The sequence below is a fragment of the Mucilaginibacter tolerans genome (assembly GCF_030519375.1).
Classification (GTDB): Bacteria; Bacteroidota; Bacteroidia; order Sphingobacteriales; family Sphingobacteriaceae; genus Mucilaginibacter.
The window spans coordinates 1-57671 of sequence record NZ_JAUMKB010000002.1; the positions used below are offsets into that span (position 1 = coordinate 1).

Genomic DNA, 57671 nt, shown 5'->3' on the forward strand with positions numbered 1-57671 from the left:
TTTGTGGTGGTACATAACGGACATATGATGTTTGCCGATAAGAAGATCACCCCGGGGGGACACTGGATAGGGATCACATCGATCGCCTGCAAGCAAAGCCATGCGGATGCAGTGAAAACAGCACAGGCCTATGCCCTGACCTCAGTAGCCCTGTTTGAATCGTTTATCACCTGCTGGGGAGTGAAATACAAATATGCCTACGAGCGTCCGGTATCGGTGATCAATGAGAAGATCGATCATAACTGGCTGCCACTGCTGCAAACGCCGCCATTCCCGGAATATACGGCAGGGCACAGTACGATCAGTGCAGCCTCGGCCACAGTGCTGACACATGTATTTGGGGAGAACTATGCTTTCCAGGATACCAGTGACCGGAAATACATCGGCTTACAACGGCATTTCGATTCCTTCAACAAGGCAGCAGCCGAGACGGCCATGAGCCGGTTTTATGGAGGGATACATTACAAAAACAGCTCGCTGATGGGAGCAGAGCAGGGCAAACAGGTAGGCGAATACATCTGGCAAAAACTAAAACTCACTAAATAATATCGTAGTGGAAAAATTATTGTTGAATACTAAACTACATTATACACTTCGTTTTGCCTCAGTGATGTGCTTTATTGGGCATGGTGCTTTTGGTATCATTACAAAACCAATATGGGCTAATTATTTTGCAGTGTTTGGCATCGGCCATGATATGGCTTTTAACCTGATGCCGTTTGTTGGAATGCTTGATATTTTAATGGGAATTTCCTTGTTGTTTTATCCCACCAGGGCAATTCTTTTATGGCTAATTGTATGGGGTTTCATAACAGCATTATGCCGGCCACTATCAGGCGAACATTTTGCTGAAACGATTGAACGTGCGGGTAATTATGGTGCTCCATTAGCTTTATTAATCTTATCCGGATTTGGAAGTAAAAGGATCAAAACCTGGTTTATCGGTATTAGCCCCGATACGCTCATCACTGAAAAAACGCTGGCCTTAGCTACAACGTGCCTAAGGGTGGTGGTGTTCCTGCTTTTGGCTGGTCATGGCTGGCTCAACCTGGCAGAAAAGAAAAGCTTGCTTAGTCAGTATACATCATTAGGTTTTTCCAATCCCATACAAGTAGCTCATATTATTGGAGTATTCGAAATTCTGGCTGCATTAAGTGTGTTGATCAAACCTATTCGCCCGGTACTTTTAATCCTTCTGGTATGGAAAATTGGGACGGAGTTATTCTACCCGCATTGGGAGGCATTTGAGTGGATAGAGCGAGGGGGTAGTTATGGCGCAATCCTGGCCCTTTGGCTCATATTACCACAGCAATCTCTTAAATCACAACAAACTTTAAACACAATATCAATTAACTAAATCATCAACAAACAAAAATCAATCTTGATCTTCAAACAAAAACATGAGAAAAATCTACAAATTACCCCTTATTGCTTGTTTCTTATTATTAGTCAGTCACACAAATGTTTTCGCACAAGGCTGCGTAGCCATACGTAGTACAGGTGGTTTATGCACTATGGATTCGCATCCCGATAGCTCAGTTAAAAGTGGAGCGTGGCTTTTTAACAGTAATACCCGTTATTATAAATCTTTCAGACACTTTGTGGGAAAGGCGGAGCAATATCAACGTATTGATGTTATGCACAACAACGTTATCAACAAAGTAGTTACCCAGGATTTTGGATTTACAAGAATATTTAACGACCGCTGGTCATTGGCACTGGATATTCCATATGCAGATAACAGCCGCTCACAAGTGCAAAAGGGAAATGGAACCAGATTTAGCACGCACACATTTGGTTTGGGTGATATCCGGGTAACAGGATATTATTGGTTATTAAATCCTGCCAAAGTGCACAGAGGCAATATCCAGGTGGGTTTGGGCGCCAAATTCGCAACAGGCGCTTACAATTTGCAAGACTATTTCTTGCAGGCAGATGGCTCAAAATCTTTAGGCCCTGTGGATCAATCTATTCAATTAGGAGATGGTGGTACAGGTGTCAGTCTCGAACTGAATGCCTATTATAACTTTACCCATAAGTTTGGTCTTTACGCAAACTACTTCTATTTGGCTAATCCGCGAGATGTTAATGGAACACCACGGTCTGCCGGAACTCAAGATCCGAAAGTTGTTGCTGCAACAGGAGATATAGAAAGTGTACCTGATCAGGAATTGTTCAGAGGTGGTGCTAGCTTTGCTGTCGGTCATTTTGATCTTTCCGGCGGCGTACGTTATGATGTATTACCGGTTCGTGACCTATTTGGTAGCAGCGATGGCTTCAGAAGACCAGGCCGCATCTTCTCTGGTGAGCCTGGAGTAACTTATCGTTTTAAAAATATTGCGATATACGGGTTTTTCCCGATTGCTATTATCCGCGACCGTACGCAAAGTGTACCTGATTTAAGGACAACTGCTAGCAATGCGTCAACAACTGGTGCAGTGGCCCACGGCGATGCTGCATTTGCAGATTACGTTGTTAACATAGGACTTACAGTAAGATTTTAGTTGAGCAAATATTTACTGGTTGATTAGTTGAGAGCCGGGTGTGAGATCCCCGGCTTTTTTGTTATCAAATTCTCAGATTTTAAATATAAATTCCGTGTATCACCAAAACTTTATAGTTTTATAAAATGAATACTCCCGAACAAAATTTTGCAGCGTTGGGACTTAATTTGCCCCCTGCACCTCAGCCGTTAGGTGTTTACAAGCCTTACTTAATTGATGGAAAATACTTGTATGTATCAGGACACGGAACCGTGAAAGAGGACAAGACACTGATCATAGGCCGCATTGGCGAAACCATGACAGCCGAAGACGGCAAGCTGGCGGCACGCCAGGTTGGGTTAGCTATTTTATCAACCATAAAAACAAATCTGGGTAGCCTGGATAAAGTAAAGCGCGTGATCAAAGTATTGGGAATGGTAAACTGTACCCCTGACTTTGAAAAGCATCCTTTTATCATAAACGGATGCAGTGAGTTGTTTGCTAATGTTTGGGGTGAGGATAATGGTATCGGTGTTCGCAGTGCAGTGGGTATGGGCTCATTGCCTGATAATATCCCGGTTGAGATAGAGGCTTTGTTCGAATTAGTGTAAGCCAGAAATTCGTAAGACCGAGAGAAATGACCGATCAGAATTGGTATGTAATTAATGATATTGAAAAATTAGACACTCCTGCCCTGGTGATCTATTCGGGGAGGGTAAAAGAAAATATCAATATCTTGAAGGGAATGATAGATGATGTGTCGCGCCTACGCCCTCATGTAAAAACCCACAAATGTAAGGATGCGGCACTACTAATGCTGGAGGCAGGTATCAGCAAATTCAAATGTGCCACTATTGCCGAAGCTGAAATGCTGGGGATGAGCGAAGCACCTGACGTTCTGCTGGCTTATCAGCCCATCGGCCCCAAACTGGAACGTTTTGTTAAATTGATAAAGTCCTACGCTGCGACTCAATTCTCATGTCTTGTGGATAACATGGCTGCCGCGGAACAGATATCAGAAGTTGCACTTGAGGATGATGTAGTCATCCCTGTTTATATTGATTTGAATGTAGGTATGAATCGCACCGGTATAAAGCCGGATGACGGTGCATTAGCGCTTTATGGACATTGCAATACACTACAGGGTATTAAACTGATGGGTTTGCATGCCTATGATGGACATATTCACGACAAAGAACTGACGGTGCGAAAAGAACGGGCCGATGAAGTTTTTGCTAAGGTAGAACAATTACAAAGAGACTTCAAAAAGAAAAATTATCCTGAGCCTGTTATCATTGCAGGAGGATCACCTACATTCCCCGTTTATGCTGCGCGAGGCGTTGTTGAATGTAGCCCGGGCACTTTTATATATTGGGATAGAGGCTATAGCATGAACTGTGAAGAACAACCATTTTTAACTGCAGCGCTTGTGCTATCAAGGGTAATTTCATTGCCAGATGAAACCAAGCTTTGCCTTGACGTAGGTCATAAGTCCATATCTGCAGAAAATGAACTGATCAAGAGGATATTTTTTCTCAATGCTCCGGAACTGACTTTTGTTGGCCAGAGTGAGGAACATTTGGTGGTGGATGCAGGAAAAGATCACAGATATAACGTTGGGGACGTGTTGTATGGATTACCATATCATATATGCCCGACAATTGCTTTATATGAACGGGCGATAACCATTGAAAATAACCAGATAAGCGGGGAGTGGCGCAATATTGCCCGCGACAGAAAAATTACTATTTAATTCAGGTAGAGACGCGATGCATCGCGTCTCTATACCAACCAATCTAACCAATACAATAACCATGTTCACCATAGATGCCCACCTTGATTTAAGTATGAATGCCCTGGAATGGAACCGCGACCTGCGGCGCCCCATTTCAGAAATAAATGAACGTGAAAAAGGACTAACCGATAAACCCGACCGTGCAAAGGGTGTTGTGTCATTGCCTGACTTGAGAAGGGGAGAGATCGGTTTAGTAGTGGCTACACAAATTGGGCGATACGTAGCGCCTGATAACTCGCTTCCTGGCTGGCATTCGCCTGAACAGGCCTGGGCACAAACACAGGGGCAATTGGCCTGGTACAAGGCTATGGAAGAGGATGGGGAGATGGTGCAAATAACCGATCTGGAGAGCCTTGAAAAACATATTGAACTGTGGAAATATGCAATATCGACCCCCAATAAGCCTGTTGGTTATATTTTAAGTTTGGAAGGAGCTGATTCTATTGTCACTATAAAACATCTGGAAAGAGCTTATCGATATGGTTTGCGAGCAATAGGTCCGGCACATTATGGCCCTGGCAGATATGCCAATGGAACAGATGCCAGCGGAAAGATGGGAAAAGTGGGTCTTGAATTACTAAAAGAGATTGAACGATTAGGGATTATATTGGATGCGACACATCTCTGTGACGATGCTTTTTGGCAGGCATTAGACAATTTTAACGGCCATGTTTGGGCTAGTCATAATAACTGCCGTGCTTTGGTTAATCATAACCGGCAATACAGTGACGAAATGATCCGTGCGCTGATTGATCGCCGAGCAGTGATAGGAGCGGCCCTGGATGCCTGGATGATGGTGCCCGGATGGGTCAGGGGTGTATCGACACCAAAGGAAATGAAATGCAGTATGGAGGTAATGATTGATCACATCGATCATATATGCCAGATTGCCGGCAACTCATTACACGTTGGTATGGGCACTGATTTGGATGGCGCATTTGGAAAAGAACAATGCCCGTATGATCTGGAAACAATTGCCGATCTGCAAAAAGTACCTGCGCTTTTAACTAAACGGGGATATACTGAACAGGATATTGAAAATATGATGCATGGTAACTGGCTTCGTTTTATACGTAATGCATGGGCCTGATCTTATTTCAGATGACTATATGTTGATTTGATCTGAAACTTCACGTTATTTGCAGGTGTAACCCTTTATAAATCTATGAACGCAGAGCAAACACGGTTGCAGGATAATGACTGGAAACAATGGGGGCCCTATGTAAGCGATCGCCAATGGGGAACTGTAAGGGAAGATTATAGTGCTAATGGTGACGCATGGAATTATGTTACTCACGATATGGCGCGGAGCAAGGCCTACCGCTGGAATGAAGAGGGTATAGCTGGTATCTGTGATGATTTACAATTATTATGTTTCTCACTTGCTTTGTGGAATAAGAAAGATCCAATCATCAAAGAGCGTTATTTCGGCTTAAGCAACCCCGAGGGAAATCATGGTGAAGATGTAAAAGAGTTATACTATTATCTGGATAGCACCCCTACGCACTCCTATATGAAAATGCTGTACAAATATCCGCAGCAGGAGTATCCATATACGTGGCTGATTAATGAGAATAAACGACGTACAAGGAACGATCCGGAGTTTGAACTGGTTGATACGGGTATATTTAATGAGGATAAGTATTTTGATGTCTTTACTGAATATGCCAAAGGTGCACCGGGAGAAATTTATATCAGGATCGCTGTTCATAATCGTGGCGATGCTGAAGCCTCATTGCATGTATTGCCCACTATCTGGTTTCGTAATACCTGGGATTGGGGATATGATGACTATACACCACGGCTGGCTCAGGACTCGCCGGGTGTAATGGATATATATCATAAAGATTTAGGGCAATATTGGTTAAAAGCAGAAGGCGCGCCTGAATTCTTGTTTTGTGATAATGAAACCAATACCAGCCGTTTATACAATTACAATGATGGCAAGGAGTTCTATAAAGACGGCATAAACGATTATCTGATTCATGACGCTAATACCGTCAACCTGAAGAATGAGGGTACGAAAGCATCTGTAAATTATGATATAACAATTCCAGCTAAACAGAGCGTTACAATACGGCTAAGGTTGACACAGGATGCAAAGAATTCTTTTGATGATTTTGATAAAGTATTCCATGCAAGAATTGCCGAAGCTGATGAATTTTACAACACACTTCAACAACATTCAAGCGATACCGATCACGGGATGATACAACGCCAGGCATTTGCCGGCATGTTATGGAGCAAACAATATTATCACTACGATATTCACAATTGGTTAAATGGTGATCCCAATGAACCTAAACCACCTGCCGAACGGTTGAATGGAAGGAATAATAAATGGCAGCACCTGAATACCCGTGCAATTATATCTATGCCCGATAAATGGGAGTATCCGTGGTTTGCCTCATGGGATTTGGCTTTTCATTGTCTCGCCTTAGCCAATGTGGACATGGTTTTCGCTAAGAGACAGCTATTGTTATTGACCCGCGATTGGTATATGCATCCAAACGGTCAGTTGCCCGCCTATGAGTGGGACTTTGGCGACGCAAACCCGCCGGTGCATGCCATGGTCACCTGGACGATTTATAAGCAGGATAAGCAAGCCAATGGCGGAAACGGTGATTTACGTTTCCTGGAGCGGATATTTCATAAACTGATGCTCAACTTTACATGGTGGGTAAATCGTAAGGATGCACAGGGTAATAATATTTTTGAAGGAGGGTTCTTAGGACTGGACAACATCGGGGTGTTTGACAGGAATGCCCGTTTAGCAGATGGACAATATCTTGAGCAGGCTGATGGCACCAGTTGGATGGCAATGTATTCGCTTAATCTGCTTCGCATTGCATCGGAGTTGACAGCTAATAACAGTGCTTATGCAGATATAGCATCTAAATTTTTCGAGCACTTCATTTATATCGTTGGTGCCATGTCAAATCTGGGGCAAGACAACGAGGGTTTGTGGGATGAGGAGGATGACTTTTTCTATGATCAACTTAAATCGCCTGATAACAGCGTGCAAAAAATGAAAATCAGGAGTATTGTCGGATTAATCCCCCTTTTTGCAACGGAAGTATTGGATGATAAGGAGATAACTGACAGCCCGATATTCAAAGACAGGATGAAGTGGTTTACAGATAACCGTCCTGATCTTGCTGCATTGGTGTCGCGCTGGAATGAGAAAAATCCACAAGGAAAGCATTTGCTCAGTTTGCTTCGCGGGTATCGAATGAAGTCGTTGCTCAGGTATATGCTGGATGAGGATGAGTTTCTGAGTCCATATGGTATACGTTCGGTATCAAAATATCACCTGAATAATCCGTACCGTGTAAAGATTGATGGGCATGAGTTTAGCGTTAAATATCTTCCTGCAGAGAGCGATAGTGGCCTGTTCGGTGGTAATAGTAACTGGCGCGGACCGGTTTGGGTACCTATCAACTACTTGATCATTGATAGTCTGCATCGCTTTTATCAGTACTATGGTGATGATTATAAAGTAGAGTGTCCGACGAACTCCGGTGTTTTTATGAACCTGAAAGAGGTTGCTGATCATTTATACTATCGTTTGCTCAAAATATTCCTGCGTGATGAAAATGGCAAACGGGCGGTATTCGGTCATTATGATAAGATGCAGTTTGATCCTGAGTTTAAAGACTACATATTGTTTTACGAATATTTTGATGGTGATAACGGCCGCGGAGCAGGTGCATCACATCAAACAGGTTGGACCGGATTAATTGCCAATTGTCTCCTTTAAGGTTATAACAGGTGTTTTGAAGATTAAAAAGATTGTTTTGGATAATCTTTGCTTTGAAATTATAATATTTACTAAATTGTACTTTAGTATAAAATATAAACTCTAATAATGAATTCTCAAATTACAGCTATAGGTGTATATGCACCATCACAGGTTATCACTAATGATTGGTTTGCCGATAAGATCGAAACAAATAACGAATGGATCATTTCGAGAACCGGCATCAGAGAACGGAGGTTCACCGAACCGGACGAATATACCAGCGATATATGTGTTAAAGCAGTTAAAAATCTGATAGCTGAAAATCCGGGAGTTACTACCGAAGGTGTTGATTTCATTATTGTGGGCACCACTACTGCCGATCAGGTGATGCCCAGCATGGCTAGTCAAATACAGAATGCTTTAAATATACAGGATGCCGGTTGCCTTGATATTATGGCGGCCTGTGCAGGCTTTGTTTATGGTATTATTTTGGCGAAAGGTTTGATTGCTGCAGGGACTCATAAAAAAGTATTGGTGTTTGGCGCCGAAACGCTGTCAAAATTCACCGACTTTAATGATCGTACCTCCTGTATATTATTTGGCGATGGCGCAGGAGTGGCGCTGGTTGAAGCGTCAGAAAAATCAAAGATATATAATACGATTACTGGTACAGATGGTAGTCATGGTAAGGATCTTTACCTGTCGCAGCATGCTTCTGTAGTCAACGGGGAAGAAATTGTTCCTAACGGAAAAATCCACCAAAATGGTAAAGTTGTGTTTAAGTGGGCTATTCAAACTATTACCAATAAAGTAGGTGAATTGCTGTCTAAGAATGCGTTAAAATTGGAGGACCTGGACTGGGTCATATTGCATAGCGCCAATTTGAGGATCATTGAAGCGGTTGCACAAGAACTTAATGTTCCGATGGACAAAATGCTGACCAGTATTGAGTTATATGGAAACACATCGTCAGCCTCAATACCATTGGCGTGGGACCTGGCAGCAAAATCCGGTAAAATAAAGAAGGGCAATAAAATGCTGCTGCTTGGCTTTGGCGGTGGCTTAACTTATGCAGGTGTGATCGTCGAAGTGTGATTGTCATTAGTCTTAGTCATTAGTATTTTACTCCTGATAACTGGTTACTGATTAACTAATCACCATTATACAGTCAATCCTGTATATAGTTTTGAATAAACTCATCCTCACTGATCGCTTTGACGATTTCTGTAATGATTCGATACTCCTCTGATTTATTATCAATCGTATTGGCATAGCTGTCTAATTCATACGAATAATCAATCGCTTCCTGTTCGTCTTCAAATTTCATAATGACATCATTATTGATCTCTGAATCGAATCCGTCGGGAGGTGTCGGGATATCATATTTATTCAGTTCGGCAAGCGTGATCGGTGACCGGCCATCCGAACTAATCTCAATGACTAACATATTGTTATTCCTCTTATAGTTAACTCTTGTTACAACAATTCTATAGTCAAAAGGTTTAATAACTCACGCTGACCTTAATAATTTGATAATCCAAGTTAATTTTGATTTAACAGCCGCATTGAGTATTTTAAGCCGTAATGACGGATAATAGAAAAGAACATCTTAAAAAAGTTTTAAAACCGGTTCATTTATGGGCCATAGCTGTTGGCCTGGTTATCTCCGGCGAATATTTCGGGTGGAATTTAGGCTGGGGCGTTGCTGGCACCATCGGTTTTCTTATCGCAACACTGGTAGTGACCATAATGTATGTTACTTTCATTTTTAGCTATACCGAATTGACTACGGCTATTCCCCATGCTGGTGGTGCATTTGCCTACGCATACCGCGCTATGGGGCCAATAGCCGGGCTGATAGCAGGTTATGCAACACTCATCGATTTTTTATTTGCCACGCCTGCCATCGCCTTTGCTTTAGGAAGTTATCTTCATTTTTTATACCCCCCTGTTTCGGTATTGCAATCGGCCATAGTATTTAATCTGCTGTTTATGGCTATCAATGTATGGGGAGTAAAAGAATCTGCAACATTTTCAGTATTTATCACCCTGTTGGCAGTAGCTGAGTTGTTGCTTTTTATGGGGATTATTTCGCCACACTTTAAAATGGGTAATTATTTGAGCCACCCTATGCCATTTGGTGTGAGCGGAATATTCGCAGCATTACCTTTTGCTGTGTGGTTTTATTTAGCGATAGAAGGTGTGGCCATGGTGGCAGAAGAAGTGCAGGAACCCAAACGCAATATTCCCAAAGGATATCTTTACGGGATTGGTACCCTGATGTTTTTGGCCCTAGGGGTGATGATCCTGACTGGAGGGATAACCGACTGGCGTAAACTAAGTAACCTGGATTATCCGTTGCCCGAGGCAATAAGTATCGTATTAGGCAAATCAAATGGATTGACAAAAATATTTGCCAGCATTGGTTTATTTGGGCTGATTGCGTCTTTTCATGGCACCATACTGGCGTCTTCCCGCCAGGTATACGCTATGGCGCGTAGTACTTATTTGCCTAGTTTTCTGGCATCGGTGAATCACCGGTTTAAAACGCCTCATTGGGCAATCCTCGCCGGAGGACTGATCAGTTTTATTGCCTTGTATACCGGAACTACTGCACAGATCATCATCTTATCGGTGATGGGAGCTGTGCTGATGTATATGTTGAGCATGATCAGTTTATTTGTACTGCGAAAAAAGGAGCCTGATCTTGAAAGACCATTTGCTTCTCCGTTTTATCCATATTTTCCGGCTATTGCCCTGGTACTGTCAGGACTGTGCCTGGTTGCGATTATCTATTACAACTGGTTACTTAGTCTGATTTTTTTAGGAGGCCTTGGTGTTGCTGTTCTGATATTTATGCTGATGGGTAAGCATAGGGTGAAGATAATGGATGATGTATTACTTGAAAAAGCTGCTGTATTAGCCGAAACAGAATAAACTATGTCATATCATCATACCATCGGCAGAAAGACTTACAGGTTTAACGACCTGAAAACGCTGCTGGCAAAGGCATCCCCTCATCGATCAGGAGATGTATTGGCCGGCATTGCTGCCGAAAGTTATGAAGAACGGGTAGCTGCCCAGATTGCATTATCCGACGTTCCTTTAAAAGCTTTTCTGAGCGAAGCAATTATCCCGTACGAACACGACGAAATAACAAGATTAATAATTGATAATCATGATATAACGGCTTTTAATTTAATAAATAGTTTAACTGTTGGCGAGTTAAGAGATTGGCTTTTGAGGGATGAAACGGATACGAAAACATTACAGGATCTTGCACCGGGTATTACACCAGAAATGGCTGCGGCTGTATCGAAACTGATGCGTAACCAGGATCTGATTGCTGTTGCAAAGAAATGTGAGGTGGTTACCAGGTTCAGAAATACGATTGGATTAAAGGGGCATTTCTCAACACGCTTGCAACCCAATCATCCAACAGACGATCCAAAAGGAATTGCTGCCAGCATGATCGACGGTCTGTTATACGGTAGCGGAGACGCTGTTATCGGCATCAATCCGGCTACGGACAGCCCGGCAGAAGTGAATAACCTTTTATTACTAATGGACACGCTTCGCCAGCAATTCGATATTCCAACCCAGAGCTGTGTGTTGTCTCATGTTACCACTACGCTTGAGTTGGTAAGACAAGGAGCCCCGGTCGATCTTTGCTTTCAGTCGATAGGCGGTACAGAGAAAAGCAATTCCAGTTTTGGTATCAGTCTGGCTTTGCTTGACCAGGCCTATGAGGCAACATTATCACTTAACCGCGGAACGGTAGGAAACAATGTGATGTATTTTGAAACAGGGCAGGGTAGTGAGTTATCGGCCAATGCGCATCACGGCGTCGACCAACAGACTTGTGAAGCAAGGGCTTATGCAGTAGCAAGGAAATATAATCCACTGCTTGTAAACACGGTGGTAGGTTTTATCGGGCCTGAATATTTATATGATGGTAAACAGATCATCCGTGCAGCTTTGGAGGATCACTTCTGCGGAAAATTACTCGGCTTGCCTATGGGAGTGGACATTTGTTATACCAATCACGCCGAAGCTGATCAGGATGATATGGATAACCTGTTGACATTGCTTGGCGTTGCTGGTTGTAATTTTATAATGGGAGTGCCCGGCTCAGATGATATTATGCTGAATTATCAGTCAACCTCGTTTCATGATGCTTTGTACATCAGAAATGCGCTTGGATTAAGACCCGCGCCCGAATTTGAGCAATGGCTGATTAAACAAGGTATTTTGGATAGCAATGGGATGTTAATAAATCACACCAATCCACGTTTATGGAACGAAATGAAGGGAATATGGACGAGATAAAGGATAGGGAGATATCTCATGATGAACTTTTACATGGTCTAAGACAGTTTACCGCTGCCCGCATAGGTATAGGGCGGACAGGCGCCAGTATTCCAATCAGTCAGTCACTGGAGTTAAAATTAGCCCACGCGCATGCACGCGACGCTGTTTATTCGGAATTGGATATCGATAAATTGTCAGCTGATTTAAAACAGTTTGAACTCCTTGTTTTAGTATTGCACAGTAAAGCGGCTTATCGTGAGCAATATCTTCAGCGCCCTGATCTTGGGCGTCAATTAGATGAAGCGTCCGTTAGTACGCTAAGATATTATTCACATGACAAAACGGATATTACAATTATTATAGCCGATGGGTTGTCGGCAACGGCGGTTAATCACAATACAATTGGCCTGCTTAAAATATTGATTCCGCAGTTACAAGCCTCCGGATTTAAACTTGCGCCCCTGTGCTTAGTGAAACAAGGGAGGGTTGCTATTGCAGATCACATTGGTGCGGATCTTAACTCCAGGTTGGCTATTATTCTGATCGGCGAGCGGCCCGGTCTGAGCTCCGCTGATAGCATGGGAGTTTATCTTACCTACAATCCCAAAGTTGGTTTAACGGACGAGTCGCGCAACTGTATTTCTAATATCCGGCCTCATGGCCTAACATTTAAAATGGCTTCTAAAAAGATATTCTACCTCATACAGGAAGCTTTTAAGCGCAAATTATCAGGCGTAGTGTTGAAAGACAACACGGGTCTTTTAGATAGTTAGAATTCAACTTAACCTGAGATCCTACTTTAAATAACCATCATAAGAAATAAAATCCCGGTTGACACTCGTTATTGATAGTGAGGCATATCCGTCTGATGAAATATTCAATATCAGGTATTCAATGTTCCTTACATCCGCCGGCTTTATGGTAATCATCCATCCGCTTTTTTTCTTGTCTTTTATATCATAGGTGAATTTAGTCGAAGTAAATTTCATGCCCCCATCACCGTTGTAAGGTACGTCAAAGTAAGCCCGGCCATAATAAGGAAGAAAAGCAATCACACTATCCTTACGCACGTTTAATTCATAATAGGTGTCAGTAAGTGCCTTACCACCGCCTCGGAGCGGCAACATATACGTGGCCAAAAAAGTATAATGACGGCCATCTACGAGCCTCTTTGTTGTAGCTTCTTTTTCAGCTTTTTTATCTTTTCTGTTGTTTTGTGCAAATGCAGTATTTAACCCGGCGCTAACTATTAGCAGCAGGATGCATAGATTCTTTAAAGTCTTCATGATGTCGATAGGATGCGTAATCAGGGGAGATTCCATAAAGTTACCTAAACTTTATTTAATAAAAAAGCCCCGAAAAATCCGGGGCTCTCCTAATAATTTGAATTGCGATTATATCAAATTCACGCTACGATTTACAAACTCGGTAAGGTCAGCCCCTGTCAGTAAGCCCTGTGATAACAATGCCAGATCAAAAGCCTGGCGGGCTAACTGAGATTGTTCCTGTTCGTTCTCATCCTGTAGAATACGGGTGATTAGTTTGTGATTAGCATTGATCACTACTTTATAGTTATCAGGCATGCTGCCATAGAAGCCCATACCGCCGCCCATTGCAGCCATTTCTTTCATACGGCGCATAAATTCGTCCATAGTCACAGTTACAGGTAACTCCTCCGGATTAAGGCTTTCCAATTCAACTCTGTAGGCCGGACGGTTGATCGCTTTTTCGAAGATAGTTTTCACTTTAGCTGACTCTTCCTCAGTCAAAATATGCGCGGGTGCATCTTCTTTACTGATCAGTTTATCTGCTACATCTGAGTCAACTCGTTTTAGCTGGGTCTTCTCCAGTTTTTGTTCCAGGCTGCTGACGAAATGGTTGTCGATAGGTGAGTTCATCACCAATACGTCGTAACCCTTTTTAGTGGCCGACTGAATAAATGCATCCTGTTTTTCTGGGTCATTAGTGTAAATATACACCAGCTGACCATTCTTATCGGTTTGCTCAGCAGCTACTTTTTCCTTGTATTCCTCAAGGGTGAAGTTTTGTTTTTCGGTGTTGGTCAGCAGGGCAAACTCTTTTGCTTTATCATAGAATTTATCCTCGCTTACCATCCCGTATTTTACAAACAAGCCGATATCAGGCCATTTTTCTTCGTAACCTTTACGGTCGTTTTTGAACAACTCTGCCAGTTTATCGGCTACCTTCTTGGTGATATATGTATTGATCTTCTTGACATTACTATCAGCCTGTAAGAAACTGCGTGATACGTTCAGAGGAATATCCGGTGAATCGATCACACCATGAAGCAGCATCAGGAATTCAGGCACAATGTCTTTCACCTCGTCGGTAATAAATACCTGGCGCGAGAATAATTTGATCTTGTTACGCTGAAAATCAAACTCATTTTTCACCTTAGGGAAGTACAGCACACCTGTCAGGTTGAACGGATAATCGACATTTAAATGAATCCAGAACAGTGGCTCTTCCGAGAACGGATATAGTTGTTTGTAGAATTCAAGGTAATCCTCATCCTTCAGATCATTTGGCGATTTGGTCCAGATTGGGTTGGTATCATTAATGACATTCGGTACATCAACCTGTTTGTATTTTGGTTTACCTTCTTCGTCCTCTCCGTCGGGTTCATCCTCGGTCTTGGTTCCAAAAATGATTGGTACGGGTAAAAAGCGGCAATATTTATCCAATATTTCCTGCAATTTATATTTGCTCAGGAACTCCTCTGAGTCCTGGTTAATGTGCAGGGTGATTTCTGTTCCACGCTCTGTTAAACTGCCTTCGCTTAGTTCAAACTCAGTGCTGCCATCGCATACCCAGTGTGCTGGTTGAGCGCCTTCCTGGTACGACAGGCTTTCAATTTCAACCTTATCAGCCACCATAAAGGCCGAGTAAAAACCTAAACCGAAGCGACCGATGATCTCATTGGCGTCTTTTGACTCTTTAAATTTCTCCATGAACTCAGTAGCGCCGGAGAAAGCGATCTGGTTGATGTATTTTTTGATCTCTTCGGCAGTCATCCCGATACCGTTATCCGATATGGTAATGGTTTTTGCCTTTTCGTCAAATGCCACTTCGACACGCAGGTCGCCCACTTCGCCTTTGTATTGACCGAGCGAGGCAAGGCGTTTCATTTTTTGGGTAGCGTCTACTGCGTTTGATACCAGCTCGCGCAAAAATATCTCGTGGTCAGAGTATAAGAACTTTTTAATGATCGGGAAAATGTTCTCGGTGTGGATCGAGATTGTTCCTTTTTCTTGCATAGTCTATAATAGTTTTAGAAATGAGTTTTATGTTATCAGGGCTTGTTCATCAATGCCTGTTCCAAAGTCAATATATTGTCAAATTGGCAGGGCGCAGTTGAGTTGAATAGTTGATTAACTTGGATTGCGCCGATTGGTTTTTATCCTGAATTGATGAATACTTTAAGTAAGTCCTCTAGTTTTTGAGCTGTATCAGCATCAGTTACATTACTATCAGCATCCATTTTAGACCGGACAAACTGTATCAGCAATGTCGTTTCTGGTGCTAATTTGGCATCAATCGCTCCCAGGATTTTGATCATCGCCGCATGTGCATTTTCGCCACCTGTGGATGCTGTTATTAACGCCGTTGGCTTACCACAGAATGAACCGGTAGACACCGTCCAGTCCAAAGCATTTTTTAATGCGCCAGGTACACCGAAGGCATATTCGGGCGTGCAAATAATGATACCATTAGCTTGTGATAATTGCTTTCTGAGATCAGAAACAGCAGACGGAGGCGTATCATCGTCTAATCCAGGATCAAAAGCTGGAATATCCCGTAAACCACCATAAATAGTATAATTTATACCGGAGGGTATCAATTTACCCAATAAGCGCAATAAGCTATGATTAGACGAGCCTTCCCGCAAGCTGCCGGATATAGCAAATATGTTTTTCATGCCAGGCTAAACTAAATAATATTTAAAGACAGAATTTAAAAGCTTTGCTATTTTTACAGCCAGTTTACTATGCCCCTGATATGACACTTAAACCAACACAACTACTCGCGGTATATATCCTGCCTCTTTTACTTTATTCGTGTGCCACAACCAAACCGTTAGCTCCGGCAAAAACTGCAGCGGATGTTCCAAAACTTATTCAGCCTGTTTCTAACATCGATGTGCCTGTTACGGTCGATTTGAAAACTTATTTCGTTCAGGCTGAAAACTCGGTTCCAACCAAATATTCCGATAATCAACAGCCATGCGAAGGCTTACGTTATTTTTATACATTTACCCGCACACCTTTTACTATTACCGGAAGCAATAATATAGTGAACTTGAAATTTGTGGGAAGTTATGGGTTCAATGCTTCTTACTGTGCCAAATGCTCCTCAATGTTTGGTTCAGGGCCGCAATGTGTTGTTCCGGTCGTATCGGCACAATGCGGCATGGGTGGTGAGCCGCCACGCAGAATGGAAATTTCTTACCAAACGACCATCGCCGTATTGCCCGACTATCACCTGAAATCAAAAACCATATTATACCCGGCACCGCGACCTATCGATCGCTGTAATGTCTTTATGGGAAATATTGACGTCACCGACCGCCTGATTCAATACATCAGCGGCCCGTTGAATGACTTGGGCAAGCAGGTAGATGATAAGATCGCCGCCTATAATATTAAACCGATTATCGACCAAATATGGAAAAATATCGCCAGCGAAACCAAAGTAGGCGACGTGGGTTATGTATCTATTAATCCTGAATCGGTGCGTTTGAGCAATTTTAGCTTAAGTGGTTCGCAACTTACTTTTTCGGTGGGTTTATCGGCTAAGCCTGTGGTAACTACAGTTAGCAATCCGCCACCCGCCAAACCAGTGCCCAACCTGACCGCCTATGCGCCTGCAAAGGGATTTAATGTGTATCTGGATTTGCTGGAGAACTATGATCATCTGACCAAATTGGTGAACAAGCAGGTTGTAGGACAAAGCGCTGATGTAGCCGGCAAGCAATTTATTGTAGATAATACCAAAATATGGGGTAGTGGCAGTCAGATTGTAATGCAGATCGATTTTAAGGGCTCCAGCACGGGTACCATCTATTTGGTAGGAACACCTACCTATAATTCAACTACACATGAGCTTTCCTTCCCCGATCTGACCTTTGATCTGCAAACCAAAGCATGGATGCTAAAAGCTGCTAAATGGATGTTCAATGCCAAGATAACCGAAATGATACGCCAGCGGGCCACTTATAATTTCACGAGTTTCATTGCCGATAGCAGAAAAAGGATACAAAGTGAGATGAGCCGCGATATGGGCAACGGCGTTCATACTGATGTGAATATCCGCGATCTGGATATACAGGCTATTTACCCAACTGAAGAGAAGCTGATTGTCCGGACTTTATCAAATGGCCAAATCAAAGTGAAAGTGGTGATGTAATTGCAATTTTAAAACCTATGAATACAGAAAAGATCATTGAAACTATTACCAATATTTTTGAAGGCGCCGATGAGCGCGATTGGAATAAGGTAAAAGCTTCATTTGCCAACGATGTGCTGTTGGATTACTATTCCATGAACGGTAGCCCGGCCACTGTTTTATCCTCCAATGACATTATTAAAGCATGGAAGGGGTTTCTTCCCGGCTTTGACCTCACACATCACTATGTAACTAAATTTGAGATTGAACAATCAGTTGGAATTGCTAAAGCGCATTTTTCTGGTAAAGCAGATCATTTTATTGACGGTGAAAGCTGGACAGTTGAGGGCAGCTATGACCTGGAATTGGCTATAGTTGGTGATGACGCCAAAGTGACCAAGTTTAAATTTAACCTGCAAAGTCAAGGCGGCAATGTACAGTTGTCCCAAAGAGCCGTGGATTTGGCAGCAAAAAAATAGATTAATTTACAAACACCAATAAAAACGCTGAGCCCACACCTTCGGCAGATTGTACCTGGATATTGCCCTTATGCAGCAGCATGATCTGTTTGCAGAGACTTAAGCCAATGCCGCTACCTGTTTTGCGGGTACTAAAGAAGGGGATAAATATCTTATCGAGCAGATCGGTTGGTATGCCCGAGCCATTATCAGCTACCTTAACTACTGTACGGTTATTTGGCTGAACTTCAGCTGAAAGGGTAATGCGGGGGTGTTCTTTATCCTTAACAGCCTCAACCGCATTTACAAGCAGGTTAATCATTACCTGTTCAATCAGATTGATGTCAGCCTCGATAGCTAAGGCGGGGTCGCGCAGTACTATTTCCAATTCGATGTGCTTTTTTGCCATAGATGGATGCATCAGGCTGCTCAGGTTTTCGAACAGATCACGCACCAGTATTTTTTTCAAATCAAGCTTGGTGATCTTGTTCAGGTTACGGTAACTCTCTGTGAACTTGAGCAAGCCCTCACTGCGGCGTTTTATCGTATCAATGCCTAATTCCAAATCCTCCAGCTGTCCACCCATTGAACTGTTAACTATCTCGGGCGATTGCAGGCGGTTTTTCAAGGTATCGGCCAATGAGGAAATAGGAGCCACAGAATTCATGATTTCATGTGTCATTACGCTCAATAGCTTTTGCCATGCTTTTGATTCTGTTTCGTCAAGGGCTTCGCTCACATTCTGGAAAGCTATAAGCTTGTATACCTTATCATCACTACGCAGCAAACTTGCAGTGATGAGTATCTTAATTAATTGTTGGTTTCGGGTAATAGAAATTACTTTGCTTTCGCCGGGTTTTATATTTATAATCTCCTTATAAAGAGATTCTTCTCTCTTTTCAAGTGAAGAAATAGTTTTAACATACGGGATGCCTATTATCCGTTTAAAAGCCTCGTTGATCCAACCTGTTTCACCGGTTTCCAACTCATAGGAAAGAATACCTGTATCGACAATTTCCAATATTTTTTGCAGGTAATGATACTGGGTTTCACGTTCGCGGCTGATGAGTTTAAAGGTAGAATTGATCTCGTTAAAACCTTTCCTGAGGGGTTTAAGTTCAGTAGGTGCCTTCCGCACATCAAAATGGCGCGAAAAATCGCGGTAATGTATTGATTCCACGAACTGACTCACCTCGTCCTGCGCCTTTTTCTGAAAACGGATCATGTCAATGAGCTCATATACCAGCAGCGGACAAGCAAGAACCATATATATAAGCTGCCCTTGCACGGCAATAATAGCTGTACCCGTTAGGGTTATAAATAAAATTAGTACACGCAGCAGAAGCCGCCATTCGTAACGTTTAAATATCATATTTGCTTAGTCTGCGGTATAAGGCGGTGCGGGTCAACCCCAGCTCTTTGGCGGCCCTGGTAATATTGCCGTTATTTTTTTCAATCACCCTCAAAATGGCATTTTTTTCCAATGTGCTTAGTGGTACATTATCGGCTTCAACCTCACTTTCGGTAGGTGTTTCGAGTATTGAAAATATCAGATCATCCGGTTTTAACAAATGGTCATCTGCCATAATTACGGCACGTTCTATGGTATATTGGAGTTCGCGCACATTGCCCGGGAAATTGTACTGTTTCAATTTTTGCAATGCTCCGGCATCAAAATCCACCGACGGTTTTAAGTACTTGTTGGCATACATCTTGGCAAAATGTTTAGCTAACAGGACGATATCTTCATTCCGCTTTCGTAATGGTGGCATGTTTATCTCGACAGTATTGATACGATAGATCAAGTCCTTCCGGAAACGGTTCTCGTTCGCCAATTCATATAATGGTACGTTGGTTGCACAGATCAGGCGGATATCAATATCTACGGCCTTATTTGTGCCCAGGCGGGTAACCTGACGGTTTTGTAATACAGTCAATAGTTTAGCTTGTTGCTGCAGGCTGATGTTACCTATTTCATCCAGGAACAACGTGCCGCCATGTGCTTCCTCAAACCGGCCTTCCCGATCCTCACGCGCATCGGTAAATGCTCCTTTTTTATGGCCAAATAATTCGCTTTCAAACAAAGTATCGGTCAATGCGCCTACATCGACCTTAACAAACGGCTTATCTGCACGAAGCGATCGTTCATGTATAGCTTTTGCCATCAAATCCTTACCGGTGCCGTTTTCGCCTAATATCAATATATTAGCATCAGTTGGTGCAATCTTATTTACCTTATAAAATATGTCTTGCATCACCTCTGAATCGCCAAGGATAGAGGTATTCCCGGCCGATTTTACGCTTGCCTTTGTAGGTTTTGTACCTTCCTGTTTATCCAGAAGTTCCTTTATTGTACTTATCAACTTTTCGTTATGCCATGGCTTAACAATAAAGTCATTGGCACCTTCTTTTAATGAACGTACAGCCAAATCAATATCGCCATAAGCGGTAATCATAATTACGCATACATTGGGTTTCCACTCTTTAATTTTTCTCAGCCAGTATATACCCTCGTTCCCGGTATTGATAGCACTGTTAAAATTCATATCAAGCAAAACAAGGTCGACCTGGTTTCGTTGTAGCAACCAATTCAGGTTTTCCGGGTTCTTTTCCGTGATAACTTCCTGTGTTTCGGTTTTTAGCAGGAGCTTAACGGCGGTTAATACATCAATGTCATCATCAACAACCAAAATGGTTGCCTTTTTTAATATCATAGTATTTGTTTGTTTATATGTTGTATGGTAATTCGTTTATGATAAAGCTCTAAATTAGTAAATAAATATGGCTCGCGCTTGTGTTTATACACTATATATGCTTACTGCTGAGATACAATTTTTATGCTAAAGGCGCTTAATGATACTAAATAGTTAACTATGAACGATTAAGTATGATTTATTGACTAAAACCGCCAAAACGCATTGTATCATAACCGGACACTTGCTGTAACAGAAGCGTACGGTTGAATTCTTGTTTTTAATATTAAAATACTGAAAAACAGCTGTTTAATTTGTGGCATGTGTTTTTGTAACCATTAACCAAAATATAATTTAATACCGTGGACAGAAAAATTGAAAAAAGTACCTGGAACAAAAAACGAATACTGACTATTGTGGGTATAACCGCGTTGGTTGCTTTGATAGTATCGGTTACCTACGTAGGTATCACCGGCAAAAGCAAATACAATGCATCTATTGACCGTATTACTATCAGCGAAATAAAAAAGGGGCCTTTCCAGGAGTTTATTCCTGTAAATGGTACCGTGTTACCTCAAATAACAATTTATCTTGATGCTGTGCAGGGTGGTACCGTCCAGGAGAAATATGTGGAAGATGGAGCCAAATTGAAAAAGGGTGATCCTATACTAAAATTGGCAAATACAGATGTAGAACTAAGCCTGGCCAATTCTGAAAACAGTGTTTATAATGTTCAAACCCAGATGCAGATATCTAAAAATAATGCAGCACAAAATACAGTCAATAAGTTGCAGACGATGGCTGATGCTGAAAGTGCATTTAAAGAAGCAGAACGGGTTTATAATCTTGATAAAAAGTTATATGATCAAAAAGCAATTGGTTTGCAGGAATACAAGATTGCCGAAAATACATACAATTACCAGTTACGTAAAAGGAACCTGACAAGAGAAATTTTGAAACAGGATACCGCGCTGAATAAAGTTCAAAATCTACAGGCGGAAGAACAATACGTTCAGATGAAGAAAAGTCTGGAACTGATGCGTAAAGAAGTTGCCGACCTCACTGTGAGGGCCCCTATAGATGGTCAGTTAACATCCCTTGACGCAGAAATTGGCCAGAATAAAAATAAAGGTGAACACCTTGCGCAGATTGACGGTTTTTCGGGTATAAAAGTACGTGCTCTTGTAGATGAACACTATTTATCAAGAGTGATACCGGGGCTTACTGCGTACTATCCGACCGATGATAAAACTTATAAACTGATTGTCAAAAAAGTCTTCACGGCAGTTGGTACCGGGGGTACCTTCCAGGTTGACATGATGTTTGTTGGCGATGCCCCTTCCGGATTAAGAAAGGGTCAGACTTTGCAGATCCGTTTGGCATTCAGCGACGAGGCGCCTGCAATATTGTTACCTAAAGGCGGCTTCTTCCAGCAAACCGGTGGTAACTGGATATTTAAAGTGAGCGACGATGGTAAAACAGCTTACAAGGTTGACATTCAGCTAAATAGGCAAAATCCGGATTATTTCGAAGTAACGAGAGGTTTGAAGCCAGGCGACAAAGTAATCACTTCGAGCTATGAAACCTACGGCGATATACAAGAATTAGTATTAACAAAATAGAAAACCTGATTATTAACTAAATAAAATCAAACCTTATTACATAAAAGGTTTAGGAGGCACAAATGATAAAGATTACAGACTTAGAAAAATTTTATCGCACCGAAGAAGTGGAGACGATCGCATTAAACAAATTGTCCATTCACGTGAACACGGGAGAATTTGTAGCAATCATGGGCCCGTCTGGTTGCGGTAAATCCACGTTACTGAACATTTTGGGTATGCTTGACGATCCTGATGGCGGAAGCTATGTTTTCAATGGCGTAGAAGTAGCACATTTTAACGAACGTAAACGTGCGGACCTGCGCAAACACAACATTGGCTTCGTGTTCCAGAGCTTTAACCTGATCGACGAGCTGACAGTATTTGAAAACGTCGAACTGCCATTGATCTACACCGGTGTTCCAAGTTCCGAGCGTGTTAAAAGGGTAGAAGAGGTGCTGGATAAAATGCAGATCATGCACCGCCGCAATCACTATCCGCAGCAGTTATCGGGTGGTCAGCAGCAACGTGTGGCTATTGCCCGTGCCGTTGTAAATAAACCAAAATTGATACTTGCGGATGAGCCCACCGGTAACCTGGACAGCAGCAACGGTAACGACGTAATGGAACTGTTAACTGACCTGAACGAACAAGGTACTACCATCATCATGGTAACTCACTCTGAACATGACGCCCGTTACAGTCACCGCATTATTCGTCTGCTCGACGGTCAGACTGTGATGGAAAATATAATGATCTAAGGATCATCCCCGAACTGAATTAGTTTTTAATAATCAGTTGATTAATGTGTGTGTCTCCCTAACTCCTTCCCAAAGCAGGAAGGAGTTAGATCGAGAGTTTTTTGTCTAAAATTTTTTCGGATATGATAAAGAACTACATCAAAACTGCTTTCCGAAGCCTCACCAAAAATAAGGCTTACAGCTTCCTGAACATCTTCGGCTTATCCATCGGTATCGTATGTGCCGCTTTGATCTTTTTATGGGTTGAAGATGAGGTGAATTACGATTCTGTCAATGTAAAAAAGGATAGGTTATACCTGGTAAAGGAAAACCAAAAATATGATGCGTATATATTCACGCATTCATCTACACCGGGTATTATGGGACCTGAATTGAAGGAGACCTTGCCCGGGATTGCCAACGCATGTCGCACCTCTGAAGGACAGGAAACATTTCTGTTTTCACAGGGCGATAAATCTGTGTATGCCTCAGGAAAATATGCTGATCCATCCATATTCAGCATGTTTACTTTGCCATTTACACAGGGGAATGCCCGTTCGGCTTTTGCTCAATATCATTCATTGGTAGTTACTGAGAGAGCCGCTAAAAAATTCTTCGGAAATGAGCCAAACGTTATTGGCAAAACAATTAAGGTTGATAACAAACAAGAATATGTCATTTCTGGCGTAATAAGGGATCTGCCTGCAAACTCATCGTTACAGTTTGAGTGGCTCATGCCGTTTCAGATTCATCTGGATAATAGCCCCTGGTTAAAATCTTGGGGAAACAACAATACTACTACCTATGTGGAGCTAAAGTCAAATGCAAGCATTGCTACGGTTAAGGGGCAAATACTTAATTATATTCAAAGGCATGAGCCCAAGGCCCTTAGTCATTTGTTCTTGTTCAGTATGAACGACTGGCGGCTTCGCGACGACTTTAAAGATGGTAAAATGACAGGTGGTGGCCGTATAGAGTATGTTCACTTGTTTACCATTATAGCCTGGATCATTATGCTGATAGCTTGTATCAATTTTATGAACCTGGCTACCGCCCGCAGTGAAAAACGTGCGCGTGAGGTTGGTGTCCGAAAAGTTTTAGGTGCAGGTAAAAACTCACTGATCTTCCAATTTATTGGAGAAGCTATTTTTATGGCCCTTGTTGCCGCTTGCGTCGGTTTAATTCTGCTAACATTAGTACTACCCGGCTTTAATCTTTTGGTTGAAAAACAGCTTAGCCTTGGGTTAGGTAAGCCATACCATATACTCGTATTATTGGGCATTGCAATCATTTGTGGTTTGGTAGCAGGAAGTTATCCTGCATTGTACTTGTCTTCATTTAAGCCAGTTTCGGTTTTGAAGGGAATCAAATTGAAAGACAGTAGTGCGGCATACATTCGCAAAGGATTGGTTATCCTGCAGTTCTCTGCATCGATTATTCTCATTATCAGCACGGTAATTATCTACCAACAAATACAGCATGTAAAGAATAGGGAGTTGGGCTTTAACAAAAACAATCTTCTGGAGATCGATCTGCAGGGTCAAATGGCGAAAAACTATACCCCAATAAGAGAAGAATTGCTCAGAGTCGGCGATGTTGAGAATGCAGCGCTTGCTGACCATTCCATTATTTATGGCGGTAATAATACCAGCGGGATGACATGGGAAGGCAAGGCCCCAGGTTCAGAGGTACTAATATCTCAACGTTATGTGACTCCTGAATTTATGGCCACATCGGGTTTAAGCATATTAGAAGGACGGAATTTAGTAGTACGGGATACCGGAAGGCCGATTCATATGATCATTACTAAATCGTTAGAAAAATTGATGGGTAAGGGGAGTGCATTGGGTAAAACCATGCATTATAATGGCGACACTACGACGGCTACAATTGTAGGTGTGGTAAATGACTATGTATATGGCGACATGTATGGCAAGCCTGACCCAGTAATGTTTATGGTCGCCAAACCCGAGGATAATACGGTGATGTATGTGCGTATTAAACCGCAGGCAGATATTCAGAAAACGCTTGCTAATATACAGGGAATATTAAAAAGATATAACCCTGCCTTTCCATTTCAATATCGTTTCGTTGATGACCAGTTCAATGGCATGTTCCTCACTGAGATGCTCGCAAGCAAATTGTCAAGGCTATTTGCTGCGCTGGCTATTGTGATTTCGTGTTTGGGATTGTTTGGTCTGGCCGCATACACGGCTGAGCGACGCACCAAAGAGATCGGTATACGCAAAGTGTTGGGTGCAAGTGTAGCAAGTGTTACATCACTCCTTTCAAAAGATTTTTTACAACTGGTAATACTATCCTGCCTGATCGCTTTCCCGGTTGCTTACTGGAGAATGAGTTTGTGGCTGAAAGGCTATCGGTATCATATCGAAATGCAATGGTGGGTGTACCTGGTAGCAGGAGCATTGGCCATTATAATCGCTTTGATAACAATCAGCTTCCAGACTATTAAAGCGGCGTTAGCTAACCCAGTGAGGAGTTTGAGAAGTGAGTGATCTTTAGTCGCTGGTTATTAGTCATCAGGATTTAGATTTTAGAGTTTTTTGCATAGCATTTAGATTTTCAATATCATGATAAGAAACTACTTCAAAACCGCATTCAGGAACCTTTGGAGGAATAAAGGGTTTTCGCTGATCAACATTGTAGGCCTCAGTGTGGGGCTTGCTTGCTGTATGCTCATCTTCTTATATACTATGGATGAGGTGAGTTACGACAGGTTCAATGTTAATGCATCCAATATTTACCACTTAGCAGTTGATGATAAAAGCCCTGATGGCCAGGTGCATAAGTTTTCGAGTACCGGTGACATGCCGGGTCCTAACTTTAAAAGACAATTGCCCGAGATACTGGATTTTGTGCGGATACAGGGCGGTAGTTATACTATAAAGCGGGGTAACGAGGTGTTCGATCAGGATGCCTTGCACGTTGATAGTAATTTCTTTTCGGTTTTTACCTTTCCAATGGTGTACGGCAAACCACAACATGCCCTGGATGATCTCCATTCTATTGTACTCTCAGAAGAAGTGGCCGAAAAATATTTTGGCAAAGAAAACCCTGTGGGAAAAACGCTGGAACTGAAAGTAGATGATAAATTTCAGCCGTTCACAGTGACAGCTGTGACCAGGAAATCGCCGCAAAATTCATCGATCAAGATCAAAATGCTGTTGCCGAAGAAAGTAAATCACATTGATAATCAGTGGCTAAACTTCTTTCAGAACACTTTCTTCGTGATAAAGCCCGGCACTAATATCAAACAACTGGATGCCAAGATAAACAAGGTATTTCTTACCGATGCTGCAAGTGAGATTAAAGGAAATGCAGATAAATATGGGGATAAGAACAAGCGAACGTTCAGTCTGCAGCCCTTACTTGAAATGCATACCAGTACAGACTATCCGGCCGATAATGGTTTATCTGATCAAAGTAATCCAATGTATTCTTATATTCTCTCAGGTATTGCTTTGTTTATTTTGGCTATTGCTTGTATCAATTTCGTGAACCTTACTGTTGCCCGTTCACTCAAAAGAGCCAAAGAAATCGGCATCCGTAAGGTAATTGGCGGTCAGCGTAAGCAGCTCATCATGCAATTCCTTGGCGAGTCATTCATACTGAGCTTTATAGCTTTTGTGTTGTCCATTGTTTTGGTTCAACTGGCATTGCCTGTCTTCAATACCCTGGCCAATAAAGCATTGGCTTTCTCATATCTCCTCAGCTTTAAATTGGTAGCGGGCTATATTGGTATATTTCTGTTAACCGGTTTATTGGCTGGTTTTTACCCGGCGTTGGTTCTTTCAGGGTTCAATCCTGTACAAACATTGTACAATCGCACGCAATATGTTGGCAAGAATTATTTATCAAAAGGACTTGTGATATTGCAATTCACCCTAGCCACATTCCTAATTATATCCACCATTACCATTTATTCCCAGTTCAGTTACCTGATGAACTTCGATTTGGGCTACAACGATAAGAATGTTGTATCGATAACCGCTTGGGGGATAGATAAAACAAAATTGCCCTTATTCAAAAGCGAATTATTAAAAGACCCATCCATACTCCGTGTCACAGCAGACCAGGGCGGCCGCTGGGGAACCATGGCTCATATTAATGGCAACCAACAACAAATGTTCGACATGAAGCATGTTGACGAAGATTATTTGCCTTTGTTCAAGGTACCGATAGTGAAAGGACGCAATTTTTCTAAAGCTATGGTATCTGACAGCGCCAAGTCAATATTGGTGAATGAAGAGTTTGTGAAACAGGCAGGCTGGAAGAACCCGATAGGGCAGGTTGTTGATTTCTTTTATAACAAGCAGAAATACACGGTAGTAGGAATTGTGAAGAATTACCACTTTTTATCGCTTACTGAAAAGACTCCTGCGATATTGTATACCATGAAACCGGATTATCCATTCGGAAATATCTTTGTGAAAATCAGTGACAAAAATAAATCGGAATCATTAAACCATATTCAAAAGGAATTTAAAGCCCTGTTCCCATTCATCCCGTATCAGTATAAGTTTAAAGACGCCGAAGTTGCGGAACAATATGATAAAGAAGCAAAGTGGAAACAAATAGTAACGTTTGGAGCTGTGCTTACCATTTTCATATCATGTATTGGTTTGTTCGGCCTGGCGACTTTATCAGCCGAACGTCGCAGGAAAGAGATCGGTATCCGCAAAGTGTTGGGAGCCAGTGTCGAAGGAATTGTGAGAAAACTGTCAACCGATTTTGCAAAACTAGTGGCCATTGCCGCCATTATCGCAGTTCCCGCGGCGTGGTGGGCCATGCATAAGTGGCTGGAAAATTACCCATACCGGATTGATATTAACGCCTGGATATTCGTGCTTGCTGGTGCGGTGGTATTATTTATCGCCCTCGTTACTGTAAGTTATCAAGCCATAAGAGCGGCCATAGCTAACCCGGTAAATAGTTTGCGGACGGAGTAGTTTTTTGTCATTAGTTCATTAGAGTTTAGGATTTAGATCTTAGAATTTCAACATCATGATACGAAATTATCTTAAAACCGCGTGGCGGAATCTTTGGAAGAATAAGTTTTTTTCGCTGATCAATATACTGGGTTTATCATTGGGCATGGGGGCTTGCCTGCTGATATTGCAGTATGTGAATTTTGAGTTGAGCTATGATCAGTTTAACAAAAATGCACCAAATCTTTATCGCGTGGTGAATGACCGGTATCAGAATAATAAACTGATACAACATGGAACAATAACCTATTCGGCAGTTGGTAAAGCGTTGAAAACCGACTTTCCTGAAGTAGCGGATAATGCAAGAATACTGCCCTTTGGTCAACAGGTAATAATTTATAAAGATAAAAAAATACCTAAAGAGAGCGCCTTTTTTACCGACAACTCTTTTCTCTCGATGTTTTCGTTCCCTGTAAGCGCGGGCGACACAAAGAACGCACTGATGGAGCCGAATACGGTGGTAATATCTGAGACGACAGCACGTAAAATATTTGACGTGAAGGGGAATGACTTTAATCCTTATATCGGTCGGCTAATAAAGGTTACTAAAGATACTTTCTATTCAAAAATTACAGCAATCATTAAAGATGTTCCTGAAAATTCCTTGTTGAAGTTCGATATGCTTGTATCTTATCAGACTGTTATCCGCAGCTATGGTTATAAGCAGGCTGATTATGACTTTAAGGATTCTGATTTCTGGCACTATATCCTTTTAAAACCAGGTACGGATTATAATGCTTTCAACGCAAAACTGGGAGCCTTCAGTCAACGGCATTTTCAGGGTAATAAAGTATCCGGCAGTGTTGAGAAATTTTATCTTCAGCCTTTATTAAAAGCACATCTCTATTCCGATACCGAATATGAAATAGGAAATACAGGGAGTTCTAATGTAGTTTGGGGCTTGCTGATTATAGCTCTGTTTATTATCGGTATCGCCTGGGTAAATTACATTAACCTATCAACTGCCCGTTCGGCGGAAAGGGCGAAAGAAGTAGGGATACGGAAGGTAACGGGGGCTACACAAAGCCAGCTAATCAGGCAATTCTTAGCGGAATCATTTCTGGTCAATTTAATGGCATTGTGCATAGGATTGATAATGGTTTACATGGCTCAAGGCATTTTTAATGATTTAGTAAGGCATCAATTATCAATTGCCTACCTGTTTAAAAGAGGCCTGGGGGGATATGTTATTAGTATAGGACTGATCGTCACTGTATTAGTTGGGATTTTTATATCCGGCTTTTACCCTGCTTTTGTGCTATCGGCATTCAAACCAATTTTGGTTTTAAAGGGTAAATTCCGTAGCACAGGCAAAGGTGCTCTTTTACGTAAAATACTAGTAATAGGACAGTTTGCAATTACCGTTATTCTGATTACAGGTTCGTTTGTGGTTTATAAACAAATAAAGTATATGAACCAGCAAAAACTAGGCATGAATATCGATCAGGTAATGGTTATCAATGGGCCAATATTTGTGCCAACAGACACCAGTTTTGTTACAAGAGCAAACACTTTTATAGCTGAGCTGGATCAAATACCAGGCTTAAAAAATGCCGCTACTTCTTTTTGGGTCCCCGGAAATGAAATGGGAAGGAATTTTGATGTCAGGTCAGCCACCGGCGATCCGAATACTCATTACACTGTGCGTTTTGATGGTATAAGCCGCGATTATTTGAAAACATACGATATGCAATTACTTGCCGGCAGAAACTTTGTCTCTACCGACTATAACCCCAGCTTTGACAAATTACATAATGTGATATTAAATTATAATGCAATTAAAACGCTTGGTTTTGCCTCCCCGGAAGCTGCCATTGGGCGTTCAATTTTTAATGGCGGCAAACAGTGGGAAATAGTAGGTGTTGTTGCCGACTACCATCAGAAATCTCTGCACTATGCGATCGAACCTACAATATTGGAGCCCGTATTAAATATTGAAAATCAAATATCTGTAAAAATAACACCCCGGAATGTCGAACAGACTATAGCAGCAGTCAAAACAAAATACAGTAGTTTTTTTCCGGGGAATATTTTTGATTACCACTTCCTTGATGAGAGTTTTAATGAGCAATATAAAAATGATGAGTTATTTGGTAAAGCTTTCGGAATATTCGGTGGTTTTGCTATCCTGATCGCGTGTTTGGGTCTATTAGGGCTTTCGTTATTTGCTACGCTTCAACGCACTAAAGAAATTGGTGTACGCAAGGTTTTAGGTGCTTCTATTGCCAATATCGTATTTCTATTGTCGAAGGATTTTATCAAACTGGTAATTGTCGCCATTCTAATAGCAGTACCTATTGCATGGTATGTTCTGCACAAGTGGCTGCAGGATTTTGCCTATCACATCAATATCAGCTGGTGGATATTTGGCCTGGCTGGTGCCCTTGCAGTTGTTATCGCATTGGCTACAATCAGCTTTCAGTCTATAAAAGCGGCGGCCGCTAATCCGGTGAAGAGCTTGCGCTCTGAGTGATCAGTTAACCCGTGGAAGGTTAATTATTGATTTGAGTTAGAATTTCTGGTAATTTTTCTGATCTCATGCAACGTATCCATTTAAAAGTTAGTCTAATGGTTATAAAATAAATCGGAGATTATGAAAACTTATTTAACCTTATTAGTTGTCGCGCTGCAAAGTACAATGGTATTTGCTCAGGACGACAAGACTCCTTACATGACTAAATCACTGGCCAGCGACGGCATTAATAATGTGTCTGTAAATACATCTGCAGGCGGTATCGAAGTAAGCGGTGCAAGCGGTCAGCAGCCTCGTGTGGAGGTTTATGTGAGAGGCAACAATAACGAACACCTCAGCAAAGAAGAAATTAAGAAACGCCTGGATAATGATTACGATCTGAGCGTATCGGTTAGCGGTCACGAATTAACCGCTATTGCAAAAAGCAAGCACAACTTCTCAAACTGGAGACATCAGCTCAGCATTTCGTTCAAAATTTTTGTTCCTGAAAACTGCGCTACCGACCTGAAAACCAGTGGGGGAGGCATTAGCCTGGATCATTTAAAGGGAAATGAAACATTTACGACAAGCGGCGGTGGTTTGCATATCGATCATTTAACAGGAGTGATCCATGGCCGCACTTCAGGTGGTGGTATCGAAGTGTTTAACTCAAACGAAGAACTTGACCTGCAAACCAGCGGTGGTGGTATTGACGCAAAGAATTGCAGTGGCAATATCAGATTGAATACTTCAGGCGGTGGTATACGTCTTGATAATTTAAAGGGGCAGATTACTGCCCATACCAGTGGCGGCGGTGTTGATGGTGATAATATCGAAGGTGAGCTGATTACCAGCACATCAGGCGGCGGTATTTCTTTAAAGAGACTGAATGGCAGTGTTGATGCTTCAACCAGCGCTGGTAGCTTATATGCACAGTTACTACACGTAGGTAAATATGCAAAGTTAAGATCAAGTGCAGGTAATGTGGATATTGAATTGCCTACAAAACAAGGCCTTGATCTTGATCTTCGTGGAGATCATGTTAATCAACATCATTTTGAAGGATTTCACGGCGAGTGGAATGATGATCATGTGAGGGGTTCTGTAAACGGCGGTGGCGCCGGAGTAAGCGCCAGCGCCAGCAGCGGAAGCGTGAATGTTAAATTCAACTAATCAATCAACTTAATCAAACTATAAACAATACAACAATGAAAACCCGTATCATACTATTTTTTCTTGCCTGCCAAAGTGTTGTAGCATTATCACAGGAGAAAAAGACCCCGTACCTCACCAAATCGCTTTCAGGCGATGCAATAAAACACGTTTCCGTAACTACTTCAGGTGGTAGTATTACTGTAAGCGGTTCTCCGGATGAAAAACCACGTATCGAAGTTTATGTCACTGCAAATAATGGGTTCACCCCGTCAAATGAAGAGATCAAAAAACGTCTGGATGAAGATTATGACCTGAATATTTCTGTAAACGGCGACGAGTTGCGTGCTTCAGCAAAAAATAAACATGAGCATGATTGGGACTGGAGAAAATCACTGAGTATTGCATTTAAAGTATATGTTTCAAAAAATGTATCTACCAATCTGGAAACCAGCGGCGGAAGCATTCATTTGGATAACCTGAGCGGTGACGAAAAATTTGGCACCAGTGGTGGTAGCTTGCACGTCGAGCGCTTAACCGGTAACATCCACGGCCGTACTTCAGGCGGCAGCATTACTGTTTCCAATTCAAGTGATAATATCGATTTACAAACCAGCGGGGGCAGTGTACACGCCGATAACTGCAAAGGAACCATCAAACTCGAAACATCAGGCGGTTCATTACACTTGAGTGATCTGGATGGTAAAATTGATGCTACTACAAGTGGAGGCAGCATTCAAGCTAATAATATAAAGGGCGATTTGCGTACCGGTACCTCAGGTGGCAGTGTTAACTTAAGTGGGTTGGCTTGCAGCCTTGATACCTATACATCGGGTGGCAGTATTAATGCTGAATTAAGCCAGCTTGGCAAATTTGTTAAAATCGACGCAAGCAGTGGTCATGTTAACCTGCGTTTGCCAAAATCAGGAATGAACCTGAATGTTCACGGTAACCGCGTAACAGCTGATTTTTCAGGGAATTTTGACGGCACAAAAGATAAAGACAGAATAGAAGGTAAGCTGAATGGCGGCGGTGTGCCTATTGATGTTAACGGCGGCGGCCGTGTTACATTGACGATGAATTGATATCGGTTGGCTGATTTTAGTCATAGGTAGAAGGCCCCGAGTCGGTATTTTAATATATTTTGACCCAGGGCTTTTTTTTGAATATGTTCAAAACCGAACATAAAGTGTTCTATATACGAATAGTTTCGTACATGGGGCACTTTCGTAATTAATTGATAGTTAGCAATTTGAAAATTTGGCACACAATTGAATGCCAAAATCAAAAAAGAACGTCATGATCAGGAATTATATCAAAACCGCCTGGAGAAACCTCGCAAAGAATAAGGTATTCTCCTTTATCAATGTATTTGGGTTAGCAGTAGGGCTGGCATGCTGTATGTTTATTGCAGCTTACCTGTATACGGAACTAACCTATGATACCTATTCCGTCAACTCAGAACAGCTTTACCGAGTTGGGATAACAACCCTGGGCAATGGAAGTGTTACCGACTTCCCGATGGTAGATGTTGCAGTAGGGCCAGGAATGAAACGAACCTATCCGCAGGTATTAGATGTTACACGCCTTACAAACAGGGGGCCTGCATTTGTTACTTACAATAACAGACAATTTAAGGAAGAAAAGATGGTGCTGGTTGATTCAAACTTTCTGCGGTTGTTTTCTATCCCCTTAATACAGGGTGATGAAAAAACTGCCTTAACCGAGCCCAAAAGTATAGTTATTACTAATGCTTTTGCAACGAAATACTTTGGAGCAGAAGCGCCTGTAGGCAAAATGTTAAAGGTTGGTAATGATTTAGTGAAAGTTACCGGCGTAATCGACAAGGTTCCTGATAATTCTCATTTCCATTATGACGCATTCATTAGTAGTAAAACATTTCCCGACCCTCAGCAGACATGGAGTAATGTAGGCTATTATACTTATTTGTTGCTGGATAAAAATGCTGATCCTAAAAAGTTAGAATCACAATTTCCTCAGTTGGTGGCAAAGTACGTAGTTCCGGAGATACAGCACGATATGGGTGTTAGCCTGGCGGAGGCTCAAAAGGCAGTAAATACCTTTAAGTTTTACCTGCTGCCCATTACAGACATTCACCTGCATTCGTCTACCAAATTTGATATGGAACCTAACGGTGATATGAGCTATGTATACATTTTTGGGGCCTTAGCTGTATTTATCCTGTTATTGGCTTGCATCAATTTTACCAACTTATCAACAGCAAGCTCATCCAAACGCTCAAAAGAGGTGGGTATACGTAAAGTAATGGGTTCGCTGAAAGAGTGGCTGGTAACCCAGTTCCTTGTTGAGTCAATAATGCTTACGCTTTTGGCAATGATACTGGCATTGGGAATAGTTTGGGTATTGCTGCCATACTTTAATGATTTGGCCGGAAAGCATATCTCGATCTGGTTTTTCCTTAGCTTTAAATCTTTAGCTATTGGGGTCTGTTTAACCTTGCTCGTGGGTATACTGGCTGGCTTATATCCGGCATTTTTTCTGTCATCATTCCAAATCATCAGTGTTTTAAAAGGAACCACAGGCAACGAACCTGCTAAAAAGAATTTTATTCAAAGCGGTTTAGTAGTATTTCAGTTCACCATTTCAACCGCTCTGATCATTGCCACATTTATTGTATACCAACAATTGCATTATATGCAGAATAAAAAGTTGGGCTATGATAAAGATCAGCTATTGGTTCTTAATGACACTTACCTGTTGGGTAATAATGAATATGCCTTCAAAGATCAGCTAATGCGCGACAGCAGGGTAGTAAATGCTACCGTTGCGACCGATATTCCAGGAAACGGACATATGAGCGGCACGGAAATATATCCTCAGGAAAAAGCCGCCAACGAAACCAAGAATGAGATCCATTGCAATATTTACCGCATTGATGGCAGTTACTTGTCGACCTTTGGCATTAAACTGGCAAGTGGACGAGGAGTGTCGCCTGATTTTCCGGCGGATTCTTCAGCGGTGGTAATCAATGAAGCGGCGGTTAATGAATTAGGGTGGAGTAAAACCGATCCGATAGGTAAAACAATTGTGCGTTCGGGAAGGAGGGCCTTTACTGTTGTAGGTGTAGTAAAGGATTTTAACTATACCTCGGCCAGGCAAAAAGTAGCTCCGTTGATGTTGCTAGCCACGCATAGGCATGGTTCAACCATTCTGAAAATAAAAGCACCAGAGGTAAATGGTTTGATTGACGATATCAAAAAACAATGGGGCGAGTATAAAGCAAGCGGACCTTTTAGCTATTATTTCGTTGATGAGCAATTTGCGTCCCTGTATTCTGCGGAACAACGTACCGGTCATATATTCACCTCATTTGCAGTGATTGCAGTGATTATTGCAAGTCTTGGATTATTTGGCTTGGCTGCCTTCATGATCAAATTGCGTGTAAAAGAAATTGGCATACGTAAGGTGTTGGGCGCGTCGTCCAGTAATATTACGGCGATGCTTTCGACCGAATTTTTGAAATTGGTGCTGATTGCTATCATCATTTCATTCCCAATCACCTGGTTTGCAATGAATAAATGGTTGCAGGATTTTGCCTACCGTATAGATATTCAATGGTGGGTGTTTATACTGGCCGGATGCATTGCGCTATTGATCGCTTTAATCACGATAAGTTTTCAATCAGTTAAAGCGGCTCTGGCCAATCCTGTCAAAAGCTTGAAAAGTGAGTGATTTTTTGTCATTGGTCATTAGAATTTAGGGTTTAGAGCCTTTCAAACAGAGTTTAGGATTTAGATTTTAGAATTTATCAAAATCCCGTAACGTTTTTCTTTTCCGTGATGTCTTATAATTAATTGAAACCGGTTCATTAATTTTTAAGATTATGATAAAGAACTACCTGAGAAGCGCGTGGCGCAATATTGCGAGGCACAAGTTTATCTCGTTTATTAATATTTCCGGATTAACCATCGGCATCACATGCTGTTTGTTGATACTTATTTATATTTTGAATGAGTTGAGTTATGACCGATATAATGAAAATTCCGATCGTACATATCGCGTTACCCGTATTTTTTACTCAAGAGATGGTTCTGAGAATTTGCACCTAAGTGCTGTGGCACCGCCATTTGGTCCGTTGCTTAAGGTGGCCTTCCCTGACATCGAAAAGGTGACCAGGGTATTACCTAATGGCACCACGGTATTCAGATATAAGGATAAATTGTTTAATGAAAAAAATGGCTTTTTTGCTGATGAAAACTTCTTTAACGTTTTCAGCGTCAATGTAACAGAAGGGGACAAGAAGACCGCATTAGATGATCCTTATAGCGTAATGATAACTCCCGAAATTGCCAGAAAATATTTTGGCAATGAAGATCCTATCAACAAGACTGTTATTTTGGATAACACCAAACATGAGTTTAAGGTTACCGGTGTTTTTGAGCCGTTGCCATCAAATTCGCACATGCATCCAAATATGTTGCTCTCTTTCAATACTTTGAAAGATTCGATTATTTATGGTGAAAAGCAACTGGAAACCAACTATGGGAATAATTCATTTTATACCTACCTGCTTTTACCAAAGAATTACAATGCTAAAATGATCAGTGGGCAACTAAATAACTTTTTGGATAAATATGTCCACATGCCCGGAACGCCCCCCAATATCAAAACCTCTCAGACTACAAAGCTTACCATGGAAAAGCTTACTGATATACATCTGATGTCGCATTTGGATGACGAGATAGAACCAGCGGGAAGTATGACTAGAGTGTACATTTTCTCTATTATAGCGTTGTTTATTCTGTTGATTGCTTGCATCAACTATATGAATCTTTCCACCGCCCGTTCGGCATTACGCGCTAAAGAAATTGGCGTGCGTAAGGTGATTGGTGCTCAGCGAAAAGAAATTATCAGGCAGTTTCTCGGCGAATCGATCCTTGTTACCTGGGTAGCGCTAATCCTGGCTACCGTATTCTCCTGGTTGCTGGTGCCGTATATCAATCAATTAGCACATTTAAATCTTACTTTTAGTAGTTTATTCAGGTGGAATATTTTAATAGGTATTCTATGTCTGCCGTTCTTTATAGGTTTGCTCAGCGGTTTGTATCCTGCTGTTTTTATGTCTTCATTCAAGCCGGTGTACGTACTGAAAGGTGTATTGAAGGTAGGTTCGGGAAATATTTCTTTCAGAAAGGTGCTGGTTGTGGTACAATTCTCGGTTTCTATCGTTTTGATTGTGGCAACCACAGTGGTATTTCAACAATTAAGTTATATAGAGAATAAATCGCTAGGCTTTAATAAAGATCACATACTTGTTACTGGCTATACGGGCACGTTGACCAAACAGTTTGAATCGTTCAAACAAGAATTGCTTAAAAACCCTGCAATTCTAGCGGTGGGGCGCTCATCGCGTATACCTTCCGGACGTTTGCTGGACGATCAGGGGGCTCAAGTAATTGAAGGAGGAAAGAGCGTACCTACCAATATTGAGTTAAAATATATTACTACCGATTTTGGCTTCATGGACACTTACGGCATGAGAATGGCAGCGGGTAGGAATTTCTCGAAAGAATATTTGACTGACACCGCCAACTACGTCATTAATGAAACTGCCGTACAGCAATTGGGTTGGAAAACTGCTCAAAATGCCATCGGAAAAGATTTAACCTATGGTAATACCAAAGGAAAAGTGATCGGGGTGGTTCATGACTTTCATTTCGAGTCATTGCATCAGCCAATCATTCCAATGCTGTTTTTCCTGCCAGCACCATCGAGCGGTTATTATAATAGCATATCTATAAAATTGAATGGGAATAACGTTCAATCTGCTATCAATACCATCAAAGAAACATGGCACCAATATGTACCGAATGTACCTTTCGATTATACTTTTTTAGATGACCGTTTCCAGAAATTATACGATGCTGAACAGCAGGAAAGTAAACTGTTTACCATATTCTCCTGTCTGGCAATTTTCATTGCTTGTTTGGGGTTATTTGGTTTATCTGCATTTACTATATCACAGCGTATCAAGGAAATTGGAGTCCGCAAAGTATTAGGCGCCAGTGTATCTCAAATTGTGGTAGAGTTATCCAGGAGTTTCATGAAACTGGTGATAATATCCGCTATAGTTGCCTTACCTGTCTCTTGGCTCCTTATGCATAAATGGTTACTGGATTTTGCATCGAGAATTGAATTAAGCTGGTGGGTGTTCCTCGGAGCTGGAATTACAGCGTTTATCATTGCATTCGCTACAATAGGCATGCAAACTGTTAAGGCCGCTAATGTAAATCCGGTGAAGAGTTTGCGATCGGAGTGATCGGTTAACCAGTTACCGGTTAACCAGTTGGACGGTATGAGTAGTCCTGATCGCTGGTTAACTAGTCACCGATTAACTGAAAAGCACTGTATCATAACCGTACACATGTTGTCCGCATGCGTACATTGGGTAGATGGTGTTTTATTTTAATATATTAATAATCAATTGCTTGTCTTATTGGTATAAGTTTTTGTGCTGATTATGCCTAACCGGTATAGTCATGATTAAAAACTACTTTAAAATAGCTCTCCGTAATTTTAAACGGCATAAGTTATTTACGTTTATTAATATTATTGGATTATCTATCGGCATTAGTGCCGCTTTGACGATTTATCTGATCGTCAATTATGATTTTACATTCGATCAATTCCACAAAGACAGTGACCGGATTTACAGGATTGTCACAAACTATACATTTTCTGGCGAAATCGGTTATAACGGTGGTGTTTGCGGTCCGCTTGCTGAAGCTGTAAAAAATGATGTGACAGGTTTAGAGAGCTCGGCGCCGTTTTTTACGCTATATCAGTTCAATACAATCATCCCTAACGCAACAAAGAACCCCGCTAAATTCAAAAATCAGGAGTGCGTTATACTTGCCGATCAACGCTATTTTAATATGTTCCAATATAAATGGTTGGTTGGATCAGTAAAAACCTCTTTAAATGCTCCATATCAGGTGGTATTAACCTCGGACCAGGCAAAAAAATATTTTCCATCATTATCATATGATCAAATGCTGGGAAAGCAGATCGTATACGAGGATACCCTAAAGACTACTGTCACCGGTATTGTGCAGTCTATAAAGGAAAATACTGACTTTAAATTCCAGGACTTTATATCATTCATCACTATATATAGTGCCCGTTCCTTAAAAGACCAGGTGCAGCCAACAGAGTGGGGTAGTACGACATCAGCTTCGCAGCTCTTCGTAAAGCTAATGCCCAAAACCAACCCATCTGGTATAGAGAAGCAAATAAATGCAATACTTAAGAAAAATAATCCTCCAAAACCTGAAAACCGGGGGAGCACTACAGAGTTTAAACTGCAGCCTTTTAATGATCTGCATTTTAACGAGAAGTATGGCAATTTCGATATTGGTAATGTTGCCAATAAAACCACTTTATATGGTTTATTGGCTATAGCCGCTTTCCTGCTAATACTGGCGTGTATTAATTTCATCAATCTGACAACCGCACAGGCTTCCCAAAGAGCCAAAGAGATTGGCATACGCAAAACTATGGGTAGTAGCCGTTCGCAAATTATAGTGCAATATTTGAGTGAAACATTTTTAATTACACTGCTGGCGGTGGTTATTTCGATTGCGCTGTTGCCTGTAATATTGAAACTTTTCGCCGAGTTTATTTCAAAAGATATAAAAATGGATATAACAAGTCATCCCGGACTTGTTTTATTTATTATATTACTTACTGTTGTTGTTAGTTTAGTCTCCGGTTTTTACCCGGCACTAGTACTATCCAATTACAAACCAGTACTGGTTCTTAAGAACCAGGCTTATACAGGCACTAATAAAACACGCAACGCATGGTTGCGAAAATCGCTCACTGTTACCCAATTTATTATTGCTCAATTTTTTATCATGGCAACAATTTTGGTCAGCAAGCAGATCTATTACGCTCTGCACAAGGATCTTGGATTTAAAAAGGATGCTATTGTGTTTATCACCACTCCATTCAAAGGTAACTCGGATGTGAAAAAGCAATATTTTGCAGATAAGATGCGAACATTATCACAAGTAGAACTGGTGAGCGTAGGCGAAGCACCTCCATCTTCAGGAAATACGCGGTCCACTGAAGTCACCTACAAAGATGGTAAAAAGGAAATAAAAACAGACCTGCAATTAAAAATGGGTGATGAGAATTACATTCAAGTTTACCAAATAAAATTATTGGCCGGGCGTAATCTTCGTGTTGGTGATACCACTAAGCAAATGGTCATCAACAACACTTATGCAAAAATATTGGGCTTTAAGAGCCCTCAGCAAGCCATAGGAAAATTTATAGAATGGGATAAAAAGCAGGCGGAGATAATTGGTGTCGCAGGAGATTTTTATCAAAAATCTCTTCATTCGCCTATTAAACCTTTAGCTATAATATATCATCCCAATACCTACAATAACAATGTCATGCACATATCCCTGAAGCCACAAACAGCAAATGGGAACGAATGGAAAACGACCATCACAACTATAGAAAAAATATGGAAAGGCATATATCCCGATAACGATTTCACTTATAGCTTTTACGACGAAAGCATCGCTAAATTTTATGAAAGCGAGCAGCATACTTCCAAATTACTTACTTGGGCAACAGGGCTTTCTATATTGATTAGCTGCCTGGGATTATTAGGGTTAGCGATGTTCACTACCAACCTGCGTGTAAAAGAAATTGGCGTGCGGAAAGTATTAGGCGCCACTGTAACTCAAATTGTGACCCTTTTATCCACTGAATTGGTACTGTTAGTTATCCTGGCATTTATAATTGTAACTCCACTGGCATGGCTGGCCATGAATAAATGGATGCAAAATTTTGCCGATAAAACAACTATCAGCTGGTGGATTTTTGCCCTGAGTGGGGTAGGTATGCTCCTGACAGCTTTCCTGACACTGAGCTTTCAGACTATTAAGGCCGCTGTAGCTAACCCAGTAAAGAGTTTGAGAAGCGAGTAATCAGTGATCAGTTAACCGGTTATCAGTTAATCAGAGACCGGCTACGAGAGTACCAATGACTAATGAACAAATGAACTAAAGAAATGATCAAAAATTATTTTAAAACCGCCTTCAGAAATCTATGGAAGAACAAAGCTTCTTCCTTCATTAATATTTTCGGCCTTACAATTGGTTTGTGCAGCTGCCTTCTAATCGGGCTTTATATTCAACATGAGTTGAGCTACGATAAGTTCCAAACAAACGGTGACCGCATTGCCCGCGTGATTATGGCTTACAAATTCGACGGTGGCACCGAGATGAAGAAAGGTAATTTTACGAGCGCGCGTGTTGCACCAAGGTTTAAGCAGACTTTCCCTGAAATAGAATCAGCTGTACGTATGGTGCGGTATAGCAGGGTAGTGCAGTACAAGGATAAGCTGATCAATGAGAATAGTTTCATGTATGCTGATCCTGAATTTTTTAACCTGTTCTCATTTAAGCTTCTTCGCGGCGAGCCTTCAAATGTATTGAAAGCACCAAACCAGGTGGTTCTGACTGAATCGACCGCTAAAAGATATTTTTCGGATGAAGATCCAATAGGAAAAGTATTAAAGGTAGGCACAGATACTGCACTTTACCAGGTAACTGGTGTGATACAGGATTGTCCGTCGAATTCGCAGATAAAATTTGATTTTCTGTCCTCCTGGTCGTCGCTTGGCTTGGCTGATGAAGAAAAAAGCTACTGGGATGCGAATTACACCACTTACCTTTTGCTGAAGGATAAAGAATCTATAGCGACGCTTCAATCCAAGATAACTCCGTTTATGAAAAAGGAAATGGCGGGACAAGGAGCGACCGTAGATTATGAACTGGAGCCTTTCAATAAGATTCACCTTTATTCGCCTTATGAGGGTTTTGAGCCTAATAATAGTATCACTTATATCTACATTCTTGAGGCTGTTGCATTGCTGATGTTAGCTATCGCTTCTTTTACCTATGTGAACCTGAATACCGCACGGTCAATGGAACGTGCCAGGGAAGTAGGGGTGCGTAAGGTAATAGGGGCGGGTAACAGGCAGCTTTTCTGGCAATTTATTGGTGAATCTGTTTTGCTTTGTACTATTTCGACTATCCTAAGTGTTTTGGCGGCAGCCTTATTGTTGCCGGTCTTCAACCAACTTTCAGATAAGCAGTTAACCATCGCGGCGATCTTCTCAATTCCATTTACAGCGGGTGCCTTACTGTTAATCATATTGGTGAGTTTCCTGGCGGGTACCTATCCGGCTTTGATCTTATCGAATTTCCAACCGGTGAGAGTGCTCAAAGGTTCATTTAAAAATACAAACTCCGGTCGATGGGTACGCAAATCATTGATTGTTTTCCAGTTTTCTATATCGGTTGTATTGATCATTTCAACCTTTATCATGCAGAAACAGCTCAACTATATTCAGAACAGGAATTTGGGTTATAACCGCGAGCAAGTGCTGGTATTGCCTATGGATAATAAGATGCAGGCTAAGGTTGACCTTATCAAACAGGAGTTTAAGTCGAATGCAAACGTTATCAGTATCAGCCGCTGCACAAATCCCCCTACAAATATTGTGAGTGGATATAATATGCGTTCTGCTACAATGCCCGAAACGCAGCAGATTGCCGTTACAGCCAATGTTGTAGATGAGGATTTTGTGAATACAATTGGGTTGCAAATATTAACAGGCTCAAATTTAACTCAGCAAGACATTAAAGATGCCTCATACGACGACTACAAGAAAAACAGTTTTCATTTCATCTTAAATGAATCTGCCGCCCGTCAATTAGGGTGGACGCCCGAACAGGCCATCGGAAAAAAGATGTTTATGGATGATACCCGCCCCGGCTATGTTAAAGCAGTTGTAAAGGATTTCAATTTCGAATCGATGCATAATCCAATCAAGCCGCTGGTGTTATTTCCTGAGGAAAGAGGCCGGATACTGTTATTAAAATTAAAAGGTAACAATCTGCAACAAACCATCTCGTTCCTGGAATCGAAGTGGAAGCAATTGGTGCCTTATCGCCCCTTCGAATATCATTTCCTGGATGAAGACTTTAACAGTCTATATAGTTCTGAAATGCGGTTGGGCAAAGTGCTTACGGTTTTTGCGTCAGTCGCTATTGCTTTAGCATGTTTGGGCTTGCTTGGTTTATCTGCCTACGCAGCTAAACAGCGGGTTAAAGAAATTGGTATACGCAAGGTTTTGGGCGCAAGCGTTAGCAATATTACCGCATTATTATCTGTAGATTTTGTAAAGCTTGTTTTCATTGCTATTATTATTTCGGTACCTGTAGCGTGGTGGATGATGAACAAATGGCTGCTAAGTTTCGCTTACAAAACAGATATGAACTGGTGGATATTTGTGGTTGCCGGCATTTGTGCTGTCGCTATTGCATTAATAACGATCAGCTTCCAGTCCATCAAGTCAGCATTGGCTAATCCTGTGAAGAGTTTGCGGAGCGAGTGATCAGCTAATCAAAGACTGGTTAACCAATGATTATTCTTTGTAACACGAATGAAAAATGACCAATAAACTAAACGCATGATAAAGAACTATATAAAAATTGCCTGGCGCAACTTGTTAAGGCATAAATTATTCAGTTTCATCAATATCTCAGGATTGGCAGTAGGACTAGCAGCATGTATGCTCATTATGCTGTACGTGGTACATGAACATAGCTATGACCGATTTCATAAAAATGCGGATCACATTTTTTTATTGAACGAGCGTTTGCGTATGCAGGGCCAGGAGGTTAACATAGAATATATGAGTTATGCCAGCGGACCGATGATAACGCAAAGTATACCCAATGTCTCGGGCTTTATGCGTACCAGGAAGCCTTACAAGCCAGTAATAGTGGAGGGGCCCGGTAAAGAGGGGGCCAAATTCTCTGAAAAAAACATGTTGTTTGCCGATGCCGGTTTTTTTAACTTTTTTTCCTTTAAACTAATTTCAGGGAATTCTTCAACGGTATTAAAAAATCCCTTTTCGATGGTTATTTCACAGGATATGGCCAGAAAATATTTTGGCACAGAAAATCCGGTAGGTAAAACATTGAAAATCAAAACGGATAGCACCTATTCATATCTAATCACCGGGGTGGCAGAAAACGTACCCTCAAATTCAAGCATAGAATTTGATTTTTTGGCTTCAAATACCAGTCTGCAGTTAATGGAAGAGGCTAAACCCTTTCTTAAGTCTGAATACATACAGGGTGGTGCATTTACAACCTATTTATCTTTAAAACATCCAGCTGATTCAGCACAAGTGCGGGCGGCTTTACAAACCCTGGTAAAAAACACTCCAGGGAGCGAAAAAGATATCCCGCAATTAACTGCATTGACCGATACTCATTTAGAAGCCAATTTTGGTGATTCAGCTAATATTAAATATATCCGGATATTCCCTATCGTTGCCGGATTAATCCTGCTTTTGGCTCTCGTGAATTATATGAGCTTGACAACTGCGCGGGCTACCTTACGGTCAAAAGAAATCGGGGTAAGAAAAGTAACAGGTGCAAGCAGAAAATCAATAGCCATGCAGTTTTATATCGAATCCACGGTGTTTACTGCACTGTCATTTATTCTCGGCTATGTTTTGTGTTATTCGCTCAAATCTCGATTTCTGAATACTCTTGATTTGAAAATGGATACCTCTTTTTTATATAGCCCGATAATGCTGGGCGTTTTGCTTGTTCTACTACTAGTTGCTTTATTAATCTCAGGCAGTTATCCGGCTATTATTTTATCCGCGTTTAAGCCAGTGATCACACTTAAAGGGAAAATGAGTAAGCAGGCTGGTGGTGTAGCTGTCCGTAAGATATTTACTATTCTGCAATTCGCAATTTCAGTTGGATTGATTATTTGTGGAATTGTAATTGACCGGCAATTGTACTATATCAGGCACACAGATACCGGAGTAAATCGTGAGAATGTGATTATGGTGCCTATCAGCAACAGTTTTGGCAAACAATATCAGGGATTTAAGCATGATGTAAACATCCTGGCCGGAATAAAGCTGGTCGCTACTTCGCACTATCCGATGTATAAAGGTTATGATATGTTTTTTATGCATGATAAAGTTAGTAATGAGGATATTGCAATGCCTGTATTATCGGTAGATGCATCTTTTATACCAGTGCTGGATATCAAATGGAAAATACCACCGGTTTCTGCCTCAATTTTAAGAAATCCCCAAAACATTGTGATCAATGAGATGGCTATAACCAAGTTAAAGCTGCCTTCAAACCCTATTGGAAAAATAGTTGATTTTGGGGGAAAGCAAAAATATGAAGTGGCAGGTGTGGTCAGAGATTTTAACTTCAGTTCATTGCAAGGGAAGATTGGCCCTTTGTGCTTGTTTATAGCCGCAGATAACGCTGCTGATTGGGGAGTTGCTGGTGGTTGCTTGTTTGCTAAAATAAAACCACATACAAACTTACCTACATTACTTAGTGCAATGGAAGGCATCTATGAAAAATATGATAAGGATACACCGTTCAGCTATACGTTTATGGATGACTCTTTTAATGCCCAATATAAAGCCGAAGATAGGCTGGCTTCCATATTCAGCATCTTTACGGTAATCACCATTGTATTGGCAACAATGGGCCTGTTCGGCCTGGCGGCATTTAGCATTGAGCAACGTACAAAAGAAATTGGCATTCGCAAAGTGTTGGGAGCCAGCATTACATCTATCAATGCGTTGCTTTCCAGCGGGTTTCTCAAACTGGTATTATTGTCCATTCTAATAGCCTCACCTGTTGCTTGGTGGGTTATGCATAACTGGCTTCAGGGCTTTGCTTATCGCATTCATATCCAGTGGTGGATGTTTGCCGGGGCTGGATTACTGGTGGTTACTGTTGCTATAATTACGGTTAGTTATCACGCTGTTAAAGCAGCAATAGCCAATCCGGTGAATAGCTTACGATCCGAATAGTTTTTTGAAGAAGTTTTTGGCTAATGAGATAGTAACTTTATAGCAAAACAACCTGATCGTTGATATGTGGTTCATTAAAAAAACAAGCTGCTTAATTATATTACTCTTTGGAGCTTTAACTGGCTATTGTCAGCCGGCAAAGGATAAGGCATCTGATTTTGTACTATTGGTTGTTAATGAGAAATCGCAACCTATTGATGGGGCTTCTGTCGGATTACTGAAAAACGATAAACTTGTTAAGACAACTATTACGGATTCGAAAGGCACTGCAAGGTTTGAAAACATTGCTGAAGGAAGTTACACGTTTTCTATAACTTATACAGGTTATAAAACCAACAGAACAGGGGTATATCAGCTTCCTTCTGACACCTTAAATACTGCGACAATAGCATTACAGCCTCTGAGTTCTACATTAAATGAGGTGAATATTACGGCACTCAAGCCGTTTATTGAGCAGAAAAAAGGTAAAATAGTGCTGAATATTAGCTCGTCGGTTACCAACGTTGGTGCAACTATACTTGAGGTGTTGGAGAAATCGCCCGGGGTTACAGTGGACAGAAACGGGGGTATTACTTTACAAGGGAAGACAGGGGTGCTTGTAACCATAGACGATAAACCGACTTACCTGTCTGGCGCCGACCTGAACAGTTTATTAAGCAGTATGAGTTCTACCCAGGTAGAGCAAATAGAATTAATAACAAACCGTTCAGCAAAGTATGATGCAAGTGGTAATGCGGGCGTAATAAATATTAAGACAAAAAAAAACAAATTGAAGGGATTTAATGGCTCTGTTACAACATCCATCGGGCAAGGGGTTTACCCTAAAAATAATGAGAACCTCGCGCTAAATTATCGTAGCGGTAAAATCAATACTTTTATTACTTATAACCGCAATTGGGTTAAATACCTTCTGGACCTTTATGCTTTGCGAAAATACTATGATGATCAGGGCGCACTGACTGCAATGTTACAGCAGCCTTCTTATTTTAAAGGCACATTTCTAAATAATACGCTGAAAACCGGACTTGATTATGAAGTCAGTTCTAAAACAACAGTGGGATTAGTATTAGGCGGCACCTTTATTCAACGCGACGGTGCCAACAAATCTACTGCCACATGGTTAAATCCTGCAGGCGCCGCAGACTCGACGATAGCCACTGTTAACCAAAATAATAGCCGGTTCAAAAATGGTTCTATAAATTTGAATGGCAAGCATGTCCTATCCGCATCGCAGGACATCGGGACAAATTTTGACTGGCTGCATTATTCGATTCAAACTGATGAAGATTTTAATAATCAATTGCAAACGCCAAATGGGTATAATGAGCAATCAAGGGGTAATATACCAACTACCATAAATATTGTCTCGGGCAAAGCCGACTATACGTTAAAGTGCCGTGAAAATACATCCTATCAGGCTGGGTTAAAATCGTCACACAGCAGTACAGATAATATAGCATCCTATCAGAATTTCGATGGATCGAATTGGATCGAGGATAATACCAAAAACAATCATTTCAAATACAATGAAAACATCAACGCTGTATATGTTAATATCGATCAAAAATATGAGCATTTAACCTTAGAGGCAGGCCTACGATACGAACACACTACCTATCATGCTCACCAATTAGGTAATGCTATTCAGAAAGATTCGGCTTTTTCGCGTAACTATGGTGGGCTTTTCCCAAGTGGGAGTGTCAGCTATCAGGCAGATTCATCAAATAGTTTTACCCTTACCGCCGGCCGACGTATAGACCGGCCTGTTTTTCAAACACTAAACCCTTTCTATTTCATTATTAATAAATACACCTATCAAACAGGTAATCCATATCTTTTACCACAATATAGCTGGAATCTGCAGCTTAGTCATCAATATAGAAGTTTGCTTACAACAAGCGTATCGTACAGTATTATAAATAACTATTTTTCGCAACTGTTCCTGGCGGATACCGCAAGAGGGATACTTTTATATTCACAGGGAAATGTTGGTCACACAAGCAATATTGGTCTCTCCGCGTCTGTTGTTACATCGTTGTTTAGATGGTGGTCACTTACCGCGCAAGCTGTTTACAACCATAAACAGCTTGCCGGATTCAATGGCAATAATTATACAACCAAAATCAACCAGCTTAATATAAGCTCAACAAGCCAGTTTATTATAGCCAGAGCGTATACCGCCGAAATTTCCGGCTTTTACACTACAAAAGCTCGCAACGATATACAGGAGCTATTATATCCCACTGGTCAGCTGTCGCTTGGCTTTTCAAAATCTATCCTAAAAAAGAAAGGAACTTTAAAGTTCAGTGCGCGTGATATTTTTTACACAAATGCTATGGAGGGTTTAACTCAGTTTCCAAACGCAACAGAATATTTTAAGGAAAAAAGAGATTCAAGGGTTTTCACAGTTGCTTTTACTTATCGTTTCGGAAAAACCTATAAAGTCAACACCCATTCTGAAGGAAGCGCTACAGAGGAAAGTGATAGAGTAGGTAATGGCTGATGTGATTTTGCCTCTCGTTTATAAAAAAGACTGTATCGTTTCCGAACACACTGTGTTACATATACGAACACGTTCGTAAACTTTTATATTACACAACGTGTTAATAATCAGTTTGTTTTGGTTTTGGTACATTGTTTACATGGTTTCTGATGATATAAACAATTCTATTTATGCTGAAAAGTTACTTTAAAATCGCCTGGCGCAATATAGTTCGTCACAAAGGATATGCTGCCATTAATATTTCGGGACTTACTGTTGGAATTGCGGCTTGTCTGCTCATTTTCGTTGTTGTTCAATATGAATTGAGTTTCGATACTTTCAGGCCCAATTTTAAAAATATTTACCACGTGGTGACCCGTGAAAAGCATAACGACGGAATTACTTATAATCCAGGTTTGCCTGTACCATCGACCGATGCGCTTCGTCTTGATTTTCCACAGGCAAAAATTGCCGCCATCAATACCAGTTATGGCAGTCAGATAACTGTGCCTTTAAGCAGTTCAGGTAACCAGGCTTCGGATAAAAAGTTCACAGAAAATGTGGGCGTTATGTTTCTGGAGCCCCAGTTCTTCGATATTTTTCAGGCTGATTGGCTGGCTGGCGGCCCGTCGGTGTTGGCTCAACCCAATATGGCGGTCATTGATAAAAGCAGTGCCACGAAATATTTCGGCGACTGGAAAAATGCCATGGGCAGATCGCTCAAAATGGATAATGTATTAAACTTGAAAGTCGCCGGGGTAATAGATGATGCTAAATCTAACAGCGATTTTCCTTTAAAAGTGCTGATCTCATTTATTACCTGGAAACAGCACCCTAAAGATTATAATTATAACTACGACTGGCGATCTGTAAGCAGCAATCACCAGGTGTTTATGAGCGTGCCTGAAAATGAGTCCATTGCGAAAATAAATGCGCAGTTGAAGGACTTTAATCATAGGCATTCCGGAAGCAAAGATGTTGTCCACAAGACCCAATTCCTGCAACCTTTGTCTGAAATGCATTTTGATGCCCGCTTTGGTAATGTGCTTGGCGACCACATGACAAAAAAGTCAACATTGGCTACCTTATCATTTATTGCGGTCTTGATCATTGTTATGGCTTCTATCAATTTTATCAATCTATCAACGGCGCAATCCGTTGGCAGGTCAAAAGAGGTTGGTATACGGAAAGTATTAGGCAGCAGCCGCAGACAACTGATTGGGCAGGTGATAGGAGAAACAGCCATATTGGTGATTATTGCTGTATCATTATCCGTCCTCATCGCCAAATTACTGCTGCCTTACCTCAAAAATATTGCAAACGTTCCGGATTCGATCAGTCTATTATCCCCGGGGAGTATTTTATTCCTGTTAACAACCACAATTATCGTTATTCTTTTATCAGGTATCTATCCCGCTGTGGTTGTATCCGGATTTAAGCCCGTATTAGCTTTAAAGAACAAAATCACTGCTGCGTCGATTGGCGGTATTCCGCTTCGCAGGGTGTTGGTAGTAGCACAATTTGCAATTTCTCAATTACTAATCATCGGAACGATCATCGCTATTAAGCAAATGAATTTTGTGAATGAGGCCGATTTGGGTTTTAACAAAGAGGCCATATTGGTAATACCGGGATATACAGATAGCTTAAGCTTACGGAAAATTGATCCCTTTAAGCAGCAGTTATTACGAAACCCGGATGTACGCGAAGTGAGTTTCATATCCGACGTGCCGTCATCCGATAACAACTGGGCAACCAATTTTTATTTTAACAATGTCCATAAAGATGACGGACTTACTACGTGGTTAAAATATGGCGATGCAGATTATTTCAAAACTTTCGGGCTTCACTTTATAGCAGGTAAAGGGTATGACCAAAGCGACACAGCGAGGCAGGTAGTAGTAAATGAAACCTTCCTGAGCAAAGTAGGGATTCGCAACCCGGCAGATGCGATTGGAAAAACGGTGAGTTTAGGTGGAGGCAGATGGTTGCCAATTGCCGGTGTAGTAAAGGATTTTAAAACGAATTCATTACGGGAAACTGTTAAGCCGATTGTTATCTCGCCAAGCAAATCCTCTGAACAAGAAGTTGCCATAAAAATTCAAACCCGAAACCTTACCAAAACGGTTTCTACCTTACAAAAACTATGGGAAAACACTTATCCAGAATATGCCTATAATGGATATTTTCTGGATGATAATATAGCTCAGTTTTACAAGCAGGAAAATCAGATGGCGCTGGTTTATAAATTATTTGCCGGTATAGCCATATTCATTTCTTGCCTGGGATTGTATGGACTGGTATCATTCATGGTGGTGCAAAGAACCAAGGAAGTAGGGGTGCGGAAAGTGTTAGGTGCCTCCGTAGTGAGCATCGTTTACCTGTTCTCAAAGGAATTTATACTGTTGATAATGCTGGCATTTGTCATTGCGGTACCTGTGGGTTGGTATATGATGTCGGGCTGGTTGCAAAACTTTGTTTATCGGATTCCGGTTAGCCCGGATGCATTTGTACTCGCATTGGTGGGTGCGATCGTTTTGGCTTGGTTTACAGTAGGATATAAGGCGATCAAGGCAGCGCACGTAACGCCAGTGAAGAGTCTACGTTCGGAATGAGTTTTTAGTCATTAGAATTTAGGGTTTAGATTTTGGAATTTGAACATTATGATAAGGAACTATATTAAAACCACCTTGCGCAGCCTGCTGAAGAACAGGTCGTACAGTTTTTTAAATATTGCCGGGCTGGCTATTGGAATAGCTTGTGCTTCGCTGATATTTTTGTGGGTAGAGGATGAGCTCACCTTCAATCACAATTTTGCTAAACGCAATGTCTTGTATAAAGTCTATGAAAATCAGACTTACGAAGGTAAGACCAGTACGTTCTTTGCCACGCCCGGACCTATGGCAAAAGCCATGAAAGGTGAAATTCCAGGCATTAAGAATACTGCAAGGATGACCGGCGACGGCAACAATGCGTTATTTTCTTTGGGTGATAAGATCATTACCGAAACCGGAAACTACGCTGATCCGGAGATATTCTCTATGCTGCAGCTACCTTTTGTAGAGGGATCCGCTGATAATGCTTTTAAGCAATTGCATTCGGTGGTGATCAACGAGACCATGGCTCGAAAGTTTTTTGGCGATACTGATCCTATCGGTAAAGCTTTAAAAGTTAACAACGAGCAGGACTATATAGTAACCGGGGTATTTAAGGATCTGCCCAAAAACTCCACTTACCAGTTTCAATGGCTGGCCCCATTGGAAAATATAGATCACAAGCAACCCTGGATGACTATTTGGGGTGCTAACTGGGTGCGTACGCTGGTTGAATTAGAGCCTAACGCAAATGTCGCTGCAATTAATAATCAACTAAACCACTATATCGCATCTAAGACAAAGTCAGATAACACTACAGTTTGCTTCCTATTTGCCATGAATGATTGGAACCTGCATAACAGTTTTACTGATGGAAAAATGAGTGGCGGCCGAATTCAATATGTAAAGTTGTTCTCTTTCATTGCCTGGATTATTCTATTGATCGCCTGTATCAATTTTATGAACCTGTCAACTGCCCGTTCCGAACAACGTGCAAAAGAAGTAGGGGTGCGTAAGGTAATGGGAGCTGGCAAGGGCAAACTGATCGGCCAGTTTATTGGCGAAGCGGTCATCATGTCGTTCATCGCCGTAATACTGGCAATAGGTATGATTTATGCAGCTATGCCGTCATTTAATACGCTTGTGCAGAAGGAATTATCAGTAAATATACTGGAGCCTTTACACCTGATCTATATTTTCCTCATTGGAGCGGTTACAGGTTTATTGGCCGGTAGTTATCCTGCATTTTATTTGTCGTCGTTTAACCCTATTACCGTTCTGAAGAATATCCGGATAAAGTCAAGTGCAGGCTCTGGATTTATTCGTCAAAGCCTGGTGGTGATCCAATTCTCTATTTCAATTATACTGATCATCAGTACCATTATTATTTACCAGCAAATACAGCATGTTAAGAACCGTAACCTGGGATATAATAAGGATAATATGGTTTACATCTATTTGCAAGGTAATCAGTCTGATCATTTCTCAGGCGTTTACAATGATCTGAAACAATCGGGTGTAGTCGAAGATGCTGCGCTGAGCGATAATATATCACTGGAAGTTGGCAGCAATACAGATAACTACACATGGGAGGGTAAAGATGCTTCTAAAAACCCTTTGATATCGTGGCAAAATGTGAGTTCACAGTTTATCTCAACTATGGGCATGAAGCTAGTGGCAGGTCATGATTTCAATACCAACTCTGCAACTGATAGCCTGAATGTAATCATTAATGAAACCTTCGCTAAACAAATGGGCAAAGAGGGGCGGATAGGTGGAATTATCCGTGATGGCGGGAAAAAACCATTCCAAATCATAGGTATATTAAAAGATTACTTATACAACGATCCATATGGTTCAACAGCACCTTTGTTATTGTACAATCATCCTTCCGGTACTGCTGTGTTAAGCATTCGCTTTAAAACAGGCATTAATATTCAGGATGCCTTAACCAAAGCAGGGAATATCGTGAAAAGAGATTATCCTGGATATTCTTTCGAATACAAATTCATTGATGATGACTTTAACCAATTATTTAAGACAGAAACACTAACAGGTACATTAGCAGGTGTTTTTGCTGCATTGGCCATTTTTATTTCTTGTCTTGGGCTATTTGGTTTAGCAGCATACACAGCCGAACGCCGGATCAAGGAAATTGGCATACGCAAAGTACTTGGTGCTTCAGTATCGGTGCTCGCCGGTCTGTTATCAAAAGACTTTTTACAGTTGGTCAGTATCGCTTGCGTTATTGCATTCCCGGTAGCATTCTGGGCATTGCATAAATGGCTGGAAAGCTATCAATACCGGGTTGATATTAACTGGTGGGTATTTGTCCTGGCAGGAGTTTTAGCCATGCTGATCGCCCTGGCTACAGTAAGTTTTCAGGCTATTAAGGCGGCGCTGATGAACCCGGTGAAAAGTTTGCGTTCGGAGTGAAGGATTTGTCATTAGTCATTAGAGTTTAGGATTTAGAGCTTAGCATTTAAATATTATGATACGGAATTATTTCAAAACAGCGTGGCGTAACCTGATGCGTAACAAAAGCTATGCAGCTATTAACATTATCGGGTTATCAATAGGTATTGCGGCCTGCACCCTTATTTTTCTGATTATACAGTTTGAGACAAGTTTTGATTCCTTTCATGCCAAAAAGGATAAGATATACCGTGTTATAACAGCATTCCATAATCCGGATGGTATAAACCTTTCAAGCGGTTTGCCGTTGCCTATCTCAGAAGGGTTGAGGCTTGATTTTCCTCAATTAAAGCAGGTTGCACAAGTGATGCAAAATGATGGGAGCCATTATTCAATCGGGAATGCGAGCAAAGGTGAGCAGGTTAAAAAGTTTAAGGAAGACTGGGCGTATTATATAGAACCACAATTCTTTCAAATTTTTGATTATGCCTGGCTGGCTGGCGACAAGAAAACCGCCTTGACGGAGCCCTATACCGTTGTACTGAGCAGAGATGAAGCCGATAAATTTTTCGGGAACTGGCACGACGCCATAGGTAAGGTCATTAAATATGAAAACAAAACTGATCTGAAGGTAACCGGCATTATCGAAAACACACCACCTAATACAGATATCCCGATGAAGCTGATCGTCTCTTTTGCGACTTTACGTTCAAAGGGAAGCGACTATTATGGCAACCTGCACGATTGGGTAAGCACGTTTGGAGATAATAGCTGCTTTGTTATACTGCCCGATAATATGAGCCAGGCGCAATTTGATCAAAACCTGAAAGCATTTGTGAAAAAGCATAAACCAGCTGATTATAACAAAGACGCGCTGCAACTACAGCCATTGAAGGAAATGCACTATAATACTGAAGTAAATGTGTACGGAGGACATCCTTTTAGTAAACAATTACTTAATGTAATTAGCCTGATCGGGCTGTTCCTTTTGCTTATAGCCTGCGTTAACTTCATCAATTTGGCTACAGCACAAGCAGTAAACCGCTCAAAAGAAGTGGGTATCCGAAAGGTTTTGGGAAGTAACCGCAATCAATTGGCAATGCAGTTCATCACTGAAACATTGATCATTACTTTATTTGCAGTTGTTCTTGCCATTGGGATTGCTGAATTGACATTGCCGATGCTTAACCATTTGTTGGAAATAGAATTAAGCAGAGCTTTCTTCACTGATCCTGTATTCCTGGCATTTTTGGTTGCTACTATTGTCGGAGTAACGCTGTTATCAGGTTTTTATCCTGCTTTGGTATTATCCGGATTTAACCCGATAGAAGCTTTGAAGAATAGGATCAAGGCAGGGAAAGCAAGTGGTATCTCGCTTAGAAGGACATTGGTTGTAGTACAATTTATGATAGCGCAGTTCCTGGTGATAGGAACACTCGTGATCGTTTACCAGATGGACTATTTCAGGAATAAATCGTTAGGGTTCGATAAAGATGCAATTTTGACAGTCCCGTTTCCCGGCGACAGTGTTAGCAAGACTAAAATCAATACCCTGCGGGATCAACTTATGCAACAACCGGGTATAAAAGATGTGAGCTTTAGCTTTGCGAGTCCGTCCGATAATAATGGCTGGAGTTCTGATTTTAAATTCAATAATTCAGCAAAGCAAACCAATTTTGGAGCTAGTCTGAAATGGGCTGATGCGGAATATTTTAAATTATATAATATTCAATTTGTTGCCGGGCAGCCATATGAGAAAAGCGACACTATACATGGGTTTGTCGTTAACGAAACACTAATACACAAATTAGGGATCAGTGATCCTAAGAATGCAATCGGTAAGTACATTAAACTATGGGATGACAAGAAGAAATATGCGCCCATTGTTGGAGTGGTTAAGGATTTCAATGTTGGGTCGCTGAAAAATGCTATTCCGCCTGTTTTAATGAGCAGTTGGAAAGACGTTTATCAAAAATTGAACATCAAGATTGAACCGAAGAATGTAAATCAAACGCTCGTTTCGATTGAAAAACTGTGGAACAATACCTACCCGGACGGCTTATATGAATTCCAGTTTCTGGACGAAAAAATTGCCAACTTTTATAAGCGCGAGGATCAGCAGTCTCAATTGGCAAAAATATTTGCAGGGCTCGCGATATTCATTTCGTGTCTTGGTTTATATGGCCTGATTTCGTTTATGACGTTACAACGTACTAAAGAAGTTGGAATACGTAAAACCCTGGGAGCGTCAGTAGTGAATATAGTTTATCTGTTCTCAAAAGAATTTACAGTACTTATCCTCATCGCTTTTGTTATTTCATCATTCATAGGCTACTATGTTATGCATAAGTGGCTGCAGGATTTTACTTACCGTATTCCTATAAGCCCGGATATATTCATATTGGCCATCATTGCTTCTATAGCCATTGCCTGGGCCACAGTAGGGTATAAGGCTGTTAAAGCGGCGTTGGCCAATCCTGTAAAAAGTTTGAGGAGTGAGTGATCGGTTATCCGTTAAACCAGTTATTAAAAGAGAATAAGAGATCCTTCTCCATTGAGAGGGATTTATTTGTGCAATAGCCAACCCGATCACTGATAACCTCTGATCAACTAATCTCACTGTATAAGACCAACTGTATCATAACCGAACGCATCCTGTTACATAAGCGAACACCGAGCAAAATCAAATATTGTATAACTTGTTGATATATAGATTATTGAAACTTTGGTATGTTATTGATTGCTTAATGCCAAGATGAATTAGTATTATTAAATCAATAATTCACTAAATCATTAATTCAAAAATTAAACAAATGTTATCACTACAACACGTTACCAAATATTACCAGGCAGGCGGAAACAAGAATTTTGTACTGAACGATGTGAGTCTTGAGGTGGATGAAGGCGAATTTATTTCAATCATGGGCCCGTCAGGATCAGGTAAGTCTACTTTACTAAACGTTATCGGTATGCTGGATGAGCCTTCTGAAGGTTACCATTATTTTATAGGACAGGCTGTGCACCAGCTTAAAGAAAAACAACGCTCGGCTTTATATAAACAGTATATCGGGTTCGTTTTTCAGGCGTATCACCTGATTGACGAATTGACCGTGTATGAGAATATTGAAACGCCATTAATTTATCAGGATGTAAAAGGATCGGAACGCAAAGCAATGGTGGCCGATATGCTCGACAGGTTCCAGATTGTAGGTAAGAAAGATCTCTTCCCGGCTCAATTGTCTGGTGGTCAGCAGCAACTGGTAGGCATTGCCCGTGCATTGATTGCAAAGCCGAAATTATTACTTGCCGATGAGCCTACAGGTAATCTTAACTCAAAACAAGGGGAAGAGATAATGGAGTTGTTCAGGAAATTAAATAAAGAAGATGGAGTAACGATTATCCAGGTGACACACTCTGAAAAAAATGCGGAATACGGAACACGTATTATCGATCTTCTGGACGGTAAAATCAGCTCCTCAAGAAAATTCTGATCTACAAATAACACGATATATACAATGCGATTTAGTAAATACATATTAACATTTCTTTTTATTGGCGGCAGTATTTTGGCGAATGCACAGGGAACGGATACTTTGTTTACGTTGCAAAAATGCCTTGATATTGCTATTAAAAACAATTTGCAGGTAAAACAAAGTAACATGACTGCGGAATCGGCGAAAATCGATCTGCGGCAATCTAAGGAAAATCTGCTGCCATCTATTAATGCCAATGCGCAACGCACATTCTACAATGGCCGTGGTATCAGCCCGGTTACCAACGCATATGTGAATCAATCGCAAACTAATGACAGCTATAACCTGAATGGCAATATGACCATATTCAATGGTTTTGCATTGCAAAATGCTATTAAATCAGCATCATTAGCTTATCAGGCAGGTAGAATGAATTTTCAGGCTGCTAAAGATGTAGTTACCGTAAATGTAATAACTGGTTACCTGGCAATATTGGACAACCAGGAAATATTAAATGCAAGTAAAAATGCACTGGCCGTTCAGCAAGAGACTGTAAACAGGATGGAGATACTTGAAAAGCAAGGCGCAAATAAGGCAGCATCTGATCTTACGGATCAAAAAGGTGCATTGGCAACGAATGAAGTTTCTGTCGTTAATGCACAAAATAATTTGAATACATCCAGGCTAAACCTGTTTCAATTGATGAACATGCCTTATCAGTCAGAGGCAACATTCCAGGGCCTGAATGCTGAAGATTTACGAGGCGATTACGGCGCCGATCCAAACCAGGTTTATGAATCTGCACTACAGTCTTTTGCTGCAGTAAAAGCTGCTGCCTTGACCCGCCAATCGGCCGAAAAGAGCGTAAAGGCCGCTAGGGGGGCGTTGTATCCAGCTTTAACAATAGGTGGTAACTTACAGACTGCCTA

37 protein-coding genes (1 of these 37 running past the window's edge) are annotated in these 57671 nt (G+C 41.2%); 31 read left to right on the forward strand and 6 right to left on the reverse strand.

Going from position 1 to position 57671, the window contains the following annotated elements; all coding sequences use genetic code 11:
• From Q3A68_RS02645 to Q3A68_RS02680, 8 genes are all read left to right on the forward strand, one after another.
• Positions 1-546, forward strand: a 546-nt coding sequence (locus tag Q3A68_RS02645; protein WP_302899466.1) for a vanadium-dependent haloperoxidase, incomplete at its 5' end; no start/stop codon positions are given.
• A 7-nt stretch (positions 547-553) separates the two neighbouring features.
• Complete coding sequence (locus Q3A68_RS02650; RefSeq protein WP_302899467.1) at positions 554-1357, forward strand: hypothetical protein; 804 nt, start codon at positions 554-556, stop codon at positions 1355-1357.
• A 43-nt stretch (positions 1358-1400) separates the two neighbouring features.
• Positions 1401-2504, forward strand: a complete 1104-nt coding sequence (locus Q3A68_RS02655) for a hypothetical protein (RefSeq protein WP_302899468.1) — start codon at positions 1401-1403, stop codon at positions 2502-2504.
• Between the two features lie 125 nt (positions 2505-2629).
• On the forward strand, positions 2630-3094 hold the full coding sequence (locus Q3A68_RS02660) for a RidA family protein (RefSeq protein WP_302899469.1): 465 nt from the start codon (positions 2630-2632) through the stop codon (positions 3092-3094).
• 26 nt (positions 3095-3120) lie between these two features.
• Positions 3121-4236, forward strand: a complete 1116-nt coding sequence (locus tag Q3A68_RS02665) for a D-TA family PLP-dependent enzyme (protein WP_302899470.1) — start codon at positions 3121-3123, stop codon at positions 4234-4236.
• A 16-nt stretch (positions 4237-4252) separates the two neighbouring features.
• Positions 4253-5368: a dipeptidase gene (locus tag Q3A68_RS02670; RefSeq protein WP_368045649.1), complete on the forward strand. Its 1116-nt coding sequence runs from the start codon at positions 4253-4255 to the stop codon at positions 5366-5368.
• Positions 5369-5443: 75 nt separating this feature from the next.
• The gene (locus Q3A68_RS02675; protein WP_302899471.1) at positions 5444-8038 is read left to right on the forward strand and encodes an MGH1-like glycoside hydrolase domain-containing protein; all 2595 of its coding nucleotides are present in this window, start codon (positions 5444-5446) and stop codon (positions 8036-8038) included.
• Positions 8039-8146: 108 nt separating this feature from the next.
• Positions 8147-9115, forward strand: a complete 969-nt coding sequence (locus tag Q3A68_RS02680; RefSeq protein ID WP_302899472.1) for a beta-ketoacyl-ACP synthase III — start codon at positions 8147-8149, stop codon at positions 9113-9115.
• A 73-nt stretch (positions 9116-9188) separates the two neighbouring features.
• On the opposite strand, the gene Q3A68_RS02685 is transcribed toward Q3A68_RS02680, so the two are convergent.
• A complete protein-coding gene (locus Q3A68_RS02685) occupies positions 9189-9467 on the reverse strand; it encodes a hypothetical protein (protein ID WP_302899474.1) in 279 nt (92 codons plus the stop codon).
• Between the two features lie 137 nt (positions 9468-9604).
• On the opposite strand from Q3A68_RS02685, the gene eat reads away from it, so the two are divergent.
• Genes eat through eutC form a run of 3 tightly spaced genes read left to right on the forward strand, consistent with a single transcriptional unit; the run spans position 9605 to position 13104 of the window.
• Entirely contained in the window at positions 9605-10957 is a 1353-nt protein-coding gene (gene eat / locus Q3A68_RS02690; protein WP_302899475.1) for an ethanolamine permease, read from the forward strand.
• A gap of 3 nt (positions 10958-10960) precedes the next feature.
• On the forward strand, positions 10961-12349 hold the full coding sequence (locus tag Q3A68_RS02695; RefSeq protein ID WP_302899477.1) for an ethanolamine ammonia-lyase subunit EutB: 1389 nt from the start codon (positions 10961-10963) through the stop codon (positions 12347-12349).
• Positions 12316-13104: an ethanolamine ammonia-lyase subunit EutC gene (gene eutC, locus Q3A68_RS02700; protein ID WP_302899478.1), complete on the forward strand. Its 789-nt coding sequence runs from the start codon at positions 12316-12318 to the stop codon at positions 13102-13104. The genes Q3A68_RS02695 and eutC overlap by 34 nt, the downstream gene beginning before the upstream one ends.
• Before the next feature lie 21 nt (positions 13105-13125).
• Here eutC and Q3A68_RS02705 read toward each other — a convergent pair whose 3' ends face one another.
• The 3 genes from Q3A68_RS02705 to Q3A68_RS02715 form a co-directional block, all read right to left on the reverse strand.
• Entirely contained in the window at positions 13126-13653 is a 528-nt protein-coding gene (locus Q3A68_RS02705) for a DUF4251 domain-containing protein (protein WP_302899479.1), read from the reverse strand.
• Between the two features lie 72 nt (positions 13654-13725).
• Positions 13726-15609: a molecular chaperone HtpG gene (htpG, locus tag Q3A68_RS02710; protein ID WP_302899481.1), complete on the reverse strand. Its 1884-nt coding sequence runs from the start codon at positions 15607-15609 to the stop codon at positions 13726-13728.
• A 140-nt stretch (positions 15610-15749) separates the two neighbouring features.
• A complete protein-coding gene (locus Q3A68_RS02715; RefSeq protein ID WP_302899483.1) occupies positions 15750-16271 on the reverse strand; it encodes an NADPH-dependent FMN reductase in 522 nt (173 codons plus the stop codon).
• Between the two features lie 80 nt (positions 16272-16351).
• Here Q3A68_RS02715 and Q3A68_RS02720 point away from each other — a divergent pair, with 80 nt between their 5' ends.
• Both Q3A68_RS02720 and Q3A68_RS02725 read left to right on the forward strand, forming a co-directional pair.
• Positions 16352-17758 (forward strand): DUF4403 family protein, encoded by a 1407-nt coding sequence (locus tag Q3A68_RS02720; RefSeq protein WP_302899484.1) that lies wholly within the window; start codon positions 16352-16354, stop codon positions 17756-17758.
• Between the two features lie 17 nt (positions 17759-17775).
• Complete coding sequence (locus Q3A68_RS02725) at positions 17776-18216, forward strand: nuclear transport factor 2 family protein (protein ID WP_302899485.1); 441 nt, start codon at positions 17776-17778, stop codon at positions 18214-18216.
• Between the two features lies 1 nt (position 18217).
• On the opposite strand, the gene Q3A68_RS02730 is transcribed toward Q3A68_RS02725, so the two are convergent.
• Both Q3A68_RS02730 and Q3A68_RS02735 read right to left on the reverse strand, forming a co-directional pair.
• On the reverse strand, positions 18218-19567 hold the full coding sequence (locus Q3A68_RS02730; protein ID WP_302899486.1) for a sensor histidine kinase: 1350 nt from the start codon (positions 19565-19567) through the stop codon (positions 18218-18220).
• Entirely contained in the window at positions 19557-20909 is a 1353-nt protein-coding gene (locus Q3A68_RS02735; protein ID WP_302899487.1) for a sigma-54-dependent transcriptional regulator, read from the reverse strand. Before Q3A68_RS02735 ends, Q3A68_RS02730 begins: the two co-directional genes overlap by 11 nt.
• Positions 20910-21250: 341 nt before the next feature.
• On the opposite strand from Q3A68_RS02735, the gene Q3A68_RS02740 reads away from it, so the two are divergent.
• From Q3A68_RS02740 to Q3A68_RS02825, 18 genes are all read left to right on the forward strand, one after another.
• Positions 21251-22510 (forward strand): efflux RND transporter periplasmic adaptor subunit, encoded by a 1260-nt coding sequence (locus tag Q3A68_RS02740; RefSeq protein ID WP_302899488.1) that lies wholly within the window; start codon positions 21251-21253, stop codon positions 22508-22510.
• A gap of 62 nt (positions 22511-22572) precedes the next feature.
• Positions 22573-23250 (forward strand): ABC transporter ATP-binding protein, encoded by a 678-nt coding sequence (locus tag Q3A68_RS02745; protein ID WP_302899489.1) that lies wholly within the window; start codon positions 22573-22575, stop codon positions 23248-23250.
• Positions 23251-23372: 122 nt separating this feature from the next.
• Complete coding sequence (locus Q3A68_RS02750; protein WP_302899490.1) at positions 23373-25745, forward strand: ABC transporter permease; 2373 nt, start codon at positions 23373-23375, stop codon at positions 25743-25745.
• Between the two features lie 75 nt (positions 25746-25820).
• Positions 25821-28199, forward strand: a complete 2379-nt coding sequence (locus tag Q3A68_RS02755; RefSeq protein WP_302899491.1) for an ABC transporter permease — start codon at positions 25821-25823, stop codon at positions 28197-28199.
• A gap of 55 nt (positions 28200-28254) precedes the next feature.
• Positions 28255-30711: an ABC transporter permease gene (locus tag Q3A68_RS02760; protein ID WP_302899492.1), complete on the forward strand. Its 2457-nt coding sequence runs from the start codon at positions 28255-28257 to the stop codon at positions 30709-30711.
• Positions 30712-30831: 120 nt separating this feature from the next.
• Complete coding sequence (locus tag Q3A68_RS02765; protein ID WP_302899493.1) at positions 30832-31863, forward strand: DUF4097 family beta strand repeat-containing protein; 1032 nt, start codon at positions 30832-30834, stop codon at positions 31861-31863.
• A gap of 35 nt (positions 31864-31898) precedes the next feature.
• The gene (locus Q3A68_RS02770; RefSeq protein WP_302899495.1) at positions 31899-32927 is read left to right on the forward strand and encodes a DUF4097 family beta strand repeat-containing protein; all 1029 of its coding nucleotides are present in this window, start codon (positions 31899-31901) and stop codon (positions 32925-32927) included.
• 214 nt (positions 32928-33141) lie between these two features.
• Positions 33142-35556, forward strand: a complete 2415-nt coding sequence (locus Q3A68_RS02775) for an ABC transporter permease (protein WP_302899496.1) — start codon at positions 33142-33144, stop codon at positions 35554-35556.
• Positions 35557-35707: 151 nt separating this feature from the next.
• Positions 35708-38143 carry an ABC transporter permease gene (locus Q3A68_RS02780; RefSeq protein WP_302899497.1) on the forward strand — a complete coding sequence of 812 codons (2436 nt, stop codon included), beginning with the start codon at positions 35708-35710 and terminating at the stop codon, positions 38141-38143.
• Between the two features lie 220 nt (positions 38144-38363).
• Positions 38364-40829 (forward strand): ABC transporter permease, encoded by a 2466-nt coding sequence (locus Q3A68_RS02785; RefSeq protein ID WP_302899499.1) that lies wholly within the window; start codon positions 38364-38366, stop codon positions 40827-40829.
• An 83-nt stretch (positions 40830-40912) separates the two neighbouring features.
• Positions 40913-43306, forward strand: a complete 2394-nt coding sequence (locus Q3A68_RS02790; protein WP_302899501.1) for an ABC transporter permease — start codon at positions 40913-40915, stop codon at positions 43304-43306.
• 75 nt (positions 43307-43381) lie between these two features.
• The gene (locus Q3A68_RS02795) at positions 43382-45778 is read left to right on the forward strand and encodes an ABC transporter permease (RefSeq protein ID WP_302899502.1); all 2397 of its coding nucleotides are present in this window, start codon (positions 43382-43384) and stop codon (positions 45776-45778) included.
• A gap of 64 nt (positions 45779-45842) precedes the next feature.
• Positions 45843-48281 (forward strand): outer membrane beta-barrel protein, encoded by a 2439-nt coding sequence (locus Q3A68_RS02800; RefSeq protein ID WP_302899503.1) that lies wholly within the window; start codon positions 45843-45845, stop codon positions 48279-48281.
• A 170-nt stretch (positions 48282-48451) separates the two neighbouring features.
• Complete coding sequence (locus tag Q3A68_RS02805; protein WP_302899505.1) at positions 48452-50875, forward strand: ABC transporter permease; 2424 nt, start codon at positions 48452-48454, stop codon at positions 50873-50875.
• A gap of 48 nt (positions 50876-50923) precedes the next feature.
• A complete protein-coding gene (locus tag Q3A68_RS02810) occupies positions 50924-53290 on the forward strand; it encodes an ABC transporter permease (protein WP_302899506.1) in 2367 nt (788 codons plus the stop codon).
• 55 nt (positions 53291-53345) lie between these two features.
• Positions 53346-55772, forward strand: coding sequence for an ABC transporter permease (locus Q3A68_RS02815; RefSeq protein WP_302899508.1), 2427 nt, complete (start codon positions 53346-53348; stop codon positions 55770-55772).
• A gap of 310 nt (positions 55773-56082) precedes the next feature.
• On the forward strand, positions 56083-56760 hold the full coding sequence (locus tag Q3A68_RS02820; RefSeq protein WP_302899509.1) for an ABC transporter ATP-binding protein: 678 nt from the start codon (positions 56083-56085) through the stop codon (positions 56758-56760).
• A gap of 24 nt (positions 56761-56784) precedes the next feature.
• Positions 56785-57671, forward strand: the 5' portion of a protein-coding gene (locus Q3A68_RS02825; RefSeq protein WP_302899511.1) for a TolC family protein. The gene runs 472 nt beyond the window's last position; only the first 887 of its 1359 coding nucleotides appear in the window; its start codon is at positions 56785-56787; its stop codon lies beyond the right edge, outside the window.

What these genes read in the sequence shown, in the direction of transcription:
- Q3A68_RS02665 (WP_302899470.1), top strand. Translation starts at nt 3,121, where the DNA reads ATGACCGATCAGAATTGGTATGTAATTAATGATATTGAAAAATTAGAC.
- Q3A68_RS02705 (WP_302899479.1), bottom strand. Translation starts at nt 13,653, where the DNA reads ATGGAATCTCCCCTGATTACGCATCCTATCGACATCATGAAGACTTTA.
- Q3A68_RS02755 (WP_302899491.1), top strand. Translation starts at nt 25,821, where the DNA reads ATGATAAGAAACTACTTCAAAACCGCATTCAGGAACCTTTGGAGGAAT.
- Q3A68_RS02715 (WP_302899483.1), bottom strand. Translation starts at nt 16,271, where the DNA reads ATGAAAAACATATTTGCTATATCCGGCAGCTTGCGGGAAGGCTCGTCT.
- Q3A68_RS02760 (WP_302899492.1), top strand. Translation starts at nt 28,255, where the DNA reads ATGATACGAAATTATCTTAAAACCGCGTGGCGGAATCTTTGGAAGAAT.
- Q3A68_RS02735 (WP_302899487.1), bottom strand. Translation starts at nt 20,909, where the DNA reads ATGATATTAAAAAAGGCAACCATTTTGGTTGTTGATGATGACATTGAT.
- Q3A68_RS02680 (WP_302899472.1), top strand. Translation starts at nt 8,147, where the DNA reads ATGAATTCTCAAATTACAGCTATAGGTGTATATGCACCATCACAGGTT.
- Q3A68_RS02660 (WP_302899469.1), top strand. Translation starts at nt 2,630, where the DNA reads ATGAATACTCCCGAACAAAATTTTGCAGCGTTGGGACTTAATTTGCCC.
- Q3A68_RS02675 (WP_302899471.1), top strand. Translation starts at nt 5,444, where the DNA reads ATGAACGCAGAGCAAACACGGTTGCAGGATAATGACTGGAAACAATGG.
- Q3A68_RS02775 (WP_302899496.1), top strand. Translation starts at nt 33,142, where the DNA reads ATGATCAGGAATTATATCAAAACCGCCTGGAGAAACCTCGCAAAGAAT.
- Q3A68_RS02720 (WP_302899484.1), top strand. Translation starts at nt 16,352, where the DNA reads ATGACACTTAAACCAACACAACTACTCGCGGTATATATCCTGCCTCTT.
- htpG (WP_302899481.1), bottom strand. Translation starts at nt 15,609, where the DNA reads ATGCAAGAAAAAGGAACAATCTCGATCCACACCGAGAACATTTTCCCG.
- Q3A68_RS02730 (WP_302899486.1), bottom strand. Translation starts at nt 19,567, where the DNA reads ATGATATTTAAACGTTACGAATGGCGGCTTCTGCTGCGTGTACTAATT.
- Q3A68_RS02695 (WP_302899477.1), top strand. Translation starts at nt 10,961, where the DNA reads ATGTCATATCATCATACCATCGGCAGAAAGACTTACAGGTTTAACGAC.
- Q3A68_RS02725 (WP_302899485.1), top strand. Translation starts at nt 17,776, where the DNA reads ATGAATACAGAAAAGATCATTGAAACTATTACCAATATTTTTGAAGGC.
- Q3A68_RS02795 (WP_302899502.1), top strand. Translation starts at nt 43,382, where the DNA reads ATGATAAAGAACTATATAAAAATTGCCTGGCGCAACTTGTTAAGGCAT.
- Q3A68_RS02810 (WP_302899506.1), top strand. Translation starts at nt 50,924, where the DNA reads ATGATAAGGAACTATATTAAAACCACCTTGCGCAGCCTGCTGAAGAAC.
- Q3A68_RS02790 (WP_302899501.1), top strand. Translation starts at nt 40,913, where the DNA reads ATGATCAAAAATTATTTTAAAACCGCCTTCAGAAATCTATGGAAGAAC.
- Q3A68_RS02815 (WP_302899508.1), top strand. Translation starts at nt 53,346, where the DNA reads ATGATACGGAATTATTTCAAAACAGCGTGGCGTAACCTGATGCGTAAC.
- eat (WP_302899475.1), top strand. Translation starts at nt 9,605, where the DNA reads ATGACGGATAATAGAAAAGAACATCTTAAAAAAGTTTTAAAACCGGTT.
- Q3A68_RS02820 (WP_302899509.1), top strand. Translation starts at nt 56,083, where the DNA reads ATGTTATCACTACAACACGTTACCAAATATTACCAGGCAGGCGGAAAC.
- Q3A68_RS02785 (WP_302899499.1), top strand. Translation starts at nt 38,364, where the DNA reads ATGATTAAAAACTACTTTAAAATAGCTCTCCGTAATTTTAAACGGCAT.
- Q3A68_RS02765 (WP_302899493.1), top strand. Translation starts at nt 30,832, where the DNA reads ATGAAAACTTATTTAACCTTATTAGTTGTCGCGCTGCAAAGTACAATG.
- Q3A68_RS02685 (WP_302899474.1), bottom strand. Translation starts at nt 9,467, where the DNA reads ATGTTAGTCATTGAGATTAGTTCGGATGGCCGGTCACCGATCACGCTT.
- Q3A68_RS02670 (WP_368045649.1), top strand. Translation starts at nt 4,253, where the DNA reads ATGCATCGCGTCTCTATACCAACCAATCTAACCAATACAATAACCATG.
- Q3A68_RS02780 (WP_302899497.1), top strand. Translation starts at nt 35,708, where the DNA reads ATGATAAAGAACTACCTGAGAAGCGCGTGGCGCAATATTGCGAGGCAC.
- Q3A68_RS02805 (WP_302899505.1), top strand. Translation starts at nt 48,452, where the DNA reads ATGCTGAAAAGTTACTTTAAAATCGCCTGGCGCAATATAGTTCGTCAC.
- Q3A68_RS02800 (WP_302899503.1), top strand. Translation starts at nt 45,843, where the DNA reads ATGTGGTTCATTAAAAAAACAAGCTGCTTAATTATATTACTCTTTGGA.
- Q3A68_RS02770 (WP_302899495.1), top strand. Translation starts at nt 31,899, where the DNA reads ATGAAAACCCGTATCATACTATTTTTTCTTGCCTGCCAAAGTGTTGTA.
- Q3A68_RS02655 (WP_302899468.1), top strand. Translation starts at nt 1,401, where the DNA reads ATGAGAAAAATCTACAAATTACCCCTTATTGCTTGTTTCTTATTATTA.
- Q3A68_RS02745 (WP_302899489.1), top strand. Translation starts at nt 22,573, where the DNA reads ATGATAAAGATTACAGACTTAGAAAAATTTTATCGCACCGAAGAAGTG.
- Q3A68_RS02750 (WP_302899490.1), top strand. Translation starts at nt 23,373, where the DNA reads ATGATAAAGAACTACATCAAAACTGCTTTCCGAAGCCTCACCAAAAAT.
- eutC (WP_302899478.1), top strand. Translation starts at nt 12,316, where the DNA reads ATGGAACGAAATGAAGGGAATATGGACGAGATAAAGGATAGGGAGATA.